Raw genomic sequence first — 57671 nt, forward strand, 5'->3', positions numbered from 1 at the left:
GGCTGCCATGGAGGCCATCTCGGCAGGCGTACCCGTGCTCGCCAACCACAGCATGGGCCTCACCGAGCTGTTTGCAGAGTGCCGCTATCCCGTTCCGATGCTGCGCAGTCTGGATCCGGATGCCTGGGCTCGCGCTTGTCATGAGATCGAGGAGCAGCGGGACTCGCCGGAATTCCTTGCGGCTCTGGAGAACTCGCGTCAGCTCCTGCTAAAGCACCACAGCATCCTGCCTGCAGGCGAAGACTGGACGCACATTTTTGCTGAGGCCTGCGCCGCTGGTCCTGTGGCCGGCGGGGTGGTCTATGGCACAGCTGCATCTCTCGCATGAAGCCTGGCCTTTTGCTCATAGGCCACACCTACGCGGCGCTGGAAAATCGCAAGAAGGTGCAGGCGCTCGCTGCGCATTTTGACCTCGTCTGTGTCACCTCCACCATCGAGCAGCATCTGGTGCTCGGACGTCCCTCGTCTGACTTTGACAACGAGTCCGACGCCCCCTCCCGCAGCTATCAGCTCATCCGTCTGCCTCGTTCAGGCCAGACCAGCACCACCTTTCACTATGCTGGCCTCGCAGCCGTCATGCGCTCCCGGCCTTTTGATGTGGTGCTGGTGGAAAATGAACCCTGGGCCCGCGTCTGCTTACAGGCGCGCTTTTGGAAGTCACTGCTGCAGCCCCGCGCTCTCTTCGGCGAGTTCACCTGGGAAAATATCGAGCGTCCCGGCTGGAAGGGCCTCATGCTAGCCCCCATCTATCGGGCCATGGCGTGCACGACAGATTTCATCGTCGCCGGAAATCAGGCTGCCTCACAGCTCGTGCAGAAGCATGGTGCTCCCGCAGATAGAGTGCTCGTTTCCCCGCAGCTAGGTGTTGATCTTGAAAATCACCAGCCCGCCTCTCTGGCTGAGCGCGCTGTCTTGCGCCAGTCATGCGGACTGCCGGCGGATGCTTTTATCATTGGCTACTGCGGCAGGCTCACAGAAGAAAAGGGGCTTCATGAGCTGCTTCAGGCCTGTGATGCCTTGGACAACGTCCATCTGGCCATCCTCGGCTCCGGCAGGCTTGAGTCCTGGCTCAGGGAGCAGCAGCAGACTCGGCCATGGCTCCACCTGCTGCCGCCGCGTCCTCATTTCGAAATTCCCGCATTTCTGCGTTGCCTGAATGTCTTCGTTCTTGCCAGCAAACCCGTGCACACCATGCAGCTTTGCTGGGAGGAGCAGTTCGGCCACGTCCTTATCGAGGCCATGGCCTGCGGTGTCGCCACACTCGGTTCCAGCAGCGGCGCCATCCCCGAGGTCATTGGTCACGCAGAGGCCGTCTTCCCTCATGGGGATGCCCGCAGCCTGGCTGCCCGCATCCAGGATGTGATCAACGGTTCGCCCATGGCTGAGAGCCAGCTCCATCGCACCCGCAGCCTCTACACCCATGAGGCCGTTGCGGGGCAGTGGGCGGCTTTCATCCTGCACCAGCTTGCCGCATGAGCAGTTACCGTGACATTCTCTACCGCAACTACTCCGCCTCCTTCGAAGGCCAGAAGGCGCTCGATGTCGGCATGCAGCACGAGCAGTACGAGGCGACATACCCCGCACTCCCTGCGGACCCCGGCTCAAGTATCGTCGATCTCGGTTGCGGCAAAGGTGAGTGGATAGCGTGGGTTGCGTCCAAAGGGTTCACCAGCCTCACCGGCGTCGATCTTTCGCCCTCAGATCTCGCCATCGCCAGGAGCCACGGTTCCGGCCATGTATGGGTCGAGGAAAATGTCATCTCCTTTCTCGAGTCACACACGGAGGCTTTTGATCTCCTCCATGCGAAGGACATCATCGAACACTTCACCAAGGATGAGTTCATTCGCTTTCTGACCGCCGCCAGAAATGCCCTCAAGCCCGGCGGCAGGCTGTGGATGCTCACCTTCAATGCCCAGAGCCCCTTGTCCTCCGTCACACGCTACGGAGACTTCACCCATGAAACCGGGCACACGCCCAGCAGTCTGACCCAGTGCCTCCGCGCCTGCGGCTTTGCTGCAGTGCTCGTCTCCGGCTTGCACTACTGCTCGCCCAGTCTCGGCGGCCGTTTGCGCGCCATGCTTGGCATGTTGGTCTATGGCTGCTGTCGCGTGCTCATCCAGCTTCGCCATGGCAAAGGCCCCCTGACTCCGGGCATCGACCGCATGACAGCCATGCCGGATCTCTTGGTCGAAGCCGTGAAATCCTGACATCGTGCTTCAAAGTCTCTCCAACGCTCTTTCAGGCCTGCGTGCCATCAGCCAGTTTGATCGGGTGCTTTTCACGCTTTCCCAGCGGCTGCTTGGGCGGCGGCTTGGCTGGGCGATCTACACCAAAGGACGGTTGCAGTTTCTGGTCGATCATCTTGCCGGAGATCAAAGCGGCACCCGTGACTGCATTGCAGGCCCGATGTATCGGGAGCTCTTCACGGAGATGCAGCTCCCGCGTCAGCTGCGGCTGCTGGACCTCGGCGCCAATGGCGGCGGCTTTCCGTTGCTTTGCCTCGATCTCGGCTTCGAACTCACCAGCCTCGCCTGTGTCGAGGTCAATCCGTTCACTCATTCCCGGCTCGTTCTGAACATCAGGCAAAACGTCGGCCTTCAGCCCAAGATTCTGAACGTCGCCGTTGGTGGTCAGCCGCGCGGGCTGGTGCTTTCATTCCCGGCTGGAGGCACCGGGTTTTCCATCTATGGCACGGCGGCGGGCACCGCAAACGAGCAGGCGCTCGTTGAAGTGCTGACGCTGGATGAAATCATGCGTCGCGGCTTCGGTGGCGGAGCGGTTGATCTCTGCAAGATGGACGTCGAGGGGGCCGAGTACGAGGCATTTCTTGACGGTGAGTCTGAAAGTTTGCGGCGCGTTCACTTCCTGGTCATCGAAATTCATGCGGCGGAGCCGTCAGAGCGGGCCGCACTTGCCAGCAGGCTCTCAGACCTCGGATTTGACCTCATCAGGACCTCCGCATTCTGCACGGACGTGCATCTCTTCGTCAATCGCCTGTGGGTTGACTCAGATCCCGGCTAGACGCGTCTCAATTCTCCGATGCACCTCGTCCACGCTCCAGCGATCCATGCAGGCCATTGGTCGTTGCTTGTTCTGGCACGCATTCACCGGGTGCGAGAACAGGTCGCACGGCTGGCAGGCCAGCTGGGGATCGCGAAGGATGTCGAAACTCGCCGTATGCCACGGCGGGTCCCAGTTCGGCGTCGATGGGCCGTTGAAGATCGTCCCAGGCACGCCAAGCGCCGAGGCGATGTTCATGGGCCCGGAGTTGTTGCCAATGAAATGCTTCGCCCCTGCCATGATACGCACCAGTTCATCCAGCGTTCCGGGCTTCACTTTTCTTACCGCAGGCTTCAGCCGGGCCTCCCCCGCCTCGCCTTGTTCAAACCAAGTCACCGCATGCCGGGAAGACAGGCGGTTCGCCAGTTCGACCCCACGCTCCAGCGGCCAGCGTTTGTAGGCTCGGCTCGCACCCGCATGGATCACCACAGAGCCATGTTCATCGCGGCCAAAGTTCTTCAAGTCTGGCTGAGGCATGGTTGCCGGCAGCTCAGGCAGCTCCAGCCGGTGCATCAGCGCCTGGGCAATCCGCCAGTTGTGAATGGCCACATGTTCCTCGCCCTCAGACGGCAGGCGCAGGTTCAGCAGAGCATTCAGCTTCACCCGGTCATTTTCAGGCCCCACACTCAGACTGGCGCCACTCATACGGCCAAGCAGGTGCGCCACACTCCCTTGGTCGCTGCCCAGCAGGCACGCGTCTGCTTTGAGGGAGCGCACCTCACGCCAGTAGCGCCACAGCCGCGCGGGATGTCGCCACGCCTGATTGAAATCCGTTGTCTCGTAGCTCATCACTGCCACACCAGGGCAGCAGACTTCATACAGCCTCGCTGCCGTAGGGCTCGTCAGCACGACAATGCGCCAATCCAGACTCGCCTTCGCCAGTGATTGGACCACAGGCAGATACACGACGTTGTCGCCGAGTTGGTTCACTTTGGAAATGAGCAGCGTCTTGACCATTGAATGTTTTGTCAGGCGTGCGCTGGAATCAGTTTCGACTTGAACTCATCCCCATGATTCAGCATGGCCGTCTTGAATGTGACCCATGGTTCATCATGAAATCTACAACGTGCCCAGCATCGCACTCCTGACTTTTGCCTTCAATGGAATTCAAAAGCACAGAGCGCGGCTAAAGAAATCGCTGATCCACGGAGCCGTGGCTGGTCGGACGTTTCTAGTCCCGCGAACGAGTTCAAATTTTAGAGCAACAGGCGGTTGAATTTTTAACGGCTCTCCTCCAGGCAGTCATCATGCGTCACTGGCTCACATCATCCTCGCTTGCGCTGGCTTTGCTGGCGGCCAGCGGCATGCTGATGATTGCCGTCCAGCCATACGCCGCTGGGTATGGTCCGTTTCGCCAATCAATCCTCGCGGAGCTGTTCATGCAGTGGAAAGATCCCACCTGGCAGCACGGTGCCTTGCTGCCTTTCATCGCAGGCTTTCTTGCTTTGAGGCGTCAGAAGGAGGTCGTTGAGCTTCCTGCAGGCAGCACTTTCTGGGGGCTGCCGCTCATTGTACTCTCTCTGTTTCTCTATTTTGCCGGATTCCGTGCCAACAGCTTTTACTGCGGGTATCTCGCCATCATGCTTCTGCTGGCAGGCGGTTCATTATGGCTGGAGGGCGCGGCTCGCAGCCGGGTTCGGCTTTTTTCATGGGTCATGCTGGGCTTTATGTGGCCTCTGCCCTTTCTTGAGGAGAGCGTTGGTTACCAGATGCGGCTTCTCATGGTGAAGACCACGGGCTTTGTGCTCAATGCCGTCGGCGTGGATGCCCTTGTCTCAGGCACTGCGTTGCAGTCCATGCCAGACATCAGCCTCGGCCGCAAGGCGGGGGATTTGTTCAGCGTGGGCATCGCAGCACCCTGCTCGGGCATGCGCTCGCTGTTTGCGTTGCTCGTCGTAGGCGCGCTCTTCAGCTATTTCCGTCAGCGTGTCCTTTGGCGCAGGCTGCTTCTGTTTGTCATGATCCTGCCCGTTGCCATCGTCGCAAACATGACGCGCATCCTGGTCCTCATCTTCTCTGCCATGATCTTTGGCCAGCAGTGGGCGATTGGGGATGCCGAGAAAGAGGTTTCAGCGTTTCACGAGTTCACCGGCATCGTTGTTTTTCTCGTGGCTTTGCTGCTGCTTCAGTTCGTGTCAGGTGTCTTGGATCGTCTTTGCGGTGGGGCTGACTCCAAGCGCACGCGCACTGTTTCACGGCAGGTGGTTGCTCCCGTGCCATGATCATCCGCGCCTCTATTCTTCTCATCCTCTGCGGAGTGACTCTGCTGCTATGTCATTTTTCGCCACAGACACAAGGCGGGGAGGCCGCCGGCGTGATCGAGGGGTTGCCCATGGTGGCGGGTGGCTTTGTCGGCGAGAGCGAAGAGCCCAGCGCAAGGGAGCGCGATCTGCTGCCTGCGGACACGATCATCAAAAAGCGGCGGTATCACACCCCGGGCAGAGCGGTCGAGGCTCGTGATGTCGCTTATGCCTCTCTAGTCATTGCTGGAAATGACACCCGCAGCATTCATCGCCCTGAAGTCTGCCTCGATGGCCAGGGCTGGACCATCACGAGTTCAACGGTCCGCCAGGTGAAGATGGTCTCAGGCGCAGCTCTGCGAGTCCGCGACCTTGCCATTCAGCGCGAGGAGCTTGCCCCGGACAGGTCAAAGCGGCTGCTGCGCGCTCACTACGTTTACTGGTTCGTGGGCAGCGACATCACCACGCCAAGCAATCTCGAGCGTCAGCTGCTCAGTCTCAAAGACAGCGTTCTTCGCAACGTGAACCACCGCTGGGCTTATCCTTCCGTCATGGCTTACGTCACGGACAATCTCACACCCCGGCAGAGTGGTGAACGTCCTCGTGACGACGAGGAGACTGTGAAGATGCTTCTCACTCTCATCCGCAGTCTGGCGCCGAAGTTCCAAAAAGACCTGATGACATCCTCATGATTGAAAAACTCAAATCTCGCCTTGTGGAGCTGGGACGCGTCGCCGTCGCCTACTCCGGCGGTGTGGACAGCACGCTCGTTCTCAAAGCTTCGCTGGATGCCCTCGGCTCGGAAAATGTTGTCGCTCTCCTCGCTGTCTCGCCCAGCCTTCCGCAAAGCGAAAAAGACGAGGCCCTAGCACTGGCCCGCCAGCTTGGCGCACCTCTTGAAATGCTGCCGACAGAGGAGGTGGCAGATCCTGCTTATCAGGCAAATGCCCCGAACCGCTGCTACTTTTGCAAGGACCATGTGTATCGCGCCCTGAGGCAGTTTGCTGAAAAAGGGGGCATTGAGCACGTGCTGGATGGCATGAACGCCGAAGACACGCTCGATGTCCGGCCTGGTCGCGCCGCTGCCCGCGAGCTGCGGATCCTCAGCCCCTTGCACGACCTGGGGTTCAGTAAGGCAGATGTGCGTGAAGCCGCCAGAGCGCTGGGATTGCCCAATTGGGACAAGCCCGCCGCGGCCTGCCTGGCCTCCCGCGTGCCCTATGGCACGCGTGTGACTCCCGGGCTCCTGTCGCAGATTGAGCGTGCCGAGGCTGCGCTCTTTGATCTTGGCTTCCGTGAATTGCGCGTACGCCATCATGGCGATGTCGCCCGGCTCGAAGTGCCCGAGGCAGATTTGCCACGTGCGCTGCATCAGCGCGAGGCTGTCGTCGCGGCTTTGCGTGCCACCGGTTATACCTATGTCACCCTGGATCTCGCCGCACTTCGCTCTGGCAGTATGAACGAAGTGCTCAAAGCCCGCTCCGCATGAACGAATCGCAACTCCGTGGCCTTCTCAATCAGGTCAGTGCAGGTGAGCTGCCTCCTGATCAGGCTCTTGAACGCCTCCGCACCCTGCCTTTTGCCGAGGCTGGGCACGTGCTGGCCGACACGCATCGCATGATCCGCCAGGGATTTCCAGAAGCCGTGTACGCTGAAGGAAAAACTCCCGCTCAGACCTTCGATGCCCTGAGCGCTCTCGTTGCAGCGCATGGCTGTGCTCTTGCCACCCGTGTGCGCCCTGAGATGGCTGCCTCTCTGCAGCAGCGTTTTCCCACCGGTGTTTATGATGGCGGCTCACGACTCTACCGTGTCGGCAAAATGAGCAGTTCGTTTCCTTCGGCGTCTGTTGCTGTGGTTTGCGCCGGGACCTCGGATCTGCCCGTTGCTGAGGAAGCTTCGCAGACCCTTGAATTCGCAGGTGTGCCTGTGAAGCGCATCACCGATGTCGGCGTCGCAGGTCTGCATCGGCTGCTGTCTCGGCTGGAAGAATTGCGCGCTGCGAGCATTGTCATAGCTGTCGCAGGCATGGAGGGCGCTCTGCCCAGCGTCCTCGGTGGTCTGGTTGCCGCTCCGGTGATCGCCGTTCCGACCAGCGTGGGCTATGGTGCCAATCTGCACGGTCTCTCCGCTCTCCTAGGCATGCTCAACTCCTGCGCCAGCGGTCTTGCCGTCGTCAACATTGACAACGGTTTCGGTGCCGCCCTAGCAGCTTTGCGGATGCTGAACATGCAGCCGAAGGCTTGATCACCCCATGTCTCTCGAAGACACGCTCTATCCGCTGCTCAAGCTCTATGAGTTGGCCCCCCAGCCGGTGAAGTCCCTGGCCGGGCGTGCCTATCGGGCTCTCCCGTCATCCCTGCGCTACGGTCCGGCTTACGCACGCTTTCAAAGCGAAGCGCATCAGTCGGAGGCATGGGATGAGGAAACGATCCGGCGCTATCAGTTCTCAGCTCTGCGCGACTCCCTGCTGGCCGCTGCAAAGGCGCCATTTTACGCAGAGCGCTTCGCAGCCTGCGGCGTGCATCCGGCGAAGTTCGAGTCGCTGGAGCAGTTTAAAGACTATCCGCTGCTGACCAAGCAGGACCTGATCTTGCACCGCGAGCAGATGCTCAATCCTGAATTCGATGCCAAGCAGCGTCTCTATATCAGCACCGGCGGTTCCAGCGGCGTGCCCGTGGGCTTTTATCTGCACAAAGGCGTGAGCCGTCCCAAGGAACAGGCTTATCTGGAGGCGCAATGGTCTCGGCGCGGGTATCGTGTCGGAGACCGCGTGGCAGTGATCCGTGGCGGCGTCACCTCCAGCAGGAGCGATGGCGGCATCAGCTATTATGACGCCACCCGAAACTGGCTCATCCTTTCGTCCTACCATCTCACGATGGAGCGCCTGCCTGAGTATGTTGCCGCACTTAATCGCTTCCGCCCGCACCACCTGCATGCCTATCCCAGCGCAGCCTTGATGCTCGCTCGCGGGCTGGAGCAAATAGGCTTGAAGCTCGACTTGAGCCTGACATCACTCCTTTGCGGTTCAGAAAAGCTCACAGCAGAGTCTCAGCACTATTTGGAGCAGTTTTTCGGTGCCAGGGTGTTCCACTGGTATGGCCATAGTGAGCGCGTGCTGCTCGCCGCTCAGGGCCGCACCTCAGATCATCTGCATTTCTGGCCCGCCTACGGCTACGTCGAATACGGTGAGCCGGATGCTGAAGGAAACCGCGAGATCATCGGCAGCTCTTTTCACAATCATGTCATGCCGCTAATCCGGTATCGCACAGGTGACTATGCTAGAATCAAGGACGGTGTGGTTTCTGAAATCGTGGGCCGTGATTACGAGTTTCTCGTCAGCGCCACGGGCCGTCGTATCTCGCTGACCGCCATCAACATGCACGACCGCATTTTTGAGGCTCTGCTCGCCGTCCAGTTCTTCCAGCAGCAGCCCGGAGTGGTGGAATGCCGCTTTCAAGCCGGGCCGCAGTGGCAGACCAGTCGTGAGCAGGCGATGCAGTCAGGCTTGCTGAAAAAGCTGGGCGATGACTTTACGCTCATTTTGCGGCAGGTCCCTGAAGTGGAGAAAACCAGCGCTGGCAAGCACAAGTGGCTGGTCAGCAGGCTGAAACAGTAGTTCGACTATTCATTGATGAAACAACTCGCCCAATATCAGGACGGTCGCCTTGAGCTGCAGGACGTTCCTGCACCCGTGCCGCCGCCGGGAGGAATCCTCGTTCAAACCCTATGCTCGGTCATCTCGCCCGGCACAGAGCGTATGAAGGTCGAGCAGGCTCGGATGTCCCTTTTGCAAAAGGCTAAGGCTCGGCCGGATCAGGTCAAAAAAGTCATCGACACAGCAAAGAACCTGGGCTGGAAAGCCGCCTTGCAGAAGGTGCGCAACCGCCTGGAGTCGCCTGCCCCATTAGGCTATTCGGCAGCAGGCATTGTCGTGGCCGTGGACGAGCTCAACACCCGTTTCCAGGTCGGCGATCGCGTGGCTTGCGGCGGCGCAGAGTGCGCCTTCCATGCGGAGATGATCGCTGTGCCAGATCTGCTGGCATCACGCATTCCTCAGGGGGTGCAAGAATGGCAGGCTGCATACACCACCATGGCGTCCATTTCCATGGAGGCGGTGCGTCAGAGTGGGGCTGGGCTTGGCGAGCGCGTTCTGGTGTTGGGGCAGGGGCTCGTGGGCCTTTTGGCGACGAGTCTGCTGAAGGCCTCCGGTGCGCGCGTCATGGGCGTAGATTTTGTCTCCAGTCGTTTGCAGGCCTCGCTTGCCATGGGGGCGGAATGCGTCGTTAACCCATCACAGTCCAGCCTCGCGGACGAAGTTCGCACATGGACAGGCGGCTATGGAGTCGATGCAGTGCTGCTCTGCGTCGGTGGCAAGGGGCCCGGTCCTGCAGACACCGCCATTTCATGCCTGCGTGATCGCGGCGTGATGGTGATCGTGGGCATTTACGATGCAGAGCTCTCGTGGAAAACCGCGTACATGAAGGACATACAGGTTCGCTACTCTCGCAGCTACGGCCCGGGTCGCTACGATCCGCAGTATGAATGGGGAGGGCAGGACTACCCGCTCGGCCATGTCCGCTGGACGGAAAATCGCAACTTTGAGGCCTGCCTGGAGTTGATGCGCACAGGGCGCCTTGATCTGAATCCCGTGACTACACGCAGAGTCGCTTTCGAAGATGTGCTCGGAGTTTACGACGAGCTCGGAAGTGAACTCGGAGTGTTGATCGAGTATGGCAAAACCTGTTCCTCAGAGCCCGACAGAAGCAGTGGCGAAGCCAGGGAGTTCCCAGTTCGGATCCAGGCTGAGCAGCCTCGCAAAATCCAGTCGCTCGACGTGGTCGGTGCCGGCAATTTCGTGCGCACCATGCTGCTGCCACATGCCAAAGGAAAAATATCCTTCGGCACCATTGTGAACGCTACGGGTCTCTCGGCCCGGCATGTGAAAGAAAAGTTCGGTTTTGAAAGCGCAGAGACAGATGCGTCAAAAATAATGGCTCGCGGATCTTCGGCGCTCATGATCGGCACGCGTCATCACCTCCATGCCCCTCTGGTGCTCCAGGCTCTCCAGGCAGGAAGGCACGTTTTTGTTGAGAAGCCTCTCTGCCTGAACGCTGACGAGCTTGCCCAGATCGACACGGCCATGCTTGCCTCCGAGGGTAGTGTCATGGTGGGTTTTAACCGGCGCTTTGCTCCGGCCACAGCGGCGGTGCTGGAATTGCTGAAGACTGTTTCAGGCCCCAAGACTTTGTCATTTCATGTGAATGCAGGCGTGCTCGCACCGGATCATTGGTATGCGAATGTCGCGGAAAGTGGCGGGCGCGTGCTCGGGGAGGCCTGCCATTTCTTTGATTTTGCCTGTCACTTGCTTGGCAGGCCCGTCAAGGTCATGGCTCAGACAGTCGGCCGCCCCACGGTGCCAGACTCCGTCACAGCACAGATCGTGTTCGCAGACGGTTCCTCCGCGCAGGTGATTTATTCCTCCGAAGGCGACCCCGCTTTCCCCAAGGAGACATTCCGCGTCTTCGCCAGCGGCCTGGTATGCGAGTGCGAAAACTTCATGAAGCTGTCAGTCTTCCAGCAGCGGAGAAAACGGGTGAAATCATTCGCCTCCAAAGGCCACGCAGAGGAAATGGCGGCATGGCTGGCCTTCCTGCATGGTGCCGGGTCGCATCCGCTCCCCTATGAGCAGGCACGTCAGAGCATGCAGCTCACGTTTGCTGTGCTGGAGTCTCTCCGCGAAGGGCGTAGCATCGCACTGTGATGAAACTGGGCTGGTACATGCAGCGGTTGCGTGCGATGAGCATGGCGGAAATCTGCCGCCGTGTCGCAGAGCGCCTGGGCCGGGCCTTTGAAGTCGCACACCTCAGGCGCATCTCCCGTCAGCCATGGGACGGCGCTTTCAATGACGTTCCAAAGCTGCCCGGGCGCGAGCATGTGCCTCCTGAGCTGGGTAAGCAGCTGGCTTCGGACGCAGCAAAGCTCATGCGCGGGGAATGGGATCTCTTTGGCTGGAAAAGCATCGAGACCGGGGCGCCGCCCTGCTGGCATCGGGATGCAACCCTGGGCGTCGTGGTTGATCCGGCCATTCCGGCACGCAAGATCGATCACCGCCGTCTGGAGCACGACGCCGACGCACGGGCCATCTGGGAGGTCAATCGCTGGAGCGAAATGACGCGCATGGCCATGCACAGTGCCCTGAATGGAGATGTCCATGCCATCCATGTTTCCCAGCTCTGGCTGGAAGACTGGTGCGACCGCAATCCGGCAGGGTACGGCATCAACTGGACGAGTCCTCTGGAGGCTGCCATCAGGTTGATCAACTTCTGCTGGTTCGACGCCCTGGTGCGTGGCTGCAATGATCCTGAGCTTGCCCGCAGGCAGGATGCGCTCACCGCCCGCATCGTTCCCGTGCATTCATGGTGGGTCTGGCATCGCAGATCCTTCGGCTCTTCCGCAAACAATCATCTCATCGGTGAACTCGCCTCACTCGTGCTGGCGCTGGCACGCTGGCCCTCGCTGGCAAGCATGATCTGCCCGCTTCAGCAGGTCGTGAAGCTCCTCGGTCATGAAATTCTGCAGCAGTTTGCCAGCGATGGCGGCAACAGGGAGCAGGCCTTGCATTACCACCTTTTTGCCTGGGAGATGTGCTGGCTTGCAGGGGCGGCCGCAGGTGGTTTCGAAAAAGAGGTGCAGCACCGCCTGCACCTGGCGGCGCAGTATTTCGTCGATGTTGGCGAAGCGCCGGAGTGCTGGGATTTTGGTGACTCCGATGATGCGCAGGTGCTGCCGCTGCCTTTGAGTCGCTCAAAGGCTGCAGCGGAGTTTCGCGGCTGGTTTCTCGGCAGGGCGGAAGGCTCCGTCCTTCGCTTCTGGCTCGGGGAGCCCCCCAAAGGAGTGAAAGCTTCCATTCATGGCAAATGGCTCGCTCATCTGGAAAGTGGCCAGGCAGTCTGGCGTGATGCATGTTGGACGGTCAGAGCAGATGCCTCCCCCCTGGGGCTGGGCAGCATGGCGGCGCATGGCCACCTCGATGCATTGCATGTCTCGCTGTGGTTTGAGCAGTGCGCCCTCATCGTGGACCCTGGCACAGGTGCTTACTACAGCAACCCAGCGTTGAGAGCCAGGCTGGCTTCATGGGAGGCGCATAATGGCCCTGTGCCCGTTGCTGGTCGGACCTGCCCCCGCCGCAGCGGGGCTTTTTTGTGGGCGGATCACCATGACAGGCCTTATCTCGAAGTCAGCGGAGACATTTGCCTGATGAGCCTCGCCTGTGCTGCACACGTTACCCGCCGTGCCGTGCATGCCTCGCAGGATCAGGTTCAGATTTGTGACGATGTCGGCTCTGCCTCGGCCCATGTGGTGACGTGGTGTCTGGCCCCGGGCTGGCGTATTGAGCGGCAGCATGGCCTCGGCTTTGTCTGCCATCATGCCGGATCAGCTTCTGTCTTCGTCACAGTGAGCGGAGACGCCATCGAGCACTGTGAGATCATCGAGTGCCAGGTCTCGCCTCACTTTCGTGAATTGGCGACATCCCAGGCCTTGAAGATCACCTTTCGGGGTGCCCTTGCCACGATCTGGCGCAAGCCCGGGTGATCCGTCGGAAAATGGCAGGCAAATGCAGGGCGTGGGAGTGAATCCCGCGCCTTTTTCATTTTCAGTTCACGGCCTCAGTTCCACCGCCTTGTAGCAGCGATGTTGCAGCAGTGACGGCCGCAGGCCCCTGACCTCGGGCCGCATCAGGTAGGAGTGCGTGTACCAATACACAGGCAGGATGGGGGCTTCGTTCAGCAGGAGGGTTTCGGCCTCCTTCAGCATCTGCAGCCGCTTCTGCACATCACCTTCCTGAAAGCTTTGATGAATGAGTTCGTCGTATCGCCTGCTTCCCCAGCCGGTGTTGTTGTTGCCGTCTCCCGTTTGCCAGATGGCCAGAAACGTGGAGGGATCGAGGTAGTCGCCGACCCAGCCAAAACGGGCGATTTGATAATCCAGTTTGCGCTGAGACTCAATGTACACCCCCCAGTCCTGGTTCAGCACGCCCGCAGGAATGTGAAGGTGCTCCTTCCACATCGCCTGCACGGCCTCGGCGAGTGAGCGATGAGACTCGCTGGTGTTGATCAGGATGTTGAAGGGTGGGAAACCCTTGCCGTCTGGAAATCCGGCTTCGGCCAGAAGCCTTCGCGCCTCGGCAGGATCAAAATGCATGACGCTGGGCGCCTGATAGTCCGGGTGGCACCCCGGCGGGGTCAGGCCCGTGGCAGGCTGCTGCCCGGCGCGAAGAATGTTGCGGGTGATGCTCTCCCGGTCGATCGACAGCGCCAGGGCTTTTCTGACCAGCGGATTGTCAAAAGGCTTCTTCGTCGTGTTGCAGCGGTACATGTACACGCTCAGCAGCGGATCGTTGTGGTAAAATGGGGACCTGCTTTCACGATATGTGGGAATCTTGGACAGCGGCATCGTCAGCGTGATATGCAGCTGCCCGTCATTAAAGGCGCGCTCTTCGGTGGTGTCGCTGGAGATTGGCAGAAAGACGATGCCATTGAGCTTCACCGTGGCTGCGTCCCAGTAGTGCGGATTCCGCTCCACCTCCAGCGCCTGGTTGACCTCCCAGCTTTTAAGCTTGAAGGGGCCGTTGCAGACCATGTTCGCGGGGCGTGTCCAGCGCGTGCTGCGCTCGGTCATTTTGCCAAATTTTTCGATCACATGCCTCGGCAGCGGAAACCAGGCGTAGTGTTTGATCATGCTCGGCAGGTAGGGCGCCGGCCCCTTCAGCGTGATCTGCAGCGTCAGCGGATCAGGTGCTTTCACTCCCACCTGGGAAAAGTCTTTGATCTTCCCGGTGTGGTATTCCTCGGCGTTGAGCATGGGGTAAAGCATGTTGGCATAGTCTGCACCCAGCTCTGCTGTCAGTATGCGCTGGTAGGAGTACACAAAGTCCGCAGCCGTGACAGGCGTGCCGTCGCTCCATTTGCCCTTGGGTTGCAGCCTGAAAGTCCAGACGGTGTAGTTCTCGGCACTCCATGAGGCGGCCGCACCTGGTGCATCCCCATCCGGATTTTCTGGAGCCGGTGAGATGAGCCCTTCAAACAGGGCGTGGAAGATCAAATGCTCAGGCTGTCCGCTCGCCAGGTGCGGATCCAGCGTCGCCGGCTCGCTGCCGTTGCCTGCCAGCAGTATGCCGGCGCGTGTCGCCGCCTCCACACGTGTCGGGCGGTGTGTTCGCACGTGATGAAACCATGCGATGCCGCCAAAGATCAAAATGAAAATGAGAGCACGAAAAATCCAGCGCATGCCCGGACATGACACGAGCCACGTCATTCATGCAACGGGGCATCAAAAAAACGGCCCCGCCAGTGCACTGGCGGGGCCGCATGGGCAGCCACGGGTCAGGTCTTCACGCTACTACCTGTGAAAACCGTGATGATGGTGGTGGCCGTAGCCATAGCCGTAGTTCGGCCGGCAGCCGTTGACGCCGAGTCCGACGCCAAAGTTGATGCTGGGCTGGACGATCACAGGACGTGGAGGCTGGCAGCCATACTGCACTCCCTGGGTCACCCATTGACCAATGGGGCGGCCATAGGCGTCGTACCCGACGACCTGATACACGGAAATGATCGGTGCGCCAAAGCTGGTGTAGCCAACAATGCGGGTCTCGCCCGGGCAGTCAGCCTTGGCATTGGAAGGCGCTGCAAAACCAAAAACTGCGGCGGCGGCGATGACTGAGAAGAGTGTTTTCATGTGTGTGTGGATTGGGTTTCCTCACACTCTGACGTGGCTGCTCCGCTTCTATTCAGTCCCCTTCAAAATATATTTTTTCTCACTGCTGTGACATCGACTTCGGGTCGAATGCATCGCGCAGTCCGTCGCCCAGCAGGTTCAGCGCCAGCAGCGTCACAGAGAAAAAGATCCCAGGGTACAGCAGCAGCCACGGGTAGCTCTCCATTGAAGTCGCACCTTCACGGATCAGCACGCCCCAGCTTGCATCCGGTGGTTGGATGCCCAGTCCCAGAAAGCTCAGCGCCGCCTCCAGCAGCATCACACCAGGCACAGTCAGGCTGGCGTAGATGATGACTGGCCCTGTCACATTCGGCAGCAGGTGCTGCCACACGATGTGCCAGAACCCGGCGCCACTCGCGCGCGCTGCCACGATGAATTCCAGATTCTTCAGCGCCAGCACCTGCCCCCGCACCACCCGCGCCATGGTCAGCCATTCCACTGCACCGATGGCCACAAAAATCAGCCAGAATTCACGCCCTACTATGGCCATGAGCAGGATGACGAAATTGATAAACGGAAACGCATACAGGATGTCCACAATGCGCATCATCGCAGCATCGGTGCGCCCGCCTGCCAGGCCGGAGATCATGCCGTACAACACACCGATGATGGCTGCCACTCCTGTGGCCAGCAGCCCCACCTCCAGAGACACGCGTCCACCGTGTAAAATGCGCGTGAGCATGTCACGCCCCAGGGGGTCCGTGCCCAGCCAGTGGGCCATGCTCGGGTTCGTGGCTTTCAGTTCCAGGTTCTGCAGTGACTGGTCGTAAGGCGAGATCTCCGGGCCCACGCCGCACATCAGCACGAGCACTGCCAGAAATCCCAGCGCCCATGCATTCAGGCGGTTGCGCATGAGGCGCCGCCATGCCGCTCTCATCGGTGATAGGCTCTGTTTCGTCCCGCTGCTCATGCCTGGAGTCGGATGCGTGGGTTCAGTGCCGCCTGCAGGATGTCCACCAGCAGATTGAAGCTCACGATGAGTGCTGCGTAAAAGGCCGAGATCGCGATCGCCAGCTCATCATCATGATTGAAGGATGCCGCGATGAAGAACTGACCGAGGCCCGGCAGTTGGAAAACCGTCTCAACGATGAACGACCCCGTCAGCAGTCCGGCGGCGGCGGGGCCCAGAAAGTTCAGCACTGGCAGGCTGGCGAGTTTGATCGCATGAAAAAAAACCACCGAGCTTTCACTCGCTCCTTTTGCCCGTGCCGTGCGGATGAACTCCTGTGCCAGCGTCTCCCGCAGGCTGCCGCGCATGAGTCGCGCGATGTAGGCGCTGTAGATGATGCCAAGCGTGAGCGCCGGCAGCACCCAGTCTGATGCGTCAAACCACCCCGAAGCATTGAACCAGCGCAGCTTCAGCCCGAAGAGCATCGCCACCAGCGGGCCCAGCACCATGCTTGGCGTGCAGATGCCCAGCGTGGCTGCAAGGGTGCTGCTGCGGTCCTCCCACGTGTTCGGTCTCAGCGCCGCGTACGCACCTAGCGGCACACCGATGCTCAGCGCGATCAGCAGCGCTCCGGCTCCCACCGTGGCAGAAACCGGAAAGCCGGATGCGATGATCTCATCCACGCCCCTTCCTTGAAAGGTTTTGGATTCCCGGAAGGTGAATGTCGCGTAATGCGTGTAGTATCTCCACAGTTGCACATAGACCGGCTTGTCCAGCCCGTAGTACTTGATCTTCGCCTGCAGCGCTTCCGGCGTGGATGCCCGTTCCGTTTGGAAAGGTCCCGTCGGTGAAAGCTTGAGCAGCGCAAACGTGATCGTGATCACCGCAAAGATCACGATGATGCCCTGCACGATGCGGCTGACGATGAAGCGGATCATTTCGGCTGCTCGTAAAGATCGCTGATGTCCGCGGCTGCGAGTTCGATCAGGTAGCTCGCGATCTTCGCGCCCAGCGCTTCAAAGTAGCGTTTGCCTTTCTCAGCCGTGCTGTGCTGCGGATCTCCCGAGCCCGTGTCATTCGTGGCCTTGGTCCACGCACGCTGTGCCCACGCCCATTTTTCATTGATGGCTTTCAGCTTCCACCGGTTGTCGGTGCCCGGCCCCCATTCGTCTTTCGGCAGCACCAGGTGCGGATGAAAGTGCAGCATCAGGCTCGTCTCGCGTTCATCGGCGTGGTCGCCCACAAGGTTGAAAATGTCATCTCCCTTCACCGCATTGAACCACGAGACGGTGGAAAGAAACATCTTCGGGTGCTTCGCCTGCAGCTCTCTCAGCATCTGGCGGAAGTCGTTGCCGCCATGCCCGTTCAGAATCACAAACTTCATCACCCCCACGCCTTCCAGGCTGCTGATCACATCTTCGAGCACCATCAGCTGCGTGCTGGGATTCATGTTGATGCAGAATGGGATGTCCAGCTGCCCGGTCTGCACGCCAAAGGGCATGTTCGGCAGGATGGCCACCTTAGCCCCCGCCTCCCAGGCGATGCGTCCCGCCTCCGCGGCGATGGCATCGTTTTGCAGTGAATCAGTCGCATACGGCAGGTGCCAGTTGTGCGCCTCCGTCGCCCCCCACGGCAGCACCGCCGCCTCATAGCGCGTGGCTTGGACGTTTTTCCAGTTCGTTTCGGCAATGATCCAGGGTCTAGAACTCATAGGCCGCATGTAAAAGAGGCAAATGGCTGATGCAACACGTCCGACAAACTCGGCCCGCAGCAGCCGTTTCTTACCACCCCATGCTTCGCACGCTGCTTTTTCTTTCCCTTACAGCCCCTGTCGTCGCTGCCGAGATCTCATTTTCCAGGCAGATTGCTCCCACTTTGATCGACCAGTGCGTCGAGTGCCACCGTTCAGGCAAGGCCAAAGGCGGCTACCGTCTCGACACTGTCGAGTGCATGCTCCTCCCAGGCGACAGCAAAGCCGCGCCTGTGGTGCCGGGCAGACCGGACGAAAGTGAGCTCTACCGGTTGGTCACCACCCATGACGTCGACGACCGCATGCCCAAAAAAGCCGAGGCCCTGCCTGAAAAAGACACGCGGCTGATGCGTGAATGGATCGCCAGCGGTGCAAAGCTGGATGTGGCTGACCCCAAGGCCAGTCTTCAGGCCATCCTGAATGAAAGTGTGAAGATCAGCGTGCCGGAAAAGTATCCCCGGCCGCTGCCAGTCACCGCGCTGGCCCTGGCTCCCTCCGGCAGCACGCTCGCCTGCAGCGGTTACTTTGAAGCGACCCTTTGGAATGTCGCGGCCGGAAAGCTCCAGGAGCGCGTCAGCGGCATGCCGGAGCGCATTTTGGCTCTTGCCTGGATCACGGAAGGTCAGCTCGCTGTTGCCGGTGGCACTCCCGGGCGTTCGGGAGAGGTCTGGCTGGTAAATCCCTCCCTCCCGCAGGAGCGCAGGCGGCTGGTCGGCACACGGGACTGCGTGCTGGCCATGGTGGCCAGTCCCGATGGCAGACTCCTGGCCTGTGGTGGGGCAGACAATCAGGTGCGCTGTTTTGAGCTGCCCTCCGGCAGGCTCATATGGCAGTCAGAGCCGCATGCAGACTGGATCATGGGCATGGCTTTCTCTCCGGACGGCCATCACATCGCCACCGCCAGCCGAGATCGCACCGTGAAACGCATCGGCGCTGCCACTGGCGAGGTCGAAGCCACCTTCACGGGCCATGATTGCGCCGTCCTCAGCGTGGCCTTCACTCCCGACAGCGCAGAAATCATCAGCGGTGATGCCGAGGGGGCCATCCTCCGCTGCGGTCGCACTGGCGATGCAAAAAGCGACGCCTCACTCAGACCCGCCGGCCGCACCGAAATGCTCGCGCTGGGCTTTCTCGACGCCGGGACACCTCTCGCCGCCACAGGGGGCGGAGCCGTGGTTTCAATCGACGCAAAAGCACGCAGGACGAAGGACCGGATCACGCTTTATGAAGACCGCGTCAATGTCCTGCTCCTGCTGCGCACGGATAAGGCCACACGCCTTGTCACCGGCTGCCACGATGGCAAAGTCCGCATCAACGAGATCGGAAAGTCAGAGCCGGTGTTGCAATTTGTGGCGTCGCCGGGATGGTAGCCCACCATGTTTGAATCACGCACAGACCCTCTTGCTTCGCGCTGGGTTTTTGTCCGGCGGGTGCTCAAATTTGCCACGATAGCGTCGGCCGTCTGCGGTGTCGCTCTCGGCATCGGCATTCTCGGCTATCACTGCATTGCCGGGTTCAGCTGGATCGACAGCCTCCTGAATGCCTCCATGATCCTGGGCGGCATGGGGCCCATGGGTGATCTGCCGTCAGACGCCGCAAAGGTCTTCGCCTCCTTCTACGCCCTCTTCAGCGGGCTGGTGTTCATTTCGGTCATGGGCATCGTGCTCGCACCGGCGGCACATCGGGCGCTGCATCTGTTTCACCTGGAGGAGGAAGATCAGAAAGCATGAAACCCGAACGAGTTGTTATCATCGGTGCCAGCAGCAACCCCGAACGCTACAGCCATCGCGCCCTGCTGCTGCTGCGAAAGCACGGTCATGAGGTCGTCCCGGTGCATCCTGCGCTCACGGAGATCGAGGGCGTTCCCGTCGTTGCAGATCTGGGCTTGGTCTCGGGCCCGGTGGATACCGTGACCATGTACGTCGGCCCGGCCATTTCTTCCGGCTTGCTGGACAAGCTGCTCGCCCTGAAGCCCGGCAGGGTCATTTTCAATCCTGGCGCGGAAAATGCACCACTGGCTGCGGCTTTGCAAAAAGCCGGAATCACCTGCGAGGAAGCCTGCACCTTGGTGCTGCTGAACACCGGGCAGTTTTGAACACAGCCCCATGCGTGGGTGTCTGTAGCTTTAACCCCCATGCTTGAGATCCAAAAATATCGAATTTATGAGCGCAGCCGCCTCCGGGCGAAGGGCGTGAGTGATGACGAGATAGAAAAAGCTCAGCACCTCCCTTTCAGGCCCGCCTTTGTGGACGGCAAACGTCGGCAGAGAGATTCGAACGATGAGGGGCTTGTCCCTCCTGAGCAGTTCGCCTTTCGTCGGAACCGCTGAAGCAGCGGCCTTGCCCGGTCGCCACGACCTGCTAGCGTCGTGCTCACCCACCGCATGCCCGCGAACCGCTTCTACACCTCCTTTGACTTCGAAACGCTCGACCCGCGTCCTGTGCATGTCGGCGAGTATCGCAGTCCCTTCCAGATCGACCGCGACCGCATCATCCACAGCAGCGCCTTCCGCCGCCTGCAAAACAAGACCCAGGTCTTTCTCTCCGGCGAATACGACTTCTACCGCACCCGCCTGACTCACAGCATCGAGGTCGCGCAGATCGGCCGCAGCATCTGCGGCTGGCTCACCCAGCAGAGCCAGTATCTGGATGACGAATGCTGCATCGACTCCGACCTCGTCGAGAGCGCCTGCCTCAGCCACGATCTCGGGCATCCGCCCTTCGGTCATGCAGGCGAGCGCACCCTGCATGTGCTGATGGCTCCCTACGGCGGCTTCGAGGGAAATGCCCAGACTCTGCGCATTCTGACGCAGACGCTCTTCAGCGAGGGCCGCAGTGGCATGAATCCCACCCGTGCACTGCTGGACGGCGTGCTGAAATACAAGACACTCCACACCGAGACCCCCCAGGCGAAAAACCACTACCTCTACGATGAGCAGGAGCGCTGGCTCGATTTCACCCTCGGCGGCCAGGCCTTTCCCGTGGAGCTCACGCCCGGCCGTGAGCGCAATGCCTTCCGCAGCATCGAATGCCAGATCATGGACTGGGCGGACGACACCGCCTACTCGCTCAATGACATCGCTGACGGCATCCACGCGGGGTTCATCAATGTGCAGCGCATGGAGCGCTGGGCAGGGGACCAGGAGCTTTCGGAGACGGATCAGGCAGATGTGGAGTTCCTCTGCAAAGCAGTCCGCGAAAACCGCGTTGAAGGCCGCCTCAACCGTCTCATTGGCGAATGCATCCGCGCCACCAAGCTCGTCCCCGCTGCCAATTTCCTCAGCCAGAGCACACGCCGGCACCAGTTCGCGCTGGAGATCGATCCCGTCATGCGCCGCCGCGCAGATCTCCACAAAAAGATCGCCCTCGAGCTCGTCTTCCTCAGCCCTCAGCTCCAGCAGCTTGATCACAAGGCCGACTTCATCCTCACCCGGCTCTTCGGCGTGCTGAAAGATCGCTACATTGACTCCATTCAGCCACGCGGCCTGCATCTCCTCCCCGCATCTATCGAAAAGGAAATCCACGCCGCCCCCGACGCCTCGGCCCGCGCCCGTCTCGTCTGCGACTGGATCGCCAACATGACCGACCACTTCGCCTTCCGCACCTACCGTCGTCTCTTCGACGCCGACTTCGGTTCCATCACGGATTTCGTATAAAAAAATGGAGCGAGCTTTTCAGCTCGCTCCACGCAGGAACAAAATCAGGAGTCTTGGACTACAGCTGCGCAATCCGTCGGCACACTTCCTCCACGTTCGCGCGGCTGTTGAACGCGCTGATGCGGAAGTAGCCCTCGCCCGCGCTGCCAAAGCCGCTGCCGGGGGTGATCACCACATTCGCCTCGTTCAGCATCTTGTCGAACATCTGCCAGCTCGTCAGACCGTTCGGGCAGCCCACCCACACATATGGGGCGTTCACGCCGCCATACACCTGCAGTCCGGCCTTCTTGCAGGCCTCCACCAGCAGCGCCGCATTGCCCATGTAGTGCTCGATCAGCGCCTTCACCTGCGCCTTGCCTTCGGCTGAGTAGATCGCCTCCGCACCGCGTTGGACGATGTAGCTCGTGCCGTTGAATTTCGTGCTGTGGCGGCGGCTCCACAGCGGATGGATCGCCTGCTTGCCCCCGGCCTTGGTCTTGCCCATGAGGCCCTTCGGAATGATCACCACCCCGCAGCGCACGCCGGTAAATCCGCCGTTCTTCGAGAAACTGCGGAACTCAATGGCGCAGTCGCGCGCGCCTTCGATCTCATAGATCGAGCGCGGCAGCTCCGGATCGCGGATGAAGGCCTCGTAGGCGGCGTCGTAGAGGATAGTCGTGCCATTCGCCAGAGCGTATTTCACCCAGGCTTCGAGCTGCGCACGCGTGGCCACTGCACCTGTCGGATTGTTCGGGTAGCACAGGTAGGCCAGGTCCACCGGCTCGCTCGGGATCTCCGGCACGAACCCATTCGCAGGCGTGCATTTCAGGTAGTGCAGGCCAGCGTAGGCGCCGTTTTCATCGGCATCGCCCGTGTTGCCCGCCATCACGTTGGTATCGACATACACAGGGTACACCGGGTCCGTGATCGCGATCTTGTTCCCGGCACCAAAGATGTCCAGGATGTTGCCGGTGTCGCACTTGCTGCCGTCGGAGATGAAAATCTCATCGGCCTCTACCTGGATGCCACGGGCCTTGAAGTCGTGCTCGGCGATCGCGTTGCGCAGAAAGTCATAGCCCTGCTCCGGGCCGTAGCCGCGGAAGGTCGCACGGTCGCCCATTTCGTCCACCGCCTTGTGCATCGCCGCGCGTACGGCCTCGGGCAGCGCTTCGGTCACATCGCCGATCCCGCAGCGGATCAGGCGCTTGGCGGCTTCAGGGTTGCCCTCTGTGAAGACCTTCACGCGACGGGCGATTTCAGGGAAGAGGTAACCGGCTTTGAGCTTGTTGTAGTTTTCGTTGATGTAGGCCATGGCGGGGAAAAGGGCGGGCAGTGTGGCGAGTCGTGGCAGGGATGCAAGAGCCTCGAAACCGTGACATGGCACTGAATAACCACCGCAATTCTTACATATGATAATTTGTATCAAAGATGAGATGCAAAATTGTGGAATCTCAAGCTACCATGAAGAAAAATGCATTCTCGCTAAGGCTTGGCTCATGGCTGCCTTCTTGATCAGCAACTGCGCTTTTCACGAGGTCGTCTGGCAGCACAAACAGATCAGCACGTCCTCCAAACCCTTCGGCTACGCCAGGGCCGTCAGCTACACCAAGCCCCAGCTCTGGAACAAGAAACACCTCACCTGGCAGCTCGATACCGACACTCCCGTTCCAGGGCGCCTCTCGGTGGAAGAGCTCAGGCGTGAAATTGACGAAAGCTTCAAAAGCTGGGAGGCCGCCGGGGTATTCACCTTCGCCCAGGCCCAGGATGGAGAGCGCGCAGACATCACCACCAGCTTTCGCACTCCTCCGGGCAGGTCTTGGAACGGTCAGCTCGGCTGCATGGGCCACGCCTCCTTCCCCTGGAGCTTGGACCGCGGTCGCATCTATCTCGACCCATCCAAGTGGTGGAGCACCCGCTCCGTCTCCCTGATCGCAGCCCCCATCACCAAATGGCTCCCTCATGAGATCGGCCACGTGCTCGGCCTCCAGCACTGCCCCGGTGAGGATCACACCATGAGCGAAAACGGCCCCTACCACCTGCCGGACGCAGCCAGCTTCTCGCAGTTGCGGCATCTTTACTCTCCCGAGACTCCGTCTGTACCTGGGTGCAGTGCGTCATGGACAGCTCCGGCGCTGCCGAATAAGCGCTCCTGCGCATCTCTGGCAGGCAAGAACGGCGTGCTTCGTGCCGTCCTCAACTGCATGCAACGTCCGATGATCATCTGGCTGGCTCTCACTCTCTGGGCTCCTCTCACCGTCAGGTCCGCTGATGCGCTGAAATTCCCCACCACCCCGCCCACCGCTCCGCAAAACGCCGCCAAGACCTTCCACGTCCTCGACGGCTTCCAGATGCAGCTCATCGCCGCCGAGCCCCTCGTCACCGATCCCGTCGCCATCACCTATGACGAGGACGGCCGCGCCTACGTGTGTGAGATGAACGACTACCCCTACACGGACAAGGAGCATCACAAGCACGCCCAGGAAAACCCCACCGATCAGGCCATCGGCAAAGTCCGCCTCCTCACCGACACCGATGGAGACGGCACCTTCGACAAAGCCACCATCTTCGCAGAGGGCCTCTCCTGGCCCACCGGCGCCGCCTGCTGGAAAGGCGGCATCTTCGTCACTGCCACCCCCGACGTCTGGTACCTCAAGGACACCAATGGCGACGGCGTTGCCGATGTCCGCCAGCGCGTCTTCACCGGCTTCAAAAAGCTCAACGTCCAGGCCGTGATGAACAACCCCATCTGGGGCCTCGACCACCGCATCTACATCGCCGGTGGCAGCAATGGCGGCGAAATCCAGCGCGTCCCCGGCAGCGAATCCGTCATGCCCATGCCTGCCGATTTCAAATCGCTCCCCATCAAGCGCAACGACTTCAGCTTCGATCCCTCCACTGGAGATGTCCGCCTCGAAAGCGGCGGCGCACGCTTCGGCAACACCTTCGACGACTGGGGCAACCGCTTCCTATGCAACATCCGCAATCCCTGCCAGCACGTCGTCCTGCCCTACCGCTACCTCGCCCGCAATCCCTATCTCGTCGTCCCCAGCGCCCTCAATGACTGCGCCGAGGCCGGCGATCAGCTCCCCGTCTATCGCACCAGCCCGCCCGAGCCCTGGCGCGAGTTCCGCGCCAAACGCTGGGTGCAGGAAGGCAGCACCCTGCCCAAGAGCGAACTCGTCGGCGCAGGCGTCGTCACCTCCTCCGCCGGCATCACCGTCTATCGTGGCGATGCCTACCCGCCCGAGTATCGCGACTTCGCATTTGTCGCCGACGTCGCCGGCAATCTCTTCTACCGCATGAAGCTCGTCCCAGACGGTGTCACCTTCAAAGCCGTGCAGGTGGACGGAAATAAAAACTTCTGCACCAGCGACGACCTCTGGTCTCGCCCCGTCAATTTCACCAACGCCCCCGACGGCTGCCTCACCGTCTGCGACATGTACCGCGAAGTCATCGAGCACCCCTGGAGCATCCCCGACGACATCCACACCGCCGTCGATCTCCTCCGCGGCCGCGACAAAGGCCGCCTCTACCGCCTCGCGCCTGCATCCTTCAAAACCCGCCCCACCCCCAAACTCAGCACCTTCACTACCCCCGACCTCGTCTTCCTCCTCGACCACCCCAACGCTTGGCACCGCGAAACCGCCCAGCGACTGCTTTTTGAGCGGCAGGACAAGGCGGCAGCAGAGCCGCTGAGGATTCTTGTGAGTGTGGGGAGTGCGCTAGGACGGCTCACAGCATTACGGTCGGTTCTGGCGATTGTATTGAAGCCAAAAGGGCAGCTAGCCGAAGACCGGCAGCAGAAGCTTAAGGGAACCTATCCTGATGCAAATGGTTGGGAGATAAAGCCGGATTGGCGGATTGATGAAGATCGTCGAAAACTCCTCCAAAACGCCCTTCACGACTCCGACGCAAGAGTCCGAGCGCAGAGCGTCGAAGCCTATGCCATCAGCGAAGGTTGGTCCGCAGTAGATGAGATCAAGGGCATGCGACACGATCTGTCCAAACTGGTGCGGTTAGAAACCGCGTTTGCTCTCGGTGGTTTAAAGCCCGGCTTGTGGTCAGGCCCGCCTCCAGTGATGGGTGTGACGGACATCGCTCTTTACGACGCAGGCGATCCATGGCTTGAAGCAGCTCTTCTAAGTTCCCGTGGGCATAACAGTGTAGAATTGTTTAATGGCCTGCTCGGGCATGGCTCGCTGCAGCCAGCTCAAATCCATCTGCTCGCTTCAGCAGGAGAGATGATTGCTCGCCAAGGGTGGAAAATGACGCCGTCGGACTGCTGCGAACAAGTTGCCTCTCACAAACTTCTCTCAGATGATCAAAAACGGCAGGTCATACTAGCGATTGCAGAAGGCATGATCGCATCAGGCAGAACAGCCACAGAACTGCTGGCAGGCCAGGAGCCAGAATACACCCAAAGCAGCCGGGAGTATGTAACCCGCTGGCAAGCAGAGTCGCACCAAGTTCTCGACCAGCCCTCATCAAGTGAGGCAGGCAAGATCAAGGCTCTGCGCATGCTGTCCTTGTTCGAGCCATTGCAAAAGCTGGAGCCGCTCATCCTGAAATGTCTGGTCCCCACCCAGCCCGCCGAACTCCAGCTTGCTGCGATTGAAGCACTTCGTTCTTCCCAAGACCCCGACGTCGCCGACATCCTCATCACCGCCTGGCCCAAGCTCACACCCACCCTCCGCGACAAAGCCGCCACCCTCCTCCTCTCACGCACCGACCGCATCGCCAAACTCCTTGACGCCATCGAAGCCAAAAAAATCCTCCCATCCCAGCTCAGCGTCGCCACCAAAGCCACGCTCGGCCGCCAGAAAACACCCGCACTCGCCGAACGCATCACCAAACTCCTCGGCGACGCCTCCTCATCAAACCGAAAAGCCGTCATCGACAAATACGCAGCCGCCATGTTCGGCAGTAGCGCGGGCAATCCTGCCCGCAGTGAAGCCTCCGCCACACCCAAAACACCGCTTCTCACCGGCTCCCCCACCAACGGCGCCAAAATCTACGAAAACCTCTGCATGGTCTGCCACCGCCATCTCGATCGCGGCAACGACGTCGGCCCCAATCTCGGCACCATCAAAGCCTGGACCGCCGAACAAATCCTCACCAACGTCCTCGACCCCAACCGCGAAGTCTCGCCCAACTTCGCGCTCTACATCGTCGAAACCAACGACGGCCGCACCCTCTCCGGCCTCATCACCAGCGAAACCGCCGGCAACCTCACTCTCAAACGCGCCGACGGCGGCACCGACACAGTCCTCCGCAGCGAGATCAAATCCCTCACCAGCCCCGGCATCTCCCTCATGCCCGAAGGCCTCGAAGCCGCCATCACACCCCAGCAGATGGCAGATCTCATATCCTACCTGAAGGCACCTTGACCAGCGGCAACGGCCCTTGGCCTCACGCCTGCTTCTTCTTTTTGAAAAGCATCGCAACTGCCGCCGCCACACCACCAATCACACCACCAATCACGCCAGAGCGGCCAAGGCTCGTAAAATCCAGCCCTCCAGCAGCCGGACCCGCCACGCGTGGATTGGCCGCCACCACTGCATCCCGCCACGCCGTCACTGCCTGTTGGGTCCAGAAGCGGTCGGCTTCCGAGTGAAAGTCAGCATTCGCATTCAGGTAGATCAGGCGTCCGTTCACTGGCACGATCATGCTGCTCACCACGACTTTGTCCTTGGTGGATTGAGTGCCGGTTTTGGCTGCGATGTTCAGCGCCATCGTGAATCCCAGACTGCTGGCAGAGTCTTCAAAGCAGCCAAGGATGGCCACATCGCTCAGGCTGAGTGCTGCATCGGCATCAGTTGCATTCTTCAGGGCCTTCTCCGCCTTGCCGCTGATTTTGGCGATCTCCTGCTGTATGGCTTCCTGCGATTTCTCAATCTCCGCTTTGGTCTGCTGCTTGAGGTCTCCAAACGTGCGCTCCCCGATTTCCTGGTTCTCCACTCTCCGCAGCACCTGGGCATTAAAACTGCGGTCCAGCTTGGTTCCATCATCCTTCGTCGGGTGAAATCGTGCCAGGTAACGGTTGGCAGCGTGCAGCATTTCCTCCACCATGCGGTCAGACTCGGGATTCAGTCCATCGATGCGCTGATATCCCACAGGGGCAGGCAGCTTGATGATCCTCCCTCCCACCAGAACCTCCTCCCGCGAAGCAGGATGGGCAGCTTCCTCAGCCTGCAGCGTCAGCACGCTGGAAAAGACAATGGCGGCAAGAGTAAGGTGAAGTCCCATGCATGCCAAGGATTCGCAGGAGCTCCGTTAAATCAACACGGGAAGCATTAAAACCACCTCTGATTTCCTTCGTTTGAACTTGGCGCTTCAGGCCAAAACTCTCCGCAGCACTTCCCCATGCACATCCGTCAGCCGGAAATCCCGCCCCGCATAGCGATACGTCAGTTCCTCATGGTTCACCCCCAGCAGATGCAAAATGGTCGCATGCAGGTCATGCACGCTCACGGGATTCTGCTCCGCCGCAAAGCCAAGCTCATCCGTGCTGCCATAAACGGTGCCGCCTTTCACACCACCACCCGCCATCCACACGCTGAATCCATAGTGATTGTGGTCCCGGCCCAGTTTCGACTTCCCGCCGCTCAGCTCCACCGTGGGCGTCCGGCCAAATTCACCACCCCAGATGATCAGCGTGTCTTCCAGCATCCCACGTTGCTTGAGGTCATGCAGCAGCGCCGCGATCGGCTGATCAATCTCTCCCGCAAGTCTGCGGTGATTCGTCTCGATGTTGTCATGGTTGTCCCACGGCTGCCCCGCGCCATGCCAGAGTTGCACCATCCGCACCCCGCGCTCCAGCAGCCGCCGGGCGATGAGAGTCTGCCGCCCATGCACCCCTTCGCCATACATCGCACGGATGTGCGCCGGCTCCTGCGTCACATCAAACGCATCCGCCGCCTCCATCTGCATGCGGAAAGCCAGCTCAAAGCTCTGGATGCGCGCCTCCAGCCGTGGATCACCACGATCCTGCCGGTGCGCCTCATTGATGCTCCGCATCAGCTCCAGTTGCCGCATCTGCACCCGCGTGTCCGCATGCGGGCTGCGGATGTTTTCGATCAAACGATCCACCTGCTGGTGCTTCGAGTCCACATACGTGCCTTGAAACGCCCCCGGCAAAAACGCCGACTGCCAGTTCTCAGCTCCCTTGATCGGCATGCCGCCCGGACACATCGCGATGAACCCCGGCAGGTTCTCATTCGCGCTGCCCAGCCCGTACGTCAGCCACGACCCCAGGCTCGGCCTCGGCTGCACCGAGTCGCCGCAGTTCATGAGCATCAGCGACGGCTCATGGTTCGGCACCTGCGCCTGCATGGACCGGATCACTGCGATGTCATCAATATGCGCCGCCGTCTTCGCGAACAATTCGCTCACCTCGATGCCGCTCTGCCCATAACGTTGAAACTTGAAAGGCGAAGGAAACGCCGCGCCCGTCTTCCTCTCCGTCAGCCGGTGGCTCGGCACTGCCTTGCCCTCATACCGCGCCAGCGCCGGTTTGTAATCAAACGTGTCCACATGCGACGGCCCGCCATTGAGAAAGAAATGAATCACCCGCTTCGCCTTCGGCGCAAAATGAGGTTTGCTCGTGTTGCTTGCGGCCGCATGCAGGTCTGCCAGTCCCAGCATGCCCATCCCCATGCCGGAACGGCGTAAAAAATCTCGGCGCGTGAGAGGTGTGTTCATATCAGTCCACAAACATAAATTCGTTCGCCAGCATCAGCACCTGCACCAGCTGCTCCCAGTTGTTGAGCTGCGAGCGAGGCTGCGCGGCAAAATCCTTTTCAGCATCCCAGGTTTGCGCAGGCGCATCATCACCACCCGCACCCACGTTGCCGCTCTGCTGAATCCGCATCGACCACAAAAACTGGTCGCTGTTCAGCACCTCGCCAATGTCCACCACAAAGTCGAGCGTCTCACCCGCTTTGAAAGCCAGCGTGTCAAAGTTCAGCTCTGCCTTGCCTTGATGCAGCCTCCCCGCATGCAGGCGGCCCTGCTCGCTGTGGCTGATGAAGGAGCGGATGCCATCACCCGGAGCCGGCTCATGCACCAGCGTGGACTTCACCGCATAAGTGCCATCCGCAGGCGCGGTCCATCGCCTCACCACCGCATGCTTCCGGTCGTTCCCCGGATGCCCTCCCGTCGCTGTGAGTTGCGCCCATCCCAGCTTCGCATTCGGCCATGCCTCATCGCCCTGCCACGCGCTGCCCGTGAAGTGCGGCAGCGGCTTGAATTCCTTCACCCTGCCGGTGCTCTCATCCCACTCTCCCACACCATACTGCCACGCCTTCGAGTGGTCCGCCTGCACGATGACCCGTGGCTCATCCTCCTGCACAAAGCGCAGCGCCTGCTCCATTTCATCCGCCCTCGGCGCTCGTTGAAAAAGATGCCCATAGATGCGCCTCACACGCCCCGCTGCATCAGCCCCTTTGACATCCGCACGCCCCAGCAGCGCCTTCGCCTGCTGCACCACAAACGGATGGTTCATCCCAAACAGCGCCTGCTGCGGCACAGTAGTCTCCGTGCGCTGCGGGATCGAAAGATCCGGATTGGCAAAGTCAAAGGTGCGCATCACCGCCGGCACATTTTCACGATCCACCAGCGTGTAGAGCGTCCGCCGTTGATTGTCCGCCGCAAACAAGGGCAGGGGAGCACCGCCCACCTCCAGGCTCAGCCGCCCTGCCGCCGTCAGCCACGCATCACGCGCCTCCTCAAAGCTGAGCCTGTGCGGGTTCATGCGCCACAGCAGCCGGTTGTCCGGATCAGGATGCGCCGGATCCACCGCCCCGCCGCCGCTGCTCTGCTGATACGTCTCCGACATCATGATCAGCCGGTGCATCGCCTTGATGCTCCACCCCGAGTCAATGAAACGCTGCGCCAGCCAGTCGAGCAGTTCGGGGTGGCTCGGCTCTGTGCCCTGCTTGCCAAAGTCGCTCGGCGTGCTCACCAGCCCGCGTCCAAAGTGGTGCTGCCAGATGCGGTTCACCATCACCCGCGCCGTCAGCGGATTGCGCGGGTCTATAATCGCCTTCGCAAGCTCCAGCCTCCCGCTCCCTTGAGTGAAAGGCTGCTGCTTGCCAAACAAACTCAAAAACTGCCTCGGCACCGCATCCCCCTTCGTCAGCGGATTCCCGCGCAGCAGCACACGCGGTGTGCTCGGCAGCGCGCGGTCCACCAGCACCGTGGCATGCTCCGGCGCAGTGCGGTTGTTGAGTAGATAACGATCCACCTCGCCCTGCGACTTCCACAGCTCGGTGATGACACCCGTGGGAAAATACATCTCATTGTTCGTGATGTGCTCGTCAGGCACATAAGCCGGTGAATCAGGCCTCTTGAGCACTTCATCCGTCAGCTCGACTCCAGGATGCGCCTCCACCCACGCCTTCCAGCGATGCACGATGAAAGGATTGAGGTCCTTCTCGTCAATGATTTGGTCAAAGCCCTGCTCGGGATATTTCTCCAGCTCCGTCAGCGCCTTCTGGTAGTCCTTCACTCGCGCCCGCGTGCGCGCCATCTGCTCCTCGCGCCGCTTCGTCATGAGATCCTGATTCTTCTTCACCAGTTCCGTCAGTTTCGCATCTTCCCCCTTGGCGCACGGCACCACCGCCTCCGCGCAGCTTTGAAACACCCCATACAGCGCATAGTAGTCCCGCGTGGGAATGGGATCAAACTTATGATCATGGCAGCGCGCGCACGCCACGGTCAGCCCCAGCGTGCCACGCGTCACCACATCAATCCGGTCATCAATGATGTCGTGCGATACACCTAGAAAGCGCCGCCCCAGCGTGAGAAATCCCATCGCCGCCAAATCCGCCGAGCCCGCTGGCGCCACCTGGTCCGCCGCCATCTGCAGCAGCAAGAAGCGGTCATACGGCATGTCATCGTTCAATGACCGTACCACCCAGTCTCGATACGCCGTGGCATGCACCCAGCGTTTTTCCTCACGGGCATAATCATACCCCTTCATGTCCGAATACCGCGCCACATCCAGCCAGTGCCGGGCCCACTGCTCCCCATACTGCGGCGATGCCAGCAGCCTGTCCACGTATTGCGAAAAATCCCCCTCATGCTCTCCCGCAGGCGGCAGCCCCGTCAGGTCAAAGCTGGCCCGGCGGATCAACGTACGCTCATCCGCCCGCGGCGAAGGCTTCAGTCCCTTCTCCACCAGCTTGCGCTTCACAAACTCATCAATGCTTCCCCCTGCCGTCGGCCGCAGCGGCTGAAACGACCAATGCTCCGCAGCGGACACACTGCCGGAGACCATCAGAACCACAAACTGTACAAAGACACGAAGCATGGAGCTCTTACTACGTCCTCAGACAGTGCAGTCCTTCCATTCGCTTCATTATGGAGCTTGCTAACCACAGGCCGAGGACAATAGAGCAACGCGCCAGGGCTTTGGAGTGCGGTCGCGCAGATGCAAGGCGCAAGCCTGCATCGGAGCTACCGCTTTCGCGGGGTGAAGAATGCACTTCCTACTTCCCCCGTCATCCGGCCTGCGAAATTCAATCCAGCACCCGCATAGGCCCACGTCTACGTCTCGAAACCAGCGCCACAAACCCCAGCAGCAGCAGCACCGACCGCCCCGGCTCGGGCACCACAACGATGATCCCGCTGGTGGTGAACTGGCTCACATCCCACACCAGTCCGCCGCTCAGCGTCGGCAGGTCGAACTGGCTGGCATCATCCCCAGAGCCATCACGATAGTTGGTCCCCACATCAAAACCGGTAAAGTCTGTGATCACCACACCGGTCCAGTCAACGAGGTTGTAAACTTGGCCAAGCGCGGCGCTGAAGCCGCTGCTGCGGACCACCAAAGTTCCGGAGACCGTCAGATTGTAGCCCGTGGTATCACCAGCAGTCTTGAAGGAAAGCAGGTCATGATTCCCGCTGCCCAGTCCCTGGGAGCGGCTGACATCGTTCACATACGTGATGTAGCCGACGCTGCCCACCGCGTTTCCTCCAAAGGTTGGATCCACGCTGCCGGTGTTGTTGGCCGTGCCAATATCCAGAATGACCTGCCCCGCCAGGCTCTGCGTTCCGCCACCTGTGACAGGCGTGAAATTGAGGGTGCCAAATGAACCCGCTGCCGTGCTGTCTCCCGCCTGCACCGTGGACCCGCTTGCCGCTGTAAAGTTTGGCCCCTGCACCACCCCCGTGCCATAGAGAGTGGCACCGCTCTGCACCGTCACGTCTCCCGTGCCGGTCCGGCCTGCGCCGTTGCTGCCCACCTGCAGCTGCCCGGCCTTCACGTTGGTCGCGCCTGTGTAGGTGTTGTTGCCGCTCAGCACCCATGTTCCCGGAGTGTCGATCTTGGTGATGCCCCCTGTGCCGGAAATCGTGCCGCTCAAGGTGCCGGTGCCAGCGCCGCGCACGTACAGCGTGTAGCTGCCGAGGTTAAAGTCTCCCGTCAGATTCACCTTGTCCCCTGTCGCAGAGGCAGTCGCAGTATTGCCGGCCGAGATGGTGGCATCTCCGCTGAGAATAAAGCGGTTCGCCTGGGTCGTGTTTCCGCTGAAGCCGAAGGAGGTCGGAGTGCCGGAGAATCCCGCCACCCACGTGTTTTGGTTTCCGCCCTGCAGGGTCACATCCCCGCTGCCCAGCGCTCCGCTGGCGCTGACAGTGAACAGGTCCCACGCCCCGTTCACGCCGGTGTCCGCAATCCACTGAGTCCCGCCGGAGTAGTCATTGGTCGCGTTCGTCAGGGTCAGGCCGCCAGCCCCCCCGGTGCCGTCAAAGATCAGCTTGCCAGTCCCCGTCACCTTGCCGTTGAGCGTGGTGCCATAGGTTCCCGCGCGGAAGCTCAGGCTCGCAGCGTCAATCCATATCCCCGGCGTCACACCCAGGGTCCCCAGATAGTTCGTCTCAAACACCGGCTGCGTGGCGCCGTTGGCCACAAATCGCAGCGTGCCCGCGTCTCCCAGCGCCTTGCTGTTCACTGAGACCGTGTTGTCCCAGTCAATCCGGTTCAGCGTGAGCGTCCCTCCGCCGAGGTTCAGGCTGGGAATCGTCGTCACGACAGTCCCCGTCAGGCTTCGGATCGTTTCATTGAAGCCTCCAAGATTCCAGATGCCGCCGTTCAGCACCACGATCGCATCATCCGCGATCTGATTGGCTGCGCCCAGCTTCAGGGTGCCGGCTGTATTCACCTGGATGTCATTCGTCCCGGCCACCCCATCCCCGGCGATGGCATTGCCACCGCTCACATTGCGCAGTTCCAGCGTGCCAGTGTTCACGGTCGTCAGCCCCGTGTAGGTGTTCGTCGCTGTCAGGCTCACGGTCCCCGCACCGCCGATTCTCAGACCACCGGCCCCGCTGATCACATTCGCCATCGTGAGTGTGAAGCCCGAATCCGCGCCGAGGGTTCCTCCATTGCTGCCCAGCATGATGCCCCGGTTCGTGTCGTTGATCGTCAGATTGGCTGCCGCCATCAGGCTGGCCCCGGTTCCGTTCAGAGTGAGCTGACCCGCCGTGAAGACGCTTGGCGCGGCTCCGAGGCTCGTCTCGTCGCTGATGCGCAGTGTGCCTCCGGTGATAAGAATCGTCCCAGTGAAGCTGTTCGCAGCCGTCAGAGTCGTCGTTCCCGTGCCCACCAGTGTCAGGCCACCGCCGCCCACGACCACGCTGTTAATCGTGACATTGCCCGAGCCATTCACCGCGATGCCATTGGCAGTCGTGAGAATCTGGGCCGCCACCGAACTCACCGTGTAATCCGTCCCTGTGCTGTTGCTGAACGTGACGGCATCCACGCTGATGTCAGATTGCAGGATCGGCGTCAGGCTTGAGGCTCCGTCGGCAAAGATCACACTGTCACCATTTTGAAAGACACTGTCTTTGCTGTTGGCCCAGTTGCCCGTGGTGCCGACGTCCCAGAACGTGGGGTGGGTGCTGTCACCGCCCACCCAGGTGTTGACCACATACCCCAGATCCACAGTGATCGCATCGATGCCGTTGTTGATGAAAGTGCCGCCTCCATGCGCACTGACGGTGCTGGTGCCCAGCGAAAACCGGTTCACATCGCCAATAAAACCGCCGCTCCCATAAGTGAGCACTTTGATCGTTCCAACACCGTTGCCGGTGATGTTGATCGTGAATCCGCCCACTCCCAGTGCGCTGACGTCCAGTTTCCCCGCTCCGGTGGCACCCAGCGCTGCTGCAGTCCCCGCATCAATGGTCAGGGTGTGTGTGCTGCCCTGGAAGATGATGTTTCCTGACGTGCTTCCTTCTCCGCCGAGTTCGGCCCCTGCCAGCACCGTGATGCTGGATAGATTGCTGCCACCCAGATCGAGCCGCCCCGCGCTGACGGTCGTGGTGCCGATGTACGTGTTGTTGCCTGCCAGCGTGAGGGTGCCGCTGCCCACCTTGATGACGTTGTTGTTGAATGCCCCCTGCAGCACACCGTAAAAAGTCGTGCTCTGGTTGTTGGCGCCCACGCTGAGATTGGAGACCGCGAGATCAAAGTTCGCACTGCCCTTCAGACCGCCAATGTTGTACGTGGTGCCTTCTCCCAGCGTGAGGTTGGCGCTTTGTGTGCCGGCGCTGCCGGTGTCCAGCGTGCTGTTCTGCAGCGCGTTGGCATTCGCCAGCACGATCATCCCGCCTTCGATGCGCGTGTCACCGCTGTAGGTGTTGACGCCGGTCAGGTTCAGTGTGCCCGCGCCCACTTTCACCAGGCCGCCCGTGCCGGTCAAAACACCGGTGAAAATGCTTGTCTCGTTGTTGGCCCCGACACTCAGCGTGTTCGCTCCCATGGCCATCGTATCATTGCCTGCCAGGCCGCCGATGTTGTACGTGTTCGCACCGCCAACCGTGAAAGTCACATTCCCTGCCGTCGCGGTGGTCAGTGTGCTGTTTTGCAAGGCGTTGACATTTCCCAGCGCCAGAGTGCCTGCATTCGCAAACGTTGCCCCGGAAAAGGTGTTCGCGGCGGTCAGTGCCAGCGTTCCGGCGCCAGATTGTGTCAGGCTTCCGGGGCCTGCGATGACATTGGCCACGGTTAAAGTGGTGGAGCTGTTGACCGAAAGGGTGCCGCCCGCTGCAGTGAGTGTGATGCCGCGCGTGCTGTCATCAATGCTGAAGTCGGCGGTGGTGTTCAGCGTGCCACCCGCAAGCGTCAGCTGGTCTGCGGCAAAGCTCGCCGGGCCATTCCCCAGATTCTGCTCGCTCGAAATCCGCAGCGTCCCGCCACCCACCACGGTCCGCCCGGTGTAGGTGTTCGTGCCGGCCAGAACAATGATGCCTGCACCCGACGTGGTGACACCCACAACGCCGCTCCCGTTGTCTTTGACGGTGGAATTCACCGTCAGCAGGTTCGTGGTGTGGTTGTTCGTCAGGTAAAGCGTGCCTGCTGTGTCAGTGGCACCACCGGCGGTGAGAATGCCGTCGTTCGCACTGGCACCGATCGTCAGCGCACCCGCGTTGCTTGCCACCATGATGCCGCCTGCCGCGCCGAGCCGCAAAACATCCGTGCTCCCCGGATCATACGTGGCAGTGCCAGCAGTCGCGGTTTGCAGCAGTGTGTTGATGTCCGTGGTTCCTGCCGCACCCGGCGTCATGCTGCCGCTCGCACCCGCATCAATGATGCGCACATTCGCTGCAGCATTGGAGCTGATCGTTCCGCCGAGCCTGTTTACATCCGTGTAGCTCGTCAGCGCCACAATATTGCCACCCGTTGCGTTCGTGCTGTTGGTTGCCCAGGCATTCCCCACCCGTGCCCAGCCTCCCAAAATGCCGTTCGTGTTGGTCGTGTTTGTTGTGATCCCGTTTGTCGCACTCTGAGTGCCCGTCGGCAGCGTGAAGTTCACCGTGGCTCCCGCATTCTGCGTGATGGCCCCGAGGTTCAGTACCGTCCCGTCAGACCCATTGGCCGGCAGGGTGACAGTCACACCCGAGGCTCCGGCATTGAGCGTGAGGCCGGAAAATGTCTGGGAGGTGGTGTAGCTGTTCGTTGTCGCAGTGATGGTCGCAGCAGAGCCTGCCACAGTCGGCGCGGCACTGATGATGAACACGGTCGCGCTCTGCACGCTGACCACATAGGCGCCTGCGGCAAAGTTGGCATTCGAAACGAGTTGCCCCGGTGCCAGTCCCGCCGTGGATGCGACGGTGATGATGTCGCTGTTGGCCGCCCAACTGGCACCCGTCAAAGTCGTGGCGGTGCCGCTGCTTCTGCCAGTGAGCTGAAAGATGCCTCCTCCCAGCGTCAATGGCGCTGCAGTCGGAAGATAGTTGCTCACCGTTCCCGCTCCGCTCTGGGAGGCGGTCGCGCGTCCAAAGTTCAGGTTCAGCGTGCCCCCGTTCACTGTGAAATTACCGGTGGTCGTGCTCACTCCGCTGAGCGTGAAGGTCCCTGTCCCGGTCTTCGTCACCGAAACAGCTCCCGTAAACTTGCCGTCGAAAGTCGTGCTGGCATTGTTCACCCCGGTGGTCAGCGTGGCGGCCGTCGCACTGGTGACCACGCGGTCATAGAGGCCGCTCACAGAGTAGGTGCTGGTGTTGATCGCACCTGCGCTCTGATCAAAACCATTCAGATTCAGGGTGGACGCCGCTGCGGCGTAGTTCACGCTGAAGTTGATGGTGGCGGTGGTGTTCAGCGCATTGGCGACGTTCGTCTGCAGTGTCCCGGCATACAGCTGATTGGTTCCATAGGTGCTGCCCACCACTCCGAGCACGATGGTCTTGCCCCCGTTGTCCATGTACAGGGTGCCACCGCCACCCAGCGACATGGGTTTGCCGGTGATGTTCATCGTCGTTGCCGCCTGCACCACGAAGGAGGTGCCGGAGTTCCCGGCGGTGGTGGAGATGCCACCAGTCACATTCAGTGTGCCAGAGCTCTGCCAGCGCACGCTGTTGCTCAGACGAATGGCTCCGGTCAGCGTGTTCGTGCCGATGTTTTCCAGCAAAGTGCCACCACTGAAAGCATTCGTCACATCGTCCAGCCAGATGGACTCCGCCGTCGTCACGCCTCCGGCCAGCGAAAGCCTGCCGCTCAGCCCCAGCCGCGTGCCGCCGCTCGCGGAGCCCAGTGTGCCCGTGCTCGTCAGCGAGACCTTGCCCCGTGAAATGCTCGTGATGCCCGTGTAAGTGTTCGCTCCAGACAGGGTCACGTTCCCCAGTCCGCCCTTCGTGACGCTTGAGATGCCGCTCGCTCCATCCTTGATGACACCGGAAATGATGATGTCGCGCGCCGCATTGCTGTCCCCGTTGGTGAGCACCAGTTCCCCGCTGGCCCCGATGCTGACCGTGCCGCTCAGCGTGAGCGCCCCCGTGCCGGCATTCAGGATGCCGTTGACGGTGAAATTTCCAGTGATGGTGCCTGCCGCCCCCGTGTAGCGCAGCGTGTTGAAAGAAACCCCGGCTCCCATCGCCCCCACCGCCGCCACGTCATAGTTCAGCGCCCCTGTCGTGTCGGTGACACTCGCTGCCGTGGCCGCTGCGGTACCGCTGGCGTAGCCGATGATGTTGCTGCTGCCATCTAGGGTGGCAAACCGCGCTGCGGTGCCTGTGCCAAAAGTGGCCCACGTGCCAATGAGCCCATAGGCGTCATTGCTCATGTTCGTCGCCTTCACGGTGCCAGCTCCCTGCACATTCAGCGTCGCTCCGGTCCCTCGGGTGAAAAGCCCGGTGTTCAGTGTCAGCGTGCGCCCGGCGGCGATGTTCCACAGCTGGCCCACCGCAGTCTTGATCGTCAGCCCCGACTGGATGGTGAGATCCTGCGTGGCCGCGCTCATGTCGATGCTGGTGCCCGCCAGACCGGAACTCAGGGTGAGTGTGTTCCCAGCGCCAATCGTGACCAAACCTCCAGGATCGGCGATTCGGATGCCCTGCCAGCTCACATCTCCTCCGAGCACCGAGGTGTTCGCCCCCGTGACGGTATTGGTCCACACCGCCGTGTTGCTGAGGTCCGGCACTCCGCCGCTCCAGCTCCCTGCGTTGTTCAGGTTCGTTGTGTTGTTCAGCTTGGTTCTGTCCGCCGCATGGGCAGGCAGGATCATGAGCAGCGTGCTCATAGCGCACGCGATAGCGAGGCCTGGGTGGGTATAGGAGGGCATTGGTTGGTCAAAGGTGGGGGTGAGCCTTTGAGGGCAGCCTTGTAGATGCCTCTTTTCGCCAGTTTTTACAGTGACAAGACATAAAGATTTGGCTAACTGGAAATCGACACAGCCAGCGTGCAGCATTAGGTCATCGTATGTTCACAGGCCTCGTTGAAACCACCGGCAAAGTCATCTCCTTGGAGCCTCGCGGCGAAAGCGCACGCCTCACCCTCCACGTCGGCGGCATGGCATCCGAATTGGTGGATGGCGAAAGCGTGGCTGTGAACGGCTGCTGCCTCACCGTCACCACCAAGGACGCCACGGCACAAACCGCCAGCTTCGATCTCCTCATGCAGACCCTCAAGGTCACCAGCCTCGGCGACCTTCAAACCGGTTCCCTCGTCAATCTGGAGCGTGCCATGTCCATCGGCGCACGCTTTGGCGGTCACTTCGTCCAAGGCCACGTGGATGCCACGGTGAAGGTGCTCGATTGGAGCGCCCACGGTCAGGACCACCGCCTGGAAGTCGAGCTCCCCCCGGAACACCGCGGCCTCATCATCCCCAAAGGCTCCATCTGCCTCGATGGCATCTCCCTGACCGCTGCGGAAGTCTCCGACACCAACGTCGTCTGCTGGATCATCCCCCACACCTTCCAGCTCACCAATCTGCACACCAAAAAGCCCGGTGACCGCCTCAATGTGGAGTTCGACATGCTCGGCAAATACGTCCGCGAGCTCATGCGCGCCATGAAGTGAGGCGTCCATGCCACCACGCAGGCCGTTACCTCTCCGATGCCGGTCCTCGAAGTCCAATCTCTCACCAAAAGCTACGCCGAACGCCCCATCCTGCGTGGCGTGTCATTCAGCCTTAATCAGGGCGAGCGCGTCGCGCTGCTCGGCCCCTCGGGCAGTGGCAAAACCACCGTGCTGAACTGCGTCGGCGGCGTGGATCACCCAGACAGTGGCACCGTCACCATCGCCAGCCACGTTCTCGGCAGCTTGAGTGCGGATGATCTCGCCCACCTGCGCCGCCGTCACATCGGCACCGTCTTCCAGTTTTATCACCTTCTGCCCACACTCAGTGCAGCAGAAAACATCGAGCTCCCCTTGCAGCTTCTCCGCGTCCCCACCCACGAGCGCGAAACACGCGTGCGCCAGCTCCTGGAACGCGTGGGCATTGCTCACCGCGCTGTCGCGTTGCCAGGCCAGTTGTCCGGCGGCGAAATGCAGCGCGTCGCCATTGCCCGTGCCGTGGTTCATCGCCCATCCCTGATCTTGGCCGATGAACCCACCGGCAGCCTCGACACCGCCACCGGCGCGCAGGTTCTCGATCTTCTGGCGGAAATCGTGCAGGAAACCCTGGCCGCCCTCCTCCTTGTCACCCACAGTCCGGACGCCGTGAAACATTGCCAGCGCGTGCTGCGCATGCAGGACGGCCAGATCGTCGAAGGCGCATGAGCACGGTGCTTCTCATCCTGCGGCGCTGCGCCTTGCGCCACTGGCGGCTCGCTTTCAGGCAGCAGCTCGCCCTCACGCTCATTCTGGCGCTTGGCTCCAGCGTCTATCTTGCCGTACGCCTCGCCAGCAATGCTGCTCTCTCAGGCTTCGAAACCTTCACCGATGGCGTCACCCGTCAGCCTGACTGGACGGTGCAGGCGCTCACCGGCTCCCTCCATGAATCCGATCTGCGCAGCATGCGTGAGACGCTCGGCCCACGCCCCGTAAGCCTTCTCTCCGTGGTGGAGGAGACAGTCACCCCCGCATCGGACAAAGGTAACGGCGAAATCGGTTCGCGTGCCACCTGGCGTCTCCTCGGCGTGGATTTCATCGCCCTGCTCAATCTTCGTGGCCAAGCCCCCGCAGGACTCGGAGATTCAAACATGCAGTCGATCCATGCAGGAGTTTACGTCAGTCCAAAACTCGGCGCCAAAGCAGGCGAAGAACTGCGCCTCATCGTCGATGACCGCGTCATCACTCTGCAGGTCGCCGGCGTGGTTCCCGAAGTGCCAGGCGTCCCGAGTCTCCCGGCTCATCTCCTCCTGATGGACCTGCCCGAAGCACAGTCTGTCTTGCAGCGCGGAGATCGCTTAGATCGGGTCGAAGTTCTTTCACAAGACAGCACCCTGTTCCCCAATTTGCGCGAAGAAACCGGCGCTCTGCTCAAGGCTCACTGGCAGGTGCGTGGCGGTTCGGACCGTCGCCAGCTCGCAGGCACCATGACTCAGGCTTTCCGTCTAAATTTGACCATCCTCTCGCTGCTCGCTCTGCTGGTCGGCGGCTATCTCATCTTCCAGGCACTGGACGGCGTCGTGCTCAGACGTCGCAATGAGATCGGCATCTTGAAATCACTCGGCGTCACAGACCGCGCCATCCAGATCGCCTTTCTGCTCGAGGCGGCTTTGCTCGGCCTCTGCGGCGGCGCTCTGGGCGTGCTCCTCGGCTGGCTTGGCGCTCAGGCTGCCGTGGGCGGTGTCACCAAGACCATGAACGCGCTCTATGGCGCCACCAGCGAGCAGCAGGCCTCGCTGAGCGTGTCGGAGGCTTTGCTCGCCCTTTCCATCTCCATCCTCGCAAGTCTCATCGCCGCATGGTGGCCCGCCCGCATGGCCGCATGTACCCCTCCGGCACACATGCTTGGAAACCATGCCATGCCCTTCGAAGGCGGCAGCCTATGGCGCACCGAATGGATCGGCTGGGCCATGCTGCTGGCAGCACTTCTCCTCGCACAACTCCCCGTGCTCCGCTTTGAAAACGGCACGCGCCTCCCGCTTGCTGGCTACTCTGCCGCTTTGCTCTGGCTCGTAGGTGCCGGACTTGCGGCGAGCACCATCTTGCGCTTCGTCGCGCGCAGGAAAGCCCTGTCCGCCGTCTGGCGCATCGCTCTCTCCCATCTCCGCCGCCCCACCGTGCGCCATCGCTTCGCCGTCGCAGCACTCGCGAGCGCCGTGGCCATGACCACCGGCATGGCCGTCATGGTCGCGAGCTTCGATCACACCATGCGCGGCTGGATTGATCGCACGATGAAGGCCGATATCTACGTCAGCAGTGCAGGGGCCCAGAGCGCATCCTCCACCCACGCCATCACACAAAAAAAAGTCGCAGAGCTGGGTAAGGAACCCGGAGTCGCAGAGCTGGCCTTCGTACAGGCAAAGACACTGCTCTGGCAGGGCGGCGAAGTGCTTGTCCTCGGCACTAATCCCGTCTTTGCGCACAAGCATGATCTCTACGCCTGGGTGCAGGCCCCGCAGCACCAGGAGTGGTGGAAGACCGACGAGTCCATCACCCCCGCCATCATCAGCGAAAGCTGGAGCGAACGCTTCTCCACGCATGTCGGCGATGTCATCGACCTCGCAGGTCACCAAGTGCGCGTCGTGGCAATGAATGCGGAATACGGCAACGAGCGCGGCTCCCTCACCTTGCCCTCGGAAGTCTTCCGTTCCTGGTTTGAAACCGACGAAGCCTGGCGCGTGGCCCTCATGCTCAAATCTGGCGTGGATGCCGAAAGCGTGCGCAGCCGCATCGAAGCCAAGCAGCCCGGACTCAGCGTCTTCACCAATACCCACCTCCGTCGCGAAGCCCTGCGCATTTTCCGCCAGACCTTCTCCGTGACTCATGCCCTGGAGGTCATCGGTGTCATCGTTGCCGTGGTCGGTCTTGGCCTCGCGCTGACGAGCCTCCTGCTCGAACGCCGCGCCGTGCTGGCCACGCTGCATTCTCTCGGCATGTCGCGCCGGGAGATCGCCAGGTCAGCCGCACTCGAAGGCCTCGGCGTCGCATGCGCAGGTGCCTTCACCGGCATCGCCGCAGGCCTCTGGCTCGGCTGGCTCCTCGTCTATCGCATCAATAAGCAATGCTTCGGCTGGACCCTGCAGTTCCACGCCGTCTGGTGGCATCTCGCCGTGCTCGGCGCTGCGGTGGTTGTCACCGGCATGCTGGTGGCCGCCATGGTCGGACGCTGGGCCGCTCTCCTGCCTGCAGAACACACCGAGGAATGACATGAAGTACACCCTCCTTTTCTTCCTCCTGCTCACGTCATGGCTGCATGCGCAGACCACCGCAGACGGCTTCGTACTCCCCCAGCCAGGCAAAGTCTTCGCCTTCCCTCGCGATCACGGCAGCCATCCTGAATTTCGCACCGAGTGGTGGTACGTCACCGGCCATCTCGACTCCAAAGACGGCCATCGCTTCGGCTTTCAGGTCACCTTCTTTCGTCAGGCCCGGCGCACGGACGGCCAGACTCTTCACCTGCATCTCGCCCACACGGCGTTGCTGGATGCCCGCACAGGCCGCTTCCTGCATGAGGAACGTCTGAACCGCGCAGGCTGGGATGCCGCCTCCTCCGAGACGACCCTCGCCGTGCGCAATGGCAACTGGTCTCTCAGACTCGATGAAGCAACTCAGCACCTCCACATCGCCGCGACAGTGAATGGAGAGGCCCTGCTCCAGTTCGAACTCGAAGCCGTCAAACCCCTCGTCATCTTTGGTAAAGACGGCGTCTCCCGCAAAGGCGCTTCCGCAACAGCCGCCAGCCACTACCTCACATGGCCACGCCTGAAGACCACCGGCACCGTCAAGCTCGGCACCACAGAGCATGCCGTGACCGGCGAGGCATGGATGGACCACGAGTTCAGCAGCAGCCAGTTGGAGGCAGGGCAGGTGGGTTGGGATTGGGCCGCTCTTCAGCTCAAGGACGGCCGCGAGATCATGGTCTATCGCATGCGCCGGAAAGACGGTTCCTCAGATCCAGCTTCGACACTCGCCGTGATTGATCTCAATGGGAAGGTCCGCCACCTCGCACGCGACGCCTTTTCCTGGGAAGTCCTCGGTACATGGAAAAGCCCCCGCAATGGCGCTCAGTATCCCACTCAGATCCGCCTCCGCTTTGAAGGCGAATCATTCGAACTCAAGCCTCTGGCCCCAGATCAGGAGCAGGACGGCGGCATCACTCGGCTGCCCTACTGGGAAGGTGCCTGCGATGTCCTTGACCCACACGGCCAGACCACAGGCCGTGCTTTCCTGGAGCTGGCAGGCTATGCAGGTGACCTCACTGGTCATCTGGCACCGCAAGCAGGGAAGTGATGCAGGCACTCCTGCCTGCACATCGAACTTTCCATGACACCCTACGAATACTTCACATCCTTGCGCGGCTCCATCTCAAACGCCGTGCTCTCCTGCTCGGAGATGTTCGGCTTCAGCACTTCCTCACGGAATTTGAAGTAGTGTGGGTCATCCTGGCAGATCGCCAGTTTGTCCATCGTCTCAACCTCCAGATACACAAACCACGGGTAAGGGTCAGACGGATTCACGCGCTTGCCCGTTTTGACCGTCAGCACCTCCGGTATGCGCAGCAGTGTCACCCGCGTCTGGGACATCATCTGCTCCAGTTTTTCCTCCGTCACCTGAGGCTTGAGCTGAAACAGGCTGAGGTACGCGATCATGAAAGCAGAAGGGTCCTTGGGGCGGGCAGACTAGGACTTCCAGTCCAGCACGCCCTTCTTCCAGGCGTAACCAAACGCCACCAGCAGGATGGACGCGAAGCCGGCGGCGACAGCAAGGATCGATGCACCTCCGCCTACGGCAGCGAGGTAGTCCTTGTAAATGATGGCCCAGGGATACAGAAAGACGACTTCGATGTCGAACAGCACGAAGAGCATCGCCACGATGTAAAACTTCACGCTGAAACGCGGCTGGCTGTCTCCCACGGGAAGCATCCCGCACTCGTAGGCGGAGTCTTTGATCGCGTTTCGCTTGGCCGATTTGCCGAGGAGCGCTGAGGCGATCAGGGTCACCGCGGCAAAACCACCGGCGATGACAATCTGGAGCAGGACTGGGATGTAATTCTCAAACATGGGGGTGAATGATGCCGAATGGTTAGCGAGAGGCGGCGCAGCGTCAAACCCTGAAACAAAAAGGGCCGCTCTGCTTATCGCAGGGCGGCCCAGAAGGGGGAGGGGGGCGGATTAGCTCCGGGCAGCTGCGGCAGCCGTGGTGCGGGCCACGACGGCGGCGCTGCGGGCTGCGATCGCCGCATTGTGGGCGGCACGCAGGCCGTCAAGGCCACGGTAAGTCTTGCCCACCTTGGCGCAAAGGCCGCGGCTCACGAGGTTCTGCAGCTTCTCATACGAGCGCAGGCGCAGCATCTCTTCACCACCGCTCACTGCATTTTTCAGCTTGAGATTGTCGTACACCAGCCCAAACAGTGTGTTGAACTCATAAGTCTCCGGTTTGGAGAGGACATTGACTAGCTCGTCAGTGACATGATCAGGGACTCGGCGGGAGAAGCGTGTCTTACGTGTCGGTGTGGTGGTAGGCATATGGACCTCTACCCTAGCACATCTTTGGTCTCTTTGCGACGCTTTTGTGAACGCAGGAGGATTTTTCTCCTACGCTGCATGCGCAGTGAAAGAAGCGCTCCCTTGCATGCGTTTTAGAGTGCTCGCTGTTACCGCCTGTATTTACATCGCATGGTCAGCCGACCTCGCCTGACCGCTCATCTTCTCACTTGGTGGCGATCTTGTAGAGGGCTCCGCTGCTGCGGATAAACAAGGCACCATCCGCAACTGCCGGAGAAGCCGTGATCGCCTCGCCAAGCTGGTTCTGGCCGGTGATCTCAAACTTTTCCGGCGAGGCGCGCACCAGAAAGCACTCCCCCCGGTCATTGCAAAACAGCAGTTTGTCTCCCAGCACCAGCGGGGCAGGGACGTGCTTGCCCGCCAGCCGGTCATCCCAGAGGTCCTTGCCAGACTTCACCTCCACCGCACTCACGATGCCCCCACGCGTGGTCTGGTAAAGGATGCCATTCACCAGCACCGAGGCAGCCTCGCTGGCATTCCGCTTCTCCCGATCCCACAGCACGTGACTCTCGGTGATGTCCCCGCTCATTTTGTCATCAATGCGGACGCAGACGGTGTGGGCCCTTTCAGCGCCGGTGTTCAGGATCAGCATGTCCTCAAAACGCAGCGGTGGAATGGCCGCGTTGAATCCACCGTGGCGGATCGTCCAGAGTTCCTTGCCCGTGGAAACCTCATAGCCAAAGGCCGCGCGCGAGCCGATGGAAACAAGCACCTCCTTGCCCCCCATCTCAAACACCCCCGGCGTATGGAAGGCCTTGCGCATGTCGCCATCCCGGGTCGGCTTGCCTTCTTTGTCCAGGTCGCCGTAGTCTGTCGTACGGGCGGTTTTCCAGACGCTCTTGCCCGTCTTCTTGTCCAGCGCCGTGACAAACTGCTGGTCAATGCCGTCAAACGTCAGGATGATCAGATTTCCGTAAATGATTGGCGATGAGCCCGGCCCGCGAAAGTGGCGCACATTGATGTCGCGGCGCTCCCACACTTTCTTGCCCGTCGCAGGATCAAGGCGCGCCGTGCCGTACGTGCCAAAGTGCACATACAGCGCATCCTCCTCCAGCACCGGTGACGGCGCCGCGTAATTGTTGACGGGATTGCCAAGATCTTCCGGAGCCGCGTTTTCAAACACCACCTCATGATGCACGATCTTCCCGCTGTGACGGTCAATGCCATACACAAACTGCTTCTTGCCGTCCGCAGTGGCGGAGGTGAACCAGATCATGTCCCCCCCGATCACCGGAGAGGAGTGGCCCTGGCCTTCCAGCGGCGTGCGCCACACAATGTTTTTCCCGGAGGCGCTGTCCCACTCCAGGGGAATGCGCGCCACATCGGCCGCCGGCACGATGCTGTCTTGCGTCGGGCCTCCCTTCCCAGGCCAGAAGACGGGCTTCGTGGCTGGCTCGGCGCTCGAAAGAACAGTCAGCAGGGAAATGGACAGGGCGGTGAGGGCGGTCGTGCGGATCATGGGCCTGAAGTTGACGGAGCTGGTTGGAAATTCTTTCGCCAAGGAAAAGAGCATGCATGGTTGGCGGCATCCAGCCGTATCCCTCGACGATCATGAAAAATGCCATCCTCACCTGCCTCGCTCTCAGCCTTTGCTTTCACTCGCTCCATGCCGAGGACAGCCTCAACGACCAGCTTCGGCGCGCTGCTGAAAAACTGAAAAACGAATTCTCCAAAGTGAAGGAGCAGGGGGAGGTCAAAGGCCGCGAGTGGTTCAAAAAAGCCAAGGACCATCTCACCACCAGCCGCGAAGAATATCTCAGCCAGGCCGGCACCGCACTCACCCGTTGGAAGGCCGACATCGATGTCCTCAAGGACCAGGGCGGCCGCGACTACTTCAAGACACGCGTCTCCGCGCTCGAGCAGCATCATGCCTTTGCTGTCAATGAGTTGCAGACTCTCACGGCCATCACCGACGAGGCCCAGTTCCGCGCACGCCAGAAGAGCTTCGACAAAACTCTCTGGACGCTCGAGGCCGCCGTCGAGCAGGCTCAGGAGGAGGCAGGGCTCTGAGCGCAAGCTCCGCCCAGTACGCCGCAATCACGGCGCGGCATTGCATTTTCCAAGAGGCTATGGTGAAATAACCTCAAATCACTCACGCCATGAAAAAGCTTCACCACGTCATCGCCGCCATCGACTTCACCCCTTCCTGTCGTATCGCGCTCCGGGAGGCCGTGCATCGTGCATCTCTGGACGGTGCCGCTATCACCGTCGTGCATGTCATGGATGAATTCCTCGTCCATGAGCTTAAAAACGCCCTCTCCGCAGATCAGGCCACCGTTCGTGCCGAATGGGTGGAGCGGCTCAAAAAGTTTGTGGACGACGCCGAAGTCGGCGCCGCAGTGAACGCTGAGGTGCGCATCGGCAATCCCTTCACCGAACTCGTCGAAGCCTGCCGCGCCCACAGTGCCGACCTGCTCGTCATGGGCGCCAAAGGCTCGCGCAATGAGCCTCACCGCATCGGCGTCATCACCGCCAAGTGTGTCCGCAAGGCCCCCGTGGATGTGCTCGTCGTCCGCGAAGATGCCCAGGGGCCCTTCAAGCAGATCGTCGCCTGTGTCGACTTTTCCGAAAACTCCGCCAAGGCGGTTCAGTGCGCCCTCCACATCGCTCAGCAGGACGGCGGCGCTCTCGACTGCCTTCATGTCTTTCAAAGCGCCCTCGCCATGTCGCTCGACTACGGCGGCTTTGCACCCTCCCTGCCCGCCACCTATGATCCTGAAGCGGTCACAAACTGGCGTAAGGACCTGGCCGTCTTCCTCGAGCCTCTCACCCGTCAGGCGGGTGAGGTAAAGGTTGCCCAGCACGTCACGGAGCGCGTCAACATCCGCGAGGCCATTCTCGATCATGTCAACGAGACTCATGCCACCCTCGTCGTCCTCGGCACCAATGGCAAAACCGGCCTGCGCGAGATGCTCATCGGCACGACGGCTGAAAAAATCGTCCAGCATGCCCCATGCTCGATTCTCGCCGTCAAGCCTGACGGCTTCGTGATCGCCCCTGATTGAACCTATGACCATGAAGGGATCAGCGCCTGAGCAGCCCAGCATCGCCGAGTTGCAGGCCGCGCTTCAGGCCAGCGAGCAGATCTCCAGCGCCATCGTTGAGACTGCCGTCAACGCCATCATCACGATCGGCGCCACCTGCATCATCGAGACAGCCAACACCGCCACGGAGCGTCTCTTCGGCTACCAGCGCTCCGAGCTCATCGGCCAGAACATCAGCATCCTCATGCCCCAGCCCTATCGTGACCGGCACGACGGCTACGTGAGGAGCTATTTGCACACCGGAGTGAAGCGCATCATCGGCATCGGTCGTGAGGTCCTAGGCCAGCGCAAGGACGGCTCCGTCTTCCCCATCGACCTCTCCGTCGGCGAGGCCGTGCTGCCCAGCGGGCGCCGCATTTTTACTGGCATCATCCGCGACCTCACCGAACGCAAGGCGCTTGAGGACAAGATCCTCCACATCAGCGAGGAGGAGCAGGCGCGCATCGGCCAGGACATTCACGATGACCTCTGCCAGCAGCTCGCCGCCATCGGCTGCCTCGCCAAGGTGGCGCAGAAAAACCTCTCCAAGGCCGGCAGCGCCGAGGCCGACAGCCTGGCCGAAATTGTCCAGCTCGTCAGCAAGGCCAACACACGTGCGCGCGAGACATCCCGCGGACTCATGCCTGTGGTCATCGACTCCGGCGGTCTCATGGCCGCCCTGGAGGAGCTCGCCTCCGGCACCGCCAGGGCTTTTGAGGTGGCTTGTGATTTTCGTTACGACAATCCTGTGCAGGTGAATGACAACAAGATCTCCGTGCAGCTCTTCCGCATCGCCCAGGAGGCTGTTTCCAATGCCGTCAAGCACGGCCAGGCCCGCCGGCTGGACATCCATCTCGCACGCCAGAGCGGCAGCATCGTCCTCACCATCCGCGACAACGGCATCGGCATTCCCCAGTCACCCGCCAAAGGAACTGGCATGGGGCTCTTGACCATGAGCCATCGCGCTCAAATGATGGGGGGCACTCTCAAAATCGAGCCCCGTCATGGCGGCGGCACCCAGGTCACATGCAGCGTACCCGCACCAGCGAAAAATCTGTGAAGCGCATCGTCCTCATCGACGATCATCCCATCATGCGCCACGGCCTCGCGCAGTTGATTCGTGCGGAGGACGGGCTTGATGTCATCGGTGAGGCGGGCAGTGCCCGCGAAGGCCTCGATGTCGTCGCCAAGCTCAGGCCGGATCTCGCCGTCGTTGACCTGACCCTTCCGGACAAAAACGGCCTCGAGCTCGTCAAGGACATCCGTGCCCTCCATCCCTCCACTCAGTGCATCGTCCTCTCCATGCACGATGAGACGCTCTACGGCGAGCGCTCCCTTCGCGCCGGCGCCCGTGGTTACGTCATGAAGGAGGAGGCCGCAGACCACCTCGTCGCGGCCATTCACAAAATCATCAGCGGCGGCCTCTATGTCAGCGAAGCTTTGAACGCCCGCATGCTTGAGCAGGTCACCGGCGCCACACGCTCCAAGGCCACGGGCATGGACGCCCTCACGGATCGCGAACTCGAAATCCTCGCGCTCATTGGCAAAGGGGTCGCCACCAAGATCATCGCCTCCCAGCTCAGCATCAGCGCCAGAACCGTTGAGGCCCATCGCGCCCACATCAAGGAAAAGCTCGGCATGAGCGACGGCGCCGCTCTCGTCCGCTATGCGGTTCAGTGGGTGGAAAGTCGGGCAAAGGTCTAGCCGTTTTCGCAGCACTTGCGCCGCTCAAATCGGGCGGCATGAACGGGTTCTCACAGGCCTCCGAGGCACGGCATTTGCTTGCGCTTCTGAGTGCCTGTACGCAGGGAAACAACCTCAAATATTGATGAAATTTGCGTTGACGCTCCGCCGGGCGCTCTCATAACCTCCTCACACGGCAACCGCCGCCAACAACACTATGGCCAAGAAAGCAACCAACGCAAAACCAGCAGCCAAGAAGGCTGCCAAAGCACCAGCAGCAAAGAAGGCTGCCAAAGCACCGGCAGCCAAGAAAGCTGCCAAAGCAAAACGGAAACCCAATCCTGCCCTCATGAAGCCGGTGCAGCCAGACGCGATCCTCGGAGCCGTCGTCGGTACCAAGCCTGCTCCTCGTGGTCAGATCACCAAAAAGCTCTGGGACTACATCAAGAAGAACGGTCTCCAGGACGCGAAGAACAAGCGCAACATCAATGCCGACGAGACATTGAAGGCGGTGTTCGGCGGCAAGAAGACGGTGACGATGTTTGAGATGACCAAGCTGGTCTCCAAGCACATCAGCGCCTGATTCATTCCTGCATTCCTCACGCCGCGCCCGGTGCACGCCAGGCGCGGCGCTTTTTTTGTCTGGCGATCTTTCGCAGCATCATCCGCCTTGGCCCGGCCTCACGGCTTGTGTGCCGTGTAGTCCAGCTCCATGAAATCCTCGACTTCAGGAATCCATCTCTCCTTCACAAACGCCGTGTGCTCGGGGTGGTCGCTGTAAAACGCATAGGCCGCGGCATCCGCAAACTCCATCGAAAGACCAAAGGTGAAGCTGTTCTTCACACTGGTCTGCCGCAGACACTCAAACTTCTGCACCCCCTCGATCTTCGCCAGCTCGCAGGCGGCCGTTAAAAAATCCCGCTCCGCGTTTGAGCCAGGAGCATGCTTGAGACGAAAGGCGACGGTGTGACGGATCATGGTGAAGAAAGGGTGTGTTCAAAAATCCCAGCGCTGCCCCTTGCCTTCGGCTGGCACGACTTCGATCGAGTCAATCTCGGCATCGGGCAGGTAGATACGCAGCGTCCCCAGCGGTCCCTTCTGTTTGATTTCAATCTTCACATCCTGCCACTCCCCGGCTTTCACTTCCAGTGCGTAGGAATGAACCACCCCGGCATCAGCCGGCGCATGGGGCAGGGAGTCGATCTTCCCCGCTCCGCCCTTCTCGCTCCTCACGCGTATTTTCACCGTCGCTGGTCCGTTGAGCCTGGCCATCCCATGCCCCAGAAAGCCGGTGCCGGGTTTTCCGGTGCCCTTCATCGTCAGAATGCCCGCGCTCACCGTGGCCTTGCACTGGCGCTCTTTCCAGTTGTCGAGAGGGTCGGTCTTTGCCGCAGGCGCCTTGCCCGTCGCAGGCTTGTAGGCAGGGTTCGCTCGCGGGTAGCTCGCGCCGGTGTCATTCAAAAATCCGTCAATCAGCGCATCCAGCTCCTTCACCTTGTCAGGCATCTCCATCGCAAGGTCATGCTCTTCACCCAGGTCTTCTCGCAGGTTGTAAAGCTCGTGCGTGCAGGGATTCCCAAACCATCTTAGCAGCTTGAAATCTCCGCGGCGCACCCACACACCACCGGCACGGTTCGCTCCCCCGTGCGGATGGTAGTTGAAGTAGGCCTCGCGCTTCAGCTCGCCTTCACCTTTCAAGACCTTCGCATAACTCACGCCATCAAAAGTCTGTCGCTCCGGCTTCTCAATCCCGAGGAGGTCGATCACCGTCGGGTAAATGTCGATCGGCCCTACAATGGCCTCGCTCAGGCTCCCAGGCTTGATCTTGCCCGCCCAGGCCCACATCATCGGCACACGAGTGCCGCCTTCATACAGCGTGCCTTTCCCATCGCGCAGCGGTGTGTTCATCGTCGGCGGTTGGTTTCCCGCCCACTTGCGCCAGTCAGCCAGAAACGCGCCCTTGTTCTTCTCCGCCGCCTCTGTTTTCCCGGTGCCCGGCACATTGCTGTGCGCATTGCCACCGTTGTCGGAAGTGAAAATGATGATCGTGTTGTCCGCGACTCCCTGCTTCTCCAGTTCCGCCAGGATGCGCCCAAAGCACTCGTCCACGCTCTTCAGCATCGACGCCATGATCGGATTTCCCTGCCGCCCGCTCGGATCTTTTTTCGCTGCAAAGTACTTCGTATATTCCACCTTGTGGCCCCATGGCCCATGCACGCCATAGCACCACAGGTTGAGGAAAAACGGGCCGCCCTTGCTTCCCTCAATGAACTTCACCGCCTCCGCTGCCTGCCGGTCCACAATATACTCCCCCTGCGGCCCGTCCGTGATCGTTCCCACTTTCGTCTTGCCGCCGGGCTTGCCCTCAGGCAGCACCCCATACGGTGAAAAATATTCCCCAGGAGGCCCCGGGTCTGGGTGGCAGTGAAACGCCACATCAAAGCCCTGCTGCTCCGGCCAGTACGGCTGCGTCAGGCCCAGGTGCCATTTGCCGATATGCGCCGTGCGATAGCCCGCCCCCTTCAAAGTCTCCGCCAGCGTGATCTGTGCAGGCTCCAGGTAGTTCTTGCTCTCCGGCAGCAGCATCGGTGCTGTCGCAGGTGCAGTTTTGGGCAGAAACACATGCCCCGCCTCCTGCGGTGGCTGGTGCCCGCTCGCTGTTGTGATGCCATGCCTTGCCGTGTACTGCCCGCTCAGGATGCTCCCTCGCGTCGGCGAGCACAGCGGCTGCGCATACGCATTCGTAAACCGCATCGCCCGCGTCGCGAACGTGTCGATGTTGGGCGTCTCATAATATTTTGAGCCATACACCCCGCTGTCCATCCAGCCCATGTCATCCACCAGAAAGAGCACCACATTGGGTTTCCCCCACAGGGCTGAAGGCAGAATGACGCAGAGTGAAAAAAGCAGCAGGGACTTCATGGACCGCTTTCAACGTTGGTCCCCGGTGGCGAATTGCTCACAAATTCAGGCCCGGCCGCTCTGCCGAATCAAATTGCAGGCCCTTCCTTCCGCGCTCCTCTCCATTCCGGCATGAATGCTTTCTTCAAGCTGCATCAGCATGGCTCGTCCGTCCGCACCGAGGTCCTCGGCGGCGTGACCACTTTCACCACCATGGCCTACATCATGGTGGTCAATCCGGCCATCCTCTCCTTCGCCGGCATCCCTGCGGGCCCCGGCACCGTGGCCACCATTTTGACGGCGGCGGTGGGCTGTCTGCTCATGGCCCTGATCGCCAACCGCCCCATCGCAGTCGCACCCTACATGGGGGAAAATGCCTTTATCGCCTTTGGTCTCGCTTCATTGGGCATTGGCTGGGAGCAGCGCCTCGGCGCGGTGTTTGTCAGTGGCGCGCTGTTTCTCGTCATCACCCTCCTCGGCATACGTGGCTGGCTGGCGAATTCCATTCCAGCAGGCCTCAAGCACAGCTTTGCCGTCGGCATCGGTCTGTTCCTCGCCTTCATCGGCCTGTATGAAACCGGCGTCATCACCAGCTTTGTCACCGGCATGCCTCCCCAGGCTTTGCAGGCAGACGCCCACGGCCTGCTCCTCGCCCCCGCACTCCCGGTCAAAATCGGCAACCTCCGGGATCCCCAGGTCCTCCTCGCTCTCGGCGGCTTCCTGCTCATGACCATGCTCATGATTCGCAAAGTACGCGGCGCGCTCCTCATCGGCATCGTCATCACGGCGCTTGTCGGTGGTCTCCTTGGCTTCGGCCATGCGCCTACAGCCATCGCTGCGCTGCCCTTCACCGGTGAGTACGATCTCAGCCGCATCGCCTTCAAACTGGACATCGCCGGCGTTCTCCAGCTCAGTTTCCTCCCCGTGCTGCTCACCCTCTTCCTGATGAGTTTTCTCGACACCCTCGGCACACTCACCGGCCTCGGGGCCGCAGCGAATCTGCTGGATGAAAAAGGCAATTTCCCCCAGGTTGAGAAGCCCATGCTCGTCGATGCGCTCACCTGCATGTTCAGCGGGCTTGTCGGTACTTCCACCAGCGGTGCCTACATCGAGTCCGCCACCGGCATCAGCTCAGGCGCACGCACCGGCCTCGCCTCGCTCGTCACGGCAGCCCTGTTTGCCCTCTCATTGTTTTTCATCCCCCTGATCGAGCCCCTGCAGCAGCTCCGCTTCGCTTACGGCCCGGCCTTGATCGCCGTCGGCGTGTTGATGACCGGCTCCGTGCGCCGCATCGATTTCGAGGATCTCACCGAGTGGGTCCCCGCCTTCGTCACCATCGTGATGATGCTCTTCACCTGCAACATCGCCAACGGTCTCACCGCCGGCCTCGTCGTACATCCAGTCCTAAAGTTCGCCTCAGGCCGCGCACGCGAACTCAACACCTGCACCCTCGTGCTCGCCCTGCTTTGCGCCGCTTATTATCTCTTCGGCCTGCCTCATTAGCGCATTCAAAGCGGCGGGGTGAGGGGGACGACGGGCACATTTCGCCAGTTCAAAAACCACCGTCAACAATCGTCAACCACGGTCAACGACCGTAAACTCCCTCACGAGTCCCACTGGCTCCGTTGCACGCCGATGAAGCACATGCCCAGCCCGACCAGCACATGCACAAACAGCACAAATCCGGCGATGGCCGGGCTGATCAGGTCGGTTGAGGTGACCTGCTTCACCGCGTCATAAAAGGCCGTGCTGCGCATGCTGCTCAGGCTCCCGCTCCAGCTCCAGAACGCCACCACCAGCGGCTGCACCCAGTTCTCCAGCCAGTTAGGCAGGGTCAGCACGGCGCCAGACAGCGGAAGCTGAAAGCCCACCAGGTAGATGCACAGGATCGTCGCCTTTTCCGGCGTCTTGCTCATCGCGGAGATGCCCAGGCACACGCTGGTCATCGCCGCAGACGCCAGGACCAGCAGCACCAGCTTCGTTGCCAGGTCTCCTGGCAGCCCTCCGGTCACCATGTCCACGAAGAACCCCATCCATAAGCTCTGTGCCAGCACGAACATGCCCAGGAAGATCACCTTGCTCCCGATGTACGCAAACGGGTGCAGTCCCCCCAGCTTCTCTCGCTCCAGGATCAGCCGCTCAGAGGCAATCTCCCGCGCCGCGTTGTTGCTCGCCATCAGCGTCACCAGCACCACCTGCAGCATGATCAGCCCGGAGACCAGCCCCCCCGCTTTCAGCTGCTCCTCCTGGTGCTGTTTCATCTGCTGATACTCCTGCTGGATGTTGTCATCCTGGTGCGTCGAGAGCGCGCGCAGCGGCTTGATCCCGTCCAGCGCAAAAATGACCACCAGCAGCGGAAACCCCAGCAGCATCGCCAGGTGCAGCCACACCTGCGCCTTGTCCCTTCGGAAGATCGTCCAGCGCCGCCTCAGCAGTTCGAAAAGCTGCGTCATCATCGACGGCGTTTCCACCGGCGGCAGATCATGGTGCTCATGAGTCTCCACAGGCTCGGGCTTTGCCACCGTCCGTTCTTCACGCACATAGGTCTTCGACGGCCCGCTGCTCTTTGCCGCCTCCTTTTCTGGCAGCGCCCGCTTCCCGTCAAAGCCATGTCGCTCGTAATAGGTCTTCTGATGCTTCTCCCACGACTCATGCCAGTCGCCGGCCTTCCGCTCCGTCAGCTTCAGGTAGACCTCCTCCGGGTGCTCGGCGGCAAAGTAGTGCATCATCGCCTTCGGCGGTCCATGGTACGTCAGCACTCCCTGGTACATCACCATCACGCTGTCATACGCATCCAGGCTCGCCAGGCTGTGCGTCACATTGACCACCACACGCTTCGGGTGCCCGCGCGAAAGCTCGCGCAGCAGGTTGGTGATCTCGTTTTCAGACTTCGGGTCCAGTCCGCTCGTCACCTCGTCACACAGCAGCAGGCAGGGGTCGGTCACCAGCTCCAGCGCCAGCCCCAGGCGTCGTTTCTGCCCTCCGGACAGCACCTTCACCTGGCGGTCTGAGAGGTGGGTCAGCCCGGTCACCTCCAGGATGTGGTCCAGCGCCGGTATGAAATCTTCCGTCTGCGACAGCTGCGTGCGCAGCACCATCGCGCTCGCGATGCTTTCTTCTACCGTCAGAAGATCGTACGCCACGCTAAACTGGGGCACATATCCCAGGTCTCCAGGGTGCAGGTCCTCTTCATCGCTCAGGTTTCTTCCGTCCCACAGCAGCTCCCCGGAGCTCTGCTGCAGGATGCCCGTGATCACCTTCAGCAGCGTCGTCTTGCCACAGCCGGACGGGCCCACGATCGCCACCAGGTGCGCAGGCGGCACGTTGAAGCTTACTTCCCGGAGAAGATGCAGCGTGCCGCTCTCCGAGTCCTGCGGAGCTTCGACTTCAAGACAAACGTTGAGTGCTTTGAGCATACAGGTTAAATAAGTGCCCGACACTAGGCCGGGGACTCATGCCCTGGCGACGAAAAAATTCAAACCGCCACCAAAATGCAACGCCGTACCCGACCGGGCAAACGTCCCTATTCCTCCTCGTTCAGGTGGCTCTGGTGGCTGGCGGCATTGTTCCTCGTCAGCGCTGTCGTTCTGGTGCTGCTGGCGCCCTCGCTCGTCACCGGCTACATCCGCACCTACTTGCAGAAGGATGATTTTCGCCTCAAGGCTCAGGACATGCTCGCAGCTCGCATGGACGGCAGCGCCCGCATCGCACCGCTCGTCTGGAATGACGACACCGTCACCGTGGCCGATCTCTCTCTCACCAGTCCTGCGTGGAATCTGGATGCCGGAGGCTTGCACGCCTCCCTCGACTTCGGTGCCATTCGGCATGGAAAATGGAGCATCCAGAATTCAGGAGCCGACGACCTCTCACTGCGCCACACCACGGCTCCCACCGCCGGCGCTCCACCCGCGGCCACCACCGCCGCCTTTGATGACAGCGACGACGGCATCCCTTCTTTCCTCCGCCGTTACATCCCCAGCCAGACCCTCATCAGCGGCTTCGAGGTTCACCGCTTCACCTTTGAGCAGGAAGGCTGGCGGATAGCCGAAGCACAGCTCAGCCTCGGCGCCTGGCGCAGCGGAGAGGTTTCCGCGTCGGCCAGGCTCAGCGGCGGCAGATTGCAGACCCCCATTCAGGCTCCGCAGCAGAAAGAGCCGCTCCAGTTTGATCTCACCAAGGCCACCCTTCGCGCCGGCGAAAGCCAGTTTCAGGTCAGCGATGCCACCCTGCGTTGGAAGCAGGCTTCCCAGGCTACCCTGCGCGGCTCCCTGAAATACCAGACCGGCGCATGGCAGCTCTTCACACACGTCAAGGCACTGCCGCTCGACGAGTTTCTCGACGAATGGTGGAAGCAGCGCCTCTCCGGCAGAGTCGAGGGCGATCTTGAAATGTCGGGCTCGCGCACCTCCCCCCTCACATGGAAGGCCGATGTCGCGCTCAAAGACGCCGCCCTCACCGGCTTGCCCATTCTCGACAAGCTCGTCACCTACACCAATGCCCATCGGTTCAAACGCCTCGTGCTCGACATCTGCAGCGCCTCCATCCGGCCCAAAGGTGACTTCCTCCACATTGACCACATCATCGTTCAGTCCAATGGACTCCTTCGCATCGAAGGCTCCCTCACCATTCGTGGCCGTGCACTCGAGGGCGATTTTCTGCTCGGTGTCACCCCCGAGACCCTGAGCGGCATTCCCGGCGCAGGCAACCGCGTCTTTGTTGACGCCAATCCCGCCGGCCCTCCCGGTCTTCAATGGGCCCGCGTCCACGTCGTAGGCACCCTCGACGCCCCGCAGGAAGATCTCAGCAGCCGTCTCATCGGCGCGGCCGGCATGTCTCTGCTTCTCGACACTCCCGGCGCTGTCGTCGGCAAGGGCGCTGAAACCTTGCTCAAGCCCGTGCTCGGTGAAGACGCCGCCAAATTGCCAGGCAAAATCATCAACGGAGCCGGGGGCGTCATCGAAAACGGCGTCAATGCCGGCACGGGCCTCCTCAAGAGCGTGCTCCCCGTCTTTCCTGGAAAATGACGTGGTTGCACCGCGGGGATGTGCCGCTAGCATAGGGCCGTCCCATGTCCGCATCACCTCCCATTTCTTTTGCCGCCCGTGACTCGAAGCATGCCATTGAAGAAGGCATGCTCTTTGCGCCGAAATTTGATGAGCACGGTCTTATGCCAGCGATGGCGGTGGACGCAGACACCGGCGCCCCGCTCATGCTCGCCTACATGAACGAGCAGTCTCTCAAAATGACCCTGGAGCTCGGCCAGGCGGTTTACTGGAGCCGCAGCCGCAACCAGCTCTGGCACAAAGGCGCCACCAGCGGT

At 61.0% G+C, this 57671-nt stretch carries 46 protein-coding genes (2 of these 46 running past the window's edge); 28 read left to right on the forward strand and 18 right to left on the reverse strand.

The window, feature by feature from the left end; translation table 11 throughout:
- The 4 genes in view from ACFQDI_RS22170 to ACFQDI_RS22185 are tightly spaced (at most 4 nt apart) and all read left to right on the forward strand, a layout consistent with a single transcriptional unit that may run on beyond the window.
- Window positions 1–328 carry the final stretch of a glycosyltransferase gene (locus tag ACFQDI_RS22170; RefSeq protein ID WP_377171068.1) on the forward strand. The gene continues 779 nt to the left of window position 1, outside the view, so the window shows 328 of its 1107 coding nt (coding positions 780–1107); its start codon lies off the left edge, out of view; it ends in the stop codon at window positions 326–328.
- Complete coding sequence (locus tag ACFQDI_RS22175) at window positions 325–1476, forward strand: glycosyltransferase (protein WP_377171072.1); 1152 nt, start codon at window positions 325–327, stop codon at window positions 1474–1476. The genes ACFQDI_RS22170 and ACFQDI_RS22175 overlap by 4 nt, the downstream gene beginning before the upstream one ends.
- Entirely contained in the window at window positions 1473–2207 is a 735-nt protein-coding gene (locus ACFQDI_RS22180; RefSeq protein ID WP_377171074.1) for a class I SAM-dependent DNA methyltransferase, read from the forward strand. The genes ACFQDI_RS22175 and ACFQDI_RS22180 overlap by 4 nt, the downstream gene beginning before the upstream one ends.
- A gap of 4 nt (window positions 2208–2211) precedes the next feature.
- Window positions 2212–3021 (forward strand): FkbM family methyltransferase, encoded by an 810-nt coding sequence (locus tag ACFQDI_RS22185; protein WP_377171076.1) that lies wholly within the window; start codon window positions 2212–2214, stop codon window positions 3019–3021.
- Here ACFQDI_RS22185 and ACFQDI_RS22190 read toward each other — a convergent pair.
- Window positions 3007–4017, reverse strand: a complete 1011-nt coding sequence (locus tag ACFQDI_RS22190) for a glycosyltransferase family 9 protein (RefSeq protein ID WP_377171078.1) — start codon at window positions 4015–4017, stop codon at window positions 3007–3009. The two genes, ACFQDI_RS22185 and ACFQDI_RS22190, sit on opposite strands and share 15 nt — an antisense overlap.
- Before the next feature lie 290 nt (window positions 4018–4307).
- On the opposite strand from ACFQDI_RS22190, the gene ACFQDI_RS22195 reads away from it, so the two are divergent.
- Genes ACFQDI_RS22195 through ACFQDI_RS22225 form a run of 7 tightly spaced genes read left to right on the forward strand, consistent with a single transcriptional unit; the run spans window position 4308 to window position 12893 of the window.
- Window positions 4308–5282, forward strand: a complete 975-nt coding sequence (locus ACFQDI_RS22195; RefSeq protein ID WP_377171080.1) for an exosortase/archaeosortase family protein — start codon at window positions 4308–4310, stop codon at window positions 5280–5282.
- Complete coding sequence (locus ACFQDI_RS22200) at window positions 5279–5992, forward strand: exosortase-associated EpsI family protein (protein WP_377171082.1); 714 nt, start codon at window positions 5279–5281, stop codon at window positions 5990–5992. The genes ACFQDI_RS22195 and ACFQDI_RS22200 overlap by 4 nt, the downstream gene beginning before the upstream one ends.
- The gene (larE, locus tag ACFQDI_RS22205) at window positions 5989–6789 is read left to right on the forward strand and encodes an ATP-dependent sacrificial sulfur transferase LarE (protein WP_377171084.1); all 801 of its coding nucleotides are present in this window, start codon (window positions 5989–5991) and stop codon (window positions 6787–6789) included. Before ACFQDI_RS22200 ends, larE begins: the two co-directional genes overlap by 4 nt.
- Complete coding sequence (gene larB, locus ACFQDI_RS22210; protein ID WP_377171086.1) at window positions 6786–7544, forward strand: nickel pincer cofactor biosynthesis protein LarB; 759 nt, start codon at window positions 6786–6788, stop codon at window positions 7542–7544. Before larE ends, larB begins: the two co-directional genes overlap by 4 nt.
- A 7-nt stretch (window positions 7545–7551) precedes the next feature.
- Complete coding sequence (locus tag ACFQDI_RS22215; protein WP_377171088.1) at window positions 7552–8916, forward strand: phenylacetate--CoA ligase family protein; 1365 nt, start codon at window positions 7552–7554, stop codon at window positions 8914–8916.
- A gap of 15 nt (window positions 8917–8931) precedes the next feature.
- On the forward strand, window positions 8932–11061 hold the full coding sequence (locus ACFQDI_RS22220; RefSeq protein ID WP_377171091.1) for a bi-domain-containing oxidoreductase: 2130 nt from the start codon (window positions 8932–8934) through the stop codon (window positions 11059–11061).
- The gene (locus ACFQDI_RS22225) at window positions 11061–12893 is read left to right on the forward strand and encodes a heparinase II/III domain-containing protein (RefSeq protein WP_377171093.1); all 1833 of its coding nucleotides are present in this window, start codon (window positions 11061–11063) and stop codon (window positions 12891–12893) included. Before ACFQDI_RS22220 ends, ACFQDI_RS22225 begins: the two co-directional genes overlap by 1 nt.
- 66 nt (window positions 12894–12959) lie before the next feature.
- Here the strand turns inward: ACFQDI_RS22225 and ACFQDI_RS22230 are convergent, their stop codons facing one another.
- From ACFQDI_RS22230 to ACFQDI_RS22250, 5 genes are all read right to left on the reverse strand, one after another.
- A complete protein-coding gene (locus ACFQDI_RS22230) occupies window positions 12960–14588 on the reverse strand; it encodes a peptide ABC transporter substrate-binding protein (RefSeq protein ID WP_377171095.1) in 1629 nt (542 codons plus the stop codon).
- Window positions 14589–14699: 111 nt separating this feature from the next.
- Entirely contained in the window at window positions 14700–15035 is a 336-nt protein-coding gene (locus tag ACFQDI_RS22235) for a hypothetical protein (protein WP_377171098.1), read from the reverse strand.
- A gap of 79 nt (window positions 15036–15114) precedes the next feature.
- On the reverse strand, window positions 15115–15984 hold the full coding sequence (locus ACFQDI_RS22240) for an ABC transporter permease (protein ID WP_377171100.1): 870 nt from the start codon (window positions 15982–15984) through the stop codon (window positions 15115–15117).
- Entirely contained in the window at window positions 15981–16901 is a 921-nt protein-coding gene (locus ACFQDI_RS22245) for an ABC transporter permease (protein ID WP_377171102.1), read from the reverse strand. Before ACFQDI_RS22245 ends, ACFQDI_RS22240 begins: the two co-directional genes overlap by 4 nt.
- Window positions 16898–17674: a creatininase family protein gene (locus ACFQDI_RS22250; protein WP_377171104.1), complete on the reverse strand. Its 777-nt coding sequence runs from the start codon at window positions 17672–17674 to the stop codon at window positions 16898–16900. Before ACFQDI_RS22250 ends, ACFQDI_RS22245 begins: the two co-directional genes overlap by 4 nt.
- A gap of 80 nt (window positions 17675–17754) precedes the next feature.
- On the opposite strand from ACFQDI_RS22250, the gene ACFQDI_RS22255 reads away from it, so the two are divergent.
- The 4 genes from ACFQDI_RS22255 (at window position 17755) to ACFQDI_RS22270 (ending at window position 21368) form a co-directional block, all read left to right on the forward strand.
- Window positions 17755–19083, forward strand: a complete 1329-nt coding sequence (locus ACFQDI_RS22255; protein WP_377171107.1) for a c-type cytochrome domain-containing protein — start codon at window positions 17755–17757, stop codon at window positions 19081–19083.
- 6 nt (window positions 19084–19089) lie between these two features.
- Window positions 19090–19443, forward strand: coding sequence for a hypothetical protein (locus ACFQDI_RS22260; RefSeq protein ID WP_377171109.1), 354 nt, complete (start codon window positions 19090–19092; stop codon window positions 19441–19443).
- Entirely contained in the window at window positions 19440–19808 is a 369-nt protein-coding gene (locus tag ACFQDI_RS22265; RefSeq protein ID WP_377171111.1) for a CoA-binding protein, read from the forward strand. The genes ACFQDI_RS22260 and ACFQDI_RS22265 overlap by 4 nt, the downstream gene beginning before the upstream one ends.
- A 288-nt stretch (window positions 19809–20096) precedes the next feature.
- A complete protein-coding gene (locus ACFQDI_RS22270; RefSeq protein WP_377171113.1) occupies window positions 20097–21368 on the forward strand; it encodes a deoxyguanosinetriphosphate triphosphohydrolase family protein in 1272 nt (423 codons plus the stop codon).
- Window positions 21369–21426: 58 nt separating this feature from the next.
- On the opposite strand, the gene ACFQDI_RS22275 is transcribed toward ACFQDI_RS22270, so the two are convergent.
- Window positions 21427–22659: an LL-diaminopimelate aminotransferase gene (locus ACFQDI_RS22275; protein WP_377171115.1), complete on the reverse strand. Its 1233-nt coding sequence runs from the start codon at window positions 22657–22659 to the stop codon at window positions 21427–21429.
- Window positions 22660–22843: 184 nt separating this feature from the next.
- Here ACFQDI_RS22275 and ACFQDI_RS22280 point away from each other — a divergent pair, with 184 nt between their 5' ends.
- Window positions 22844–26734, forward strand: coding sequence for a PVC-type heme-binding CxxCH protein (locus ACFQDI_RS22280; RefSeq protein WP_377171117.1), 3891 nt, complete (start codon window positions 22844–22846; stop codon window positions 26732–26734).
- 22 nt (window positions 26735–26756) lie between these two features.
- Here the strand turns inward: ACFQDI_RS22280 and ACFQDI_RS22285 are convergent, their stop codons facing one another.
- From ACFQDI_RS22285 to ACFQDI_RS22300, 4 genes are all read right to left on the reverse strand, one after another.
- Window positions 26757–27593, reverse strand: coding sequence for an SF-assemblin family protein (locus tag ACFQDI_RS22285; RefSeq protein WP_377171119.1), 837 nt, complete (start codon window positions 27591–27593; stop codon window positions 26757–26759).
- Window positions 27594–27680: 87 nt separating this feature from the next.
- Complete coding sequence (locus tag ACFQDI_RS22290; RefSeq protein ID WP_377171122.1) at window positions 27681–29048, reverse strand: DUF1501 domain-containing protein; 1368 nt, start codon at window positions 29046–29048, stop codon at window positions 27681–27683.
- Between the two features lies 1 nt (window position 29049).
- Window positions 29050–31659, reverse strand: coding sequence for a DUF1549 and DUF1553 domain-containing protein (locus ACFQDI_RS22295; protein ID WP_377171124.1), 2610 nt, complete (start codon window positions 31657–31659; stop codon window positions 29050–29052).
- Window positions 31660–31867: 208 nt separating this feature from the next.
- Window positions 31868–38368 carry an autotransporter-associated beta strand repeat-containing protein gene (locus ACFQDI_RS22300; RefSeq protein ID WP_377171126.1) on the reverse strand — a complete coding sequence of 2167 codons (6501 nt, stop codon included), beginning with the start codon at window positions 38366–38368 and terminating at the stop codon, window positions 31868–31870.
- A 179-nt stretch (window positions 38369–38547) separates the two neighbouring features.
- On the opposite strand from ACFQDI_RS22300, the gene ACFQDI_RS22305 reads away from it, so the two are divergent.
- From ACFQDI_RS22305 to ACFQDI_RS22320, 4 genes are read left to right on the forward strand one after another with little or no spacing between them, the layout of a single operon-like run.
- Window positions 38548–39147: a riboflavin synthase gene (locus ACFQDI_RS22305; RefSeq protein ID WP_377171129.1), complete on the forward strand. Its 600-nt coding sequence runs from the start codon at window positions 38548–38550 to the stop codon at window positions 39145–39147.
- A 36-nt stretch (window positions 39148–39183) separates the two neighbouring features.
- Complete coding sequence (locus ACFQDI_RS22310; protein WP_377171131.1) at window positions 39184–39849, forward strand: ABC transporter ATP-binding protein; 666 nt, start codon at window positions 39184–39186, stop codon at window positions 39847–39849.
- Window positions 39846–42386 (forward strand): ABC transporter permease, encoded by a 2541-nt coding sequence (locus ACFQDI_RS22315; protein ID WP_377171133.1) that lies wholly within the window; start codon window positions 39846–39848, stop codon window positions 42384–42386. The genes ACFQDI_RS22310 and ACFQDI_RS22315 overlap by 4 nt, the downstream gene beginning before the upstream one ends.
- A gap of 1 nt (window position 42387) precedes the next feature.
- On the forward strand, window positions 42388–43470 hold the full coding sequence (locus ACFQDI_RS22320) for a lipocalin-like domain-containing protein (protein ID WP_377171136.1): 1083 nt from the start codon (window positions 42388–42390) through the stop codon (window positions 43468–43470).
- 41 nt (window positions 43471–43511) lie between these two features.
- Here ACFQDI_RS22320 and ACFQDI_RS22325 read toward each other — a convergent pair whose 3' ends face one another.
- The 4 genes from ACFQDI_RS22325 to ACFQDI_RS22340 all read right to left on the reverse strand — a co-directional run bounded on the left by ACFQDI_RS22325 (window position 43512) and on the right by ACFQDI_RS22340 (window position 46203).
- Window positions 43512–43829, reverse strand: coding sequence for a Dabb family protein (locus ACFQDI_RS22325; RefSeq protein WP_377171138.1), 318 nt, complete (start codon window positions 43827–43829; stop codon window positions 43512–43514).
- Between the two features lie 30 nt (window positions 43830–43859).
- Window positions 43860–44240, reverse strand: a complete 381-nt coding sequence (locus ACFQDI_RS22330; protein WP_377171140.1) for an NADH-quinone oxidoreductase subunit A — start codon at window positions 44238–44240, stop codon at window positions 43860–43862.
- Window positions 44241–44351: 111 nt separating this feature from the next.
- The gene (locus tag ACFQDI_RS22335; RefSeq protein ID WP_377171142.1) at window positions 44352–44705 is read right to left on the reverse strand and encodes a hypothetical protein; all 354 of its coding nucleotides are present in this window, start codon (window positions 44703–44705) and stop codon (window positions 44352–44354) included.
- 184 nt (window positions 44706–44889) lie between these two features.
- Entirely contained in the window at window positions 44890–46203 is a 1314-nt protein-coding gene (locus tag ACFQDI_RS22340; RefSeq protein ID WP_377171144.1) for an outer membrane protein assembly factor BamB family protein, read from the reverse strand.
- Between the two features lie 92 nt (window positions 46204–46295).
- Between ACFQDI_RS22340 and ACFQDI_RS22345 the strand changes: the two genes are divergently transcribed.
- The 5 genes from ACFQDI_RS22345 to ACFQDI_RS22365 all read left to right on the forward strand — a co-directional run bounded on the left by ACFQDI_RS22345 (window position 46296) and on the right by ACFQDI_RS22365 (window position 50033).
- Window positions 46296–46754, forward strand: a complete 459-nt coding sequence (locus ACFQDI_RS22345) for a hypothetical protein (protein WP_377171147.1) — start codon at window positions 46296–46298, stop codon at window positions 46752–46754.
- Window positions 46755–46843: 89 nt separating this feature from the next.
- Complete coding sequence (locus tag ACFQDI_RS22350) at window positions 46844–47749, forward strand: universal stress protein (protein ID WP_377171149.1); 906 nt, start codon at window positions 46844–46846, stop codon at window positions 47747–47749.
- A gap of 10 nt (window positions 47750–47759) precedes the next feature.
- A complete protein-coding gene (locus ACFQDI_RS22355) occupies window positions 47760–48827 on the forward strand; it encodes a sensor histidine kinase (protein ID WP_377171151.1) in 1068 nt (355 codons plus the stop codon).
- Window positions 48794–49471, forward strand: a complete 678-nt coding sequence (locus ACFQDI_RS22360) for a response regulator (RefSeq protein ID WP_377171153.1) — start codon at window positions 48794–48796, stop codon at window positions 49469–49471. Before ACFQDI_RS22355 ends, ACFQDI_RS22360 begins: the two co-directional genes overlap by 34 nt.
- A gap of 196 nt (window positions 49472–49667) precedes the next feature.
- The gene (locus ACFQDI_RS22365) at window positions 49668–50033 is read left to right on the forward strand and encodes an SWIB/MDM2 domain-containing protein (RefSeq protein WP_377171155.1); all 366 of its coding nucleotides are present in this window, start codon (window positions 49668–49670) and stop codon (window positions 50031–50033) included.
- 98 nt (window positions 50034–50131) lie between these two features.
- On the opposite strand, the gene ACFQDI_RS22370 is transcribed toward ACFQDI_RS22365, so the two are convergent.
- Both ACFQDI_RS22370 and ACFQDI_RS22375 read right to left on the reverse strand, forming a co-directional pair.
- On the reverse strand, window positions 50132–50428 hold the full coding sequence (locus ACFQDI_RS22370) for a Dabb family protein (RefSeq protein WP_377171158.1): 297 nt from the start codon (window positions 50426–50428) through the stop codon (window positions 50132–50134).
- An 18-nt stretch (window positions 50429–50446) separates the two neighbouring features.
- The gene (locus ACFQDI_RS22375; protein WP_377171161.1) at window positions 50447–52372 is read right to left on the reverse strand and encodes a sulfatase; all 1926 of its coding nucleotides are present in this window, start codon (window positions 52370–52372) and stop codon (window positions 50447–50449) included.
- 111 nt (window positions 52373–52483) lie between these two features.
- Here ACFQDI_RS22375 and ACFQDI_RS22380 point away from each other — a divergent pair, with 111 nt between their 5' ends.
- The gene (locus ACFQDI_RS22380; protein WP_377171163.1) at window positions 52484–53854 is read left to right on the forward strand and encodes an NCS2 family permease; all 1371 of its coding nucleotides are present in this window, start codon (window positions 52484–52486) and stop codon (window positions 53852–53854) included.
- A 101-nt stretch (window positions 53855–53955) separates the two neighbouring features.
- On the opposite strand, the gene ACFQDI_RS22385 is transcribed toward ACFQDI_RS22380, so the two are convergent.
- Window positions 53956–55767, reverse strand: a complete 1812-nt coding sequence (locus ACFQDI_RS22385; protein ID WP_377171165.1) for an ATP-binding cassette domain-containing protein — start codon at window positions 55765–55767, stop codon at window positions 53956–53958.
- 75 nt (window positions 55768–55842) lie between these two features.
- On the opposite strand from ACFQDI_RS22385, the gene ACFQDI_RS22390 reads away from it, so the two are divergent.
- Both ACFQDI_RS22390 and hisI read left to right on the forward strand, forming a co-directional pair.
- Entirely contained in the window at window positions 55843–57375 is a 1533-nt protein-coding gene (locus tag ACFQDI_RS22390) for a translocation/assembly module TamB domain-containing protein (RefSeq protein WP_377171167.1), read from the forward strand.
- A 44-nt stretch (window positions 57376–57419) separates the two neighbouring features.
- Window positions 57420–57671 carry the 5' portion of a phosphoribosyl-AMP cyclohydrolase gene (gene hisI / locus ACFQDI_RS22395; RefSeq protein WP_377171170.1) on the forward strand. 165 nt of this gene lie beyond the right edge of the window, so the window shows 252 of its 417 coding nt (coding positions 1–252); it begins with the start codon at window positions 57420–57422; its stop codon lies off the right edge, out of view.

Origin of the sequence: Prosthecobacter fluviatilis, from assembly GCF_042655725.1 — a bacterium.
Classification (GTDB): Bacteria; Verrucomicrobiota; Verrucomicrobiia; order Verrucomicrobiales; family Verrucomicrobiaceae; genus Prosthecobacter; species Prosthecobacter fluviatilis.

Bases quoted from the DNA above. Each gene is read 5' to 3' on its own strand.
- ACFQDI_RS22175 (WP_377171072.1), top strand. From the start codon at position 325: ATGAAGCCTGGCCTTTTGCTCATAGGCCACACCTACGCGGCGCTGGAA.
- ACFQDI_RS22180 (WP_377171074.1), top strand. From the start codon at position 1,473: ATGAGCAGTTACCGTGACATTCTCTACCGCAACTACTCCGCCTCCTTC.
- ACFQDI_RS22190 (WP_377171078.1), bottom strand. From the start codon at position 4,017: ATGGTCAAGACGCTGCTCATTTCCAAAGTGAACCAACTCGGCGACAAC.
- ACFQDI_RS22195 (WP_377171080.1), top strand. From the start codon at position 4,308: ATGCGTCACTGGCTCACATCATCCTCGCTTGCGCTGGCTTTGCTGGCG.
- ACFQDI_RS22200 (WP_377171082.1), top strand. From the start codon at position 5,279: ATGATCATCCGCGCCTCTATTCTTCTCATCCTCTGCGGAGTGACTCTG.
- larE (WP_377171084.1), top strand. From the start codon at position 5,989: ATGATTGAAAAACTCAAATCTCGCCTTGTGGAGCTGGGACGCGTCGCC.
- larB (WP_377171086.1), top strand. From the start codon at position 6,786: ATGAACGAATCGCAACTCCGTGGCCTTCTCAATCAGGTCAGTGCAGGT.
- ACFQDI_RS22215 (WP_377171088.1), top strand. From the start codon at position 7,552: ATGTCTCTCGAAGACACGCTCTATCCGCTGCTCAAGCTCTATGAGTTG.
- ACFQDI_RS22220 (WP_377171091.1), top strand. From the start codon at position 8,932: ATGAAACAACTCGCCCAATATCAGGACGGTCGCCTTGAGCTGCAGGAC.
- ACFQDI_RS22225 (WP_377171093.1), top strand. From the start codon at position 11,061: ATGAAACTGGGCTGGTACATGCAGCGGTTGCGTGCGATGAGCATGGCG.
- ACFQDI_RS22230 (WP_377171095.1), bottom strand. From the start codon at position 14,588: ATGCGCTGGATTTTTCGTGCTCTCATTTTCATTTTGATCTTTGGCGGC.
- ACFQDI_RS22235 (WP_377171098.1), bottom strand. From the start codon at position 15,035: ATGAAAACACTCTTCTCAGTCATCGCCGCCGCCGCAGTTTTTGGTTTT.
- ACFQDI_RS22240 (WP_377171100.1), bottom strand. From the start codon at position 15,984: ATGAGCAGCGGGACGAAACAGAGCCTATCACCGATGAGAGCGGCATGG.
- ACFQDI_RS22245 (WP_377171102.1), bottom strand. From the start codon at position 16,901: ATGATCCGCTTCATCGTCAGCCGCATCGTGCAGGGCATCATCGTGATC.
- ACFQDI_RS22250 (WP_377171104.1), bottom strand. From the start codon at position 17,674: ATGAGTTCTAGACCCTGGATCATTGCCGAAACGAACTGGAAAAACGTC.
- ACFQDI_RS22255 (WP_377171107.1), top strand. From the start codon at position 17,755: ATGCTTCGCACGCTGCTTTTTCTTTCCCTTACAGCCCCTGTCGTCGCT.
- ACFQDI_RS22260 (WP_377171109.1), top strand. From the start codon at position 19,090: ATGTTTGAATCACGCACAGACCCTCTTGCTTCGCGCTGGGTTTTTGTC.
- ACFQDI_RS22265 (WP_377171111.1), top strand. From the start codon at position 19,440: ATGAAACCCGAACGAGTTGTTATCATCGGTGCCAGCAGCAACCCCGAA.
- ACFQDI_RS22270 (WP_377171113.1), top strand. From the start codon at position 20,097: ATGCCCGCGAACCGCTTCTACACCTCCTTTGACTTCGAAACGCTCGAC.
- ACFQDI_RS22275 (WP_377171115.1), bottom strand. From the start codon at position 22,659: ATGGCCTACATCAACGAAAACTACAACAAGCTCAAAGCCGGTTACCTC.
- ACFQDI_RS22280 (WP_377171117.1), top strand. From the start codon at position 22,844: ATGGCTGCCTTCTTGATCAGCAACTGCGCTTTTCACGAGGTCGTCTGG.
- ACFQDI_RS22285 (WP_377171119.1), bottom strand. From the start codon at position 27,593: ATGGGACTTCACCTTACTCTTGCCGCCATTGTCTTTTCCAGCGTGCTG.
- ACFQDI_RS22290 (WP_377171122.1), bottom strand. From the start codon at position 29,048: ATGAACACACCTCTCACGCGCCGAGATTTTTTACGCCGTTCCGGCATG.
- ACFQDI_RS22295 (WP_377171124.1), bottom strand. From the start codon at position 31,659: ATGCTTCGTGTCTTTGTACAGTTTGTGGTTCTGATGGTCTCCGGCAGT.
- ACFQDI_RS22300 (WP_377171126.1), bottom strand. From the start codon at position 38,368: ATGAGCACGCTGCTCATGATCCTGCCTGCCCATGCGGCGGACAGAACC.
- ACFQDI_RS22305 (WP_377171129.1), top strand. From the start codon at position 38,548: ATGTTCACAGGCCTCGTTGAAACCACCGGCAAAGTCATCTCCTTGGAG.
- ACFQDI_RS22310 (WP_377171131.1), top strand. From the start codon at position 39,184: ATGCCGGTCCTCGAAGTCCAATCTCTCACCAAAAGCTACGCCGAACGC.
- ACFQDI_RS22315 (WP_377171133.1), top strand. From the start codon at position 39,846: ATGAGCACGGTGCTTCTCATCCTGCGGCGCTGCGCCTTGCGCCACTGG.
- ACFQDI_RS22320 (WP_377171136.1), top strand. From the start codon at position 42,388: ATGAAGTACACCCTCCTTTTCTTCCTCCTGCTCACGTCATGGCTGCAT.
- ACFQDI_RS22325 (WP_377171138.1), bottom strand. From the start codon at position 43,829: ATGATCGCGTACCTCAGCCTGTTTCAGCTCAAGCCTCAGGTGACGGAG.
- ACFQDI_RS22330 (WP_377171140.1), bottom strand. From the start codon at position 44,240: ATGTTTGAGAATTACATCCCAGTCCTGCTCCAGATTGTCATCGCCGGT.
- ACFQDI_RS22335 (WP_377171142.1), bottom strand. From the start codon at position 44,705: ATGCCTACCACCACACCGACACGTAAGACACGCTTCTCCCGCCGAGTC.
- ACFQDI_RS22340 (WP_377171144.1), bottom strand. From the start codon at position 46,203: ATGATCCGCACGACCGCCCTCACCGCCCTGTCCATTTCCCTGCTGACT.
- ACFQDI_RS22345 (WP_377171147.1), top strand. From the start codon at position 46,296: ATGAAAAATGCCATCCTCACCTGCCTCGCTCTCAGCCTTTGCTTTCAC.
- ACFQDI_RS22350 (WP_377171149.1), top strand. From the start codon at position 46,844: ATGAAAAAGCTTCACCACGTCATCGCCGCCATCGACTTCACCCCTTCC.
- ACFQDI_RS22355 (WP_377171151.1), top strand. From the start codon at position 47,760: ATGAAGGGATCAGCGCCTGAGCAGCCCAGCATCGCCGAGTTGCAGGCC.
- ACFQDI_RS22360 (WP_377171153.1), top strand. From the start codon at position 48,794: ATGCAGCGTACCCGCACCAGCGAAAAATCTGTGAAGCGCATCGTCCTC.
- ACFQDI_RS22365 (WP_377171155.1), top strand. From the start codon at position 49,668: ATGGCCAAGAAAGCAACCAACGCAAAACCAGCAGCCAAGAAGGCTGCC.
- ACFQDI_RS22370 (WP_377171158.1), bottom strand. From the start codon at position 50,428: ATGATCCGTCACACCGTCGCCTTTCGTCTCAAGCATGCTCCTGGCTCA.
- ACFQDI_RS22375 (WP_377171161.1), bottom strand. From the start codon at position 52,372: ATGAAGTCCCTGCTGCTTTTTTCACTCTGCGTCATTCTGCCTTCAGCC.
- ACFQDI_RS22380 (WP_377171163.1), top strand. From the start codon at position 52,484: ATGAATGCTTTCTTCAAGCTGCATCAGCATGGCTCGTCCGTCCGCACC.
- ACFQDI_RS22385 (WP_377171165.1), bottom strand. From the start codon at position 55,767: ATGCTCAAAGCACTCAACGTTTGTCTTGAAGTCGAAGCTCCGCAGGAC.
- ACFQDI_RS22390 (WP_377171167.1), top strand. From the start codon at position 55,843: ATGCAACGCCGTACCCGACCGGGCAAACGTCCCTATTCCTCCTCGTTC.